This window comes from Pseudohalioglobus sediminis (genome assembly GCF_008370495.1).
Taxonomy (GTDB): domain Bacteria; phylum Pseudomonadota; class Gammaproteobacteria; order Pseudomonadales; family Halieaceae; genus Halioglobus.
The window spans coordinates 807,035-864,705 of record NZ_VTUX01000001.1 but is presented as its reverse complement, the minus strand read 5'-3'; the positions used below and the strand labels follow the sequence as shown (position 1 = coordinate 864,705).

Sequence of the window (57,671 nt, the reverse complement as noted above, 5' to 3'; positions counted from 1 at the left end):
ATGACGCCGACGTCAATCCGGTGGTCCCCATCGAGAATATGGCCTGACCCATGCTGGAGCACGGCATCCCGTTCCGCCTGAATTCGCGCGTCCGGCGCATCGTGGCACCCAACCCCGGTGTCATGACCGGCGCCGGCACCAATACCTACCTGCTCGGTGACGAGGAAATCGCCGTGCTCGACCCGGGGCCGGCGATAGACGAGCACATCGACGCCATTCTCGAGGCCGGCGCAGGCCGCATACGCTGGATCGTCTGTACGCACACCCACCCCGATCATTCACCCGCCTGGAAAGCCGTTTACGAGGCCACCGGCGCCCAGGTGCTGGGCGCCCTGCCGGCGGACGACATGTTCCAGGACGATACCTTTCGCCCTGACTGGAAACTGGCCCACGACGATGTGCTGGGCACCGGCGAGTTTACCCTGCGGGCGGTGCATACCCCCGGGCATGTCAGTAACCATTTTTGCTTCTTTCTCGAGGAAGAGCGGATGCTGTTTGCCGGTGACCACATCATGAACGGCTCTACCGTGGTGATCGTGCCCCCCAGCGGTGATATGAAGGCCTACATCGAGTCCCTGCAACTGTTGTTGCGTTACGACCTGCACCTGATTGCGCCCGGCCATGGCGAGGTCATGGAGGATTCAAAGGGTGTCGTGGAGTGGCTGGTCAACCATCGCCTGCAGCGGGAAGCGAAGGTGATCAAGGGCCTGCGCCGCACCGGGCGCGCCGATCTGGATACTCTGGTCAAGGTGGTCTACGACGATGTCGACGAGGGCCTGCACGAGATGGCCAAGTTGTCCATGAGCGCCCATCTCATCAAGTTGCACCAGGAAAACCGCGCGCTGCAGCACCCCGGGGACGAGACCTGGGAGTTGATAGAGATTTAGCCCTTATACCTACGGTTGAAAGGGTCTTATGGGGTATAGACTGCCTTTATTCGTAAAAAATTAAACCACAGACTACGAAAAGCGCTTGTCGAGAGTGTCAATCATGCCTACCATGCCTGTCTCTCACTCAGCAGGAATGTGCAGTCCCCATGGTTGCAGAAGCCCGCAAGGCGCGAACACTGCCGCAACTGGTGTCCCAGTCAGCGGCCACGTTCGCCGACAGACCCGCTATCACCGATGGTGCGGTCCACCTGAGCTACCGCGAGCTCGACCTTGCCAGAATGGCCGCGGCCCGCGCGTTCATCGCCGCCGGCCTCGAACACGGCGATCGCATCGCCATCTGGGCGCCCAATATCTACCAGTGGATCATCGCCGCTCTCGGCGCGCAGACCGTCGGTGGCGTCCTGGTGCCGCTGAACACCCGTATGAAGGGCGCAGAGGCGGCCTACATCCTGCGCGCCAGTGGTGCCCGTATCCTGTTTACCGTGGAAGAATTCCTCGGTGTGAACTACCCGCAGTTGTTGCAGGGCCAGGAGCTGCCCGACCTGCAGGACAAGGTGTTGCTGCAGGGCAGTGCTGCAGGGTGCCGGGATTGGCAGGCCTTCCTCGCTGCCGGGGACGGGGTCGATGATGCAGAGGTGTTACGCCGCGCCCAGGCGCTGACGCCGGAAGATACGCTCGACATCCTGTTTACCTCCGGGACCACCGGCAATCCCAAGGGTGTGGTCACCTGCCACGGCCAGAATATACGCACCTTCGAGAACTGGAGTGCGACGGTAGGGCTGCGCGCGGATGACAACTACCTCGTCATCAATCCTTTCTTTCACTCCTTTGGCTACAAGGCGGGCTGGCTGGCAGCGATTATCTGCGGCGCCCACATCCTGCCGGTCAAGAGTTTCGACCTGGACGCGGTGCTGGAGCAGATTGCCCGGGACCACATTTCCATGATTCCAGGCCCGCCGACGATCTACCAGTCGCTGCTGGCCCACCCGCGCCGCGGCGACTACGACCTGTCCAGCCTGCGACTGGCGGTGACCGGTGCCGCGCCGGTACCGGTGGCACTGGTTGAGCAGATGCGCGAGGAACTGGGCTTTGAAGTCGTGGTGACCGCATACGGCCTGACCGAGTCCTGCGGCGTGGTGTCCATCTGCCGGGCCGACGACAGTGCCGAGCGCATATCGCACAGCTCCGGCCGCGCCATGGACGGTGTGGAAATGAAATGTGTCGATGCCCAGGGTAACGCAGTATCTCGCGGTGAAGAGGGCGAGATCTGGTTCCGTGGTTTCAACGTGATGCGTGGTTACCTGGACGATCCCGAGGAAACCGCACGTACCATCACTGCCGATGGCTGGCTGAAAACCGGTGATGTGGGGGTGATGGACGAAGACGGCTATGTACGTATTACCGATCGACTCAAGGACATGTTCATTGTCGGCGGTTTCAACACCTATCCCGCGGAGATCGAGAATATCTTGTGCAGTATGCCCGGTGTGGCCAGGGCGGCAGTGATCGGCATCCCCGATGAGCGGCTCGGCGAGGTGGCGCAGGCGTATATCGTCAGGGCCGCCGGCGCCGCACTGGATGAGCAGGCGGTGATCGCCTGGGCACGGGAGAATATGGCCAATTACAAGGTGCCTCGCGCGGTAAGGTTTGTTGAAGAGTTGCCGATGAATGCCGGCGGCAAGGTGCTTAAAAATGTCCTGCGTGACCAGGCGCGGAAACAAGCGCCATGAACAATCTCGCCGCGGTAAATGAGCATGTGGACCTGGACGCCATCGACCAGGGCGTGATCGCCCTGCTGCGCGAAGACGGTCGCATGCCTTACCGTTCAATTGCGCGCGAACTCGGTGTTACCGAGGCCACCGTGCGCGCGCGGGTGAAGCGCCTCGAAGAATCCAACACCATGCGCGTGGTCGCGGTCACCGATACCCAGGCCGCTGGTTTTGACCTGTTGCTGGCTGTGGGTGTGCAGGTGGAGGGGCGGGCCCCCGAGGCGGTGGCCCAGGACCTGGCCCGGATCGAGGAAGTGTTCTCGGTCAACGTGGTAGTCGGTACCCATGATGTGGAAATACTGGTTATGGCGCGCGATCCGGGCAGCCTGAAGACGCTGCTGGCAGATACGCTGGGCAGTATCCCGGGGGTGCGCCGGCTGACGCCAGCGCTGGCGATTGATGTGCTGAAGAACCAGCCGGACTGGGTGCCCTTCCATGACGCGTAAACTCGATGCCGTGGACCGGGAGATCGTTGACCGCCTGGCACTGGATGCCCGCACCAGCAACAGCCAGATCGCCGAGGACCTGGGCGTGAGCGAGGGGACCGTGCGAGCGCGTATCAAGCGCATGGAGGCGGAAAAACAGATTCGCATCACCGCGGTCACCAATATAGACCGCTTTCAGAGTGCCACACTCGCCTATATCTGGATTGAGGCAGAGCGCACCGACCAGGCCCGGGGCATCGCCGAGGTGCTCTCCGGAATCCCCGAGCTGGGGTTTGTCGGCGTGATGCTGGGCCGCTCGGACATACTCGCCATCACCATGGTCAAGAACACCGAGCACCTGGCGCAGTTCGTACACAACAGGATCAGTTGCATACCCGGCGTGCGCAGCACGGAAAGTACGCTGGGTGTGAATTTTGTAAAACACGACTACCGCATGGCGCGGATAGTCAGCTAACAAGGAACGGCAGATGAACAAGCAAATGACGGCAGAGCAGGTCGTTGCCCGCCTGGAAGACGGTATGACCATCGGCATCGGCGGCTGGGGCCCCAGGCGCAAGCCCATGGCCCTGGTGCGCGCGATACTGCGCTCCGACCTCAAGGACCTCACCATCGTTGCCTACGGTGGCGCCGACGTGGGTATGCTGTGCGCGGCCGGCAAGGTAAAGAAGGTGGTGTTTGCCTTTGTTTCCCTGGATTTTATCCCGCTGGAGCCCTACTTCCGCCAGGCACGGCAGTCCGGCGCTATCGAAGTGATGGAGATAGACGAGGGCATGATGCTGCTGGGTTTGCGCGCCGCGGCCTGGGGCTTGCCCTTCATACCCACCGAGGTGGGCCTGGGTACTGACATCATCAATCAGAACCCCGATATCAAGGTTATCGACAGCCCCTACGACGACAAGGAGTGGGTGGCGATGCCGGCGCTGCAGCTCGATGCCTCGCTGATCCATGTCGACCGCGCCGATGCCCGTGGCGTGTGCCAGATTGCCGGCCCCGATCATTACATGGATGACTGGTTTGCACGCGCTGCGCGCGAAACCTACGTGTCCTGTGACGAGTTGGTGGAGACCAGCTACTTCCACGATCCGGCCGAGGCGCGCATGGTGCACTGGGAGCGCAGCCAGACCACCGGTGTGGTACCCATCCCCGGCGGCGCCCACCCCAGTTCGTGCTCGCCGCTGTACGGCTTCGATGTGCCGCATTTCAAGGCCTACGCGGCATCCGCGAAGGAAGAGAGCGGCTTCCAGGGCTACCTGGAGCAGTACCTGGGCGATTCGGAAGCCGAGTACCAGGACAGGGTCGGCGGCCTCGACGCCATCCGTGCAATTGAACTGCCCACCTATTGAGCGAGGAACAAGCAAATGACAGCAGCTACTGATTACACCCTCGCCGAACTGTGCATCGTTGCGGCGAGCAAGGCCTTTGAGAACGACGGTGAAGTGCTTGCCACAGGCATCGGCGTAATACCCCGCCTGGCGGCGAGCCTGGCCATGAAAACCACCAATCCCGACCTGATGATGACCGATTCCGAGGCCTGGATGCTCAGCGAGCCCAATCCGCTGGGCAAACGCGATGCGGGCTTCCAGCAGGCCAATGAAAGCTGGATGGGTTTTTCCCGTATCTTCGACAATGTCTGGAGCGGCCGCCGCCACGCCATGCTGGGCCCGACCCAGATCGATAAATACGGGCAGACCAATACCTCAGCGCTGGGCGGAACCTACGCGGCGCCCAAGGTGATGATGCTGGGCGCACGCGGGTTCCCCGGGAATTCCATCTCGCACCCCAACAGCTTTTTTGTGCCCTCCCACAACACCCGCGTGTTCATGGACGGAGAGTGCGATTTTGTCTCCTCTGTAGGCTACAACCCCGAACGTTTGCCGAGGGGGCACAGCCTCGATGACATCGACATCCGCCTGGTGATAACCAACCTCTGCGTGATGGATTTCGGTGGTCCCGACCACCAGATCCGCCTGCTGTCGCTGCACCCCGGGGTCAGCGCAGAGCAGGTGCAGGAAAACACTGCTTACCCGGTGTATATCGAGGGCGATGTGCCGACCACGCAGGCACCCACGCAGGCGCAACTGGACCTGATCGCGGCGCTGGACCCGCATAACCAGCGCGCCTACCAGATCAAGGACAATCCCCCCGGCAACCCCAGGTAACTAAACCATGCTAGCAACGCGACTGACAGAGCTTCTCGGCTGCCGCTACCCGATCGTGCAGACCGCCATGGGCTGGGTTGCCGACCCGAATCTGGTAGCCGGAAGCTGTAATGCCGGCGGCTTCGGTTTCCTCGCCGGCGCCACCATACCGGCGGACGAAATCGAGCGCGACATCCTGCGGGTGAAGGAACTCACCGACCGGCCGTTCGGGGTGAACTTTCACATGTACCAGCCCAACGCCGCCGATATCGTTGACCTGGTTATCCGGCACGGGGTCAGGGCGGTCAGTTATTCGCGTTCGCCGGGGCCGGAATTCATCGCCCGCCTGAAGGAAGCTGGCGTGGTCTGCATGCCCACGGTGGGCCTGCCCAAGCACGCCATCAAGGCCGTGGAACTGGGTGCGGACGTGGTTACGGTGCAGGGTGGCGAAGGTGGCGGTCATACCGGCTCAGTGCCCACCACGCTGTTGATACCCCAGGTGATTGATGCGGTTGGCGACAAGGTGCCGGTAGTAGCGGCAGGCGGTTTCAAGGATGGCCGCGGCCTGGTTGCCGCCATGGCCTGGGGTGCCGATGGCATCGCCATGGGCACGCGCTTCCTGATGACCGAGGAGAGCCCGGTGCCAAGGCAAACCCTGCAGCGTTACGTGGACTGCAAGAATCCCGGCGAGATCATCGTATCGAAGGCAATGGACGGCCTGCCCCAGCGCATGATCATGAATGAACTGCTCTCGGAACTGGAAAAAGCCGGGCCATTGAAAAAGCTGATGATCGCCATGCGCAATGGCATGGCATTTCGCAAGCACACCGGGGCGACAGTGCTCAGCCTGTTGCAGTCCGCCTGGAAGATGCACAAGGACGACGATATCTCCACAGCACAGGCGATTATGTCTGCCAACGCGCCCATGATCATCCAGAAGGCGATGGTCGAGGGGCAGCCCGCCAATGGCGTATTGCCCTCCGGGCAGGTGGCCGGCGTGATCGATGAGCTGCTGAGTTGTGAAGATCTCATAACCTCCATAGTGGCCGAGGCCGAGACGCGCCTGGCCGTGCTGGCGCAGCGCGCCGGTTAAGCTGAATAAACGGGAAAAAGTTATGTCCAAACCATTTGTAACGACCATTGCCGACGGCATCGCCGAGATGATCCTGGATCACCCGCCGGTCAATGCGTTCGACAGCGCAGGCTGGTTTGCCATCGCTGATGAAATCGATGCCCTGGGTGAAAATGACGAGGTGCGGGTGATCATCATTGGCGCTGCCGGCAAAGGGTTTTGCGCCGGCGTTGACATCAAGGAGCTGGCCGCAGACGGCAGCAAGATCGTGGACGTCAACAAGGGTAACTACGAGACCTTTCGCGCTATCCATCGCAATCCCAAACCGGTGATCGTGGCCCTGCACAGTTTTGTCCTCGGCGGCGGCATTGGCATGGCCGGCGCTGCCGACATCATTATCTGCTCTGATTGCGCGCGCTTCGGGGTGCCGGAAATCGATCGCGGCGCGATGGGTGGCGGTGCCCACCTGCAGCGGATGTTCCCGGTGCAGAAAGTGCGCTACATGTATTTCACCGGTGAATTCATCGACGCAGAGGAAGCCTATCGCCTCGGTGCGGTAGAGCGTGTGGTTCCGCGAGAGCAATTGCTGCCCGCGGCGCGGGATATCGCCGCGAGGATTGCCGAGAAGTCTCCGGCGATGGTGCGGCTGGCCAAGGAGGCACTGACCGGCATCGAGGATGGCAATCTCGAAGACAAGTACCGCTGGGAGCAGGGTTTCACCCTCGAGGCCTACACCATGGGTGATTCCCAGGAGTCGCGCGATGCTTTCGTGCAGAAGCGTGACGCCAGGTTCGATTGAGGTGCGGCTGCAGGGGCGTTAGTGCGCCAGCCAGATTACCACGCGGGTTCCCGGACCCCGCCTGCGTGGGCACGACAGCGAAAGGGCCGGCAAGCAAGGGCTGAACAAGCATGGAACTGACATACACTGACAAACAGAAAGCCTTCCGCGAAGAAGTGCGCAGTTGGCTGGCAGACAACGTGCCCGCAGAGCCACTGCAAACTTTCGATACCGAAGCGGGTTTCCAGGCGCACCGTGAATGGGAAGCGAGGCTCAACGCGGGCCGCTGGGGCATGGTGACCTGGCCGGAGGAACTCGGTGGTCGCGGTTGTGACCTGATCGAATGGCTCATATTTGAAGAGGAATACTACAAGGCAGGCGCGCCACTGCGCGTGAACCAGAACGGGATTTTCCTGCTCGGTCCGACGCTGATGGAGTACGGTACCGAAGAGCAGAAGGCGCGCATCCTGCCGAAAATGGCGACCGGCGAGGAAGTCTGGTCACAGGGCTGGTCGGAGCCGAACGCGGGCTCTGATATGGCCGCGATTCGTTCCACCGCCAGGCTCGAAGGCGACAAGTACATCATCAATGGCCAGAAAACCTGGTCCACCCGCGCGGTGTGGGCAGACTGGTGTTTCGGCATGTTCCGCACCGATCCGGAATCGGAGCGGCACCGCGGCCTCACCTTTATCCTGGTGCCGCTGGATACGCCGGGCATTACCGTGCGCCCGATTCCGCAACTGGATGGCCTGCCGGGCTTTGCCGAAATATTTTTCGATAACGTCGAGGTCGCGGTGGAAAACCGCCTCGGTGACGAGGGTGCGGGTTGGGCCGTGGCCATGGCCACCGCGGGATTCGAGCGCGGCCTGATGCTGCGCTCCCCTGCGCGTTTCCAGGAAACCGCGCGTCGCCTGGTTGAGCTGTACCGGGCGAATCAGTCCTCGGCAGACCAGGACCCAGCCGTGCGCGACGCGGTGTTGCGCGCCTACCTGGACGCGGAAAGCTATTGCCTCAGCACCTACCAGACTGCCTGTCGCCTGAACAAGGGTGGCAAGATCGGCGCCGAGTCATCCACCAACAAGATCTTCTGGTCCGAGCTGGACCAGAATATGCACGCCACGGCGATGAGTATTCTCGGCGCGCGTGCGGAATTACTGCCCCATGCGCCGGACGCGAGCGGTGTTGGCAACTGGTTGGACGGCTGGCTGTTCGCCCAGTCCGGGCCGATTTACGCCGGGACCAACGAGGTCCAGCGCAACATCATCGCCGAAAGAATGCTCGGCATGCCGCGCCGGTGATCCAGAATGCATCTTTCGGCGCAACTCATCGTCAGCTCCCTGCTCAGTCGGTCACGTATTGACCTATACGTCCCCTCCCTGCGCGGGGTGCTTCCTCAATCTGCGCCGAAAGCTTCATCCCGGCCTCACCGACTCAAGACCAAGAGGTGACTTGAAAAAAATGGACTTTACCTTTAGCGAAGACCAACTGCTGTTTCAGGATTCCGTTCGTGACTTCCTGGTAAATGAGGTTACCCCCGAGCGTATCCGTGCGAGTTGGGAAACCGCAAGCGGGCGTGACGCCGCCCTCTGGGCGCAGCTGGCCGAACTGGGCCTGACCGGCCTGACCGTGCCGGAAGAGCTGGGCGGCCTTGGTATGAGTGAACTGGACTTCATCCTGCTGGCCCAGGAATGCGGATACGTGGCCCTGGCGGAACCGTTGGTGCATACGGCACTGGTGGCCGTACCACTGCTGCGCGAACTGGGTGGTGAACTGGCTGCGCAATGGCTGCCACGCATAGCCGCCGGTGAGGCGAAAGTGATTGTCGGGCTCGAGCATAACCTGCTGGTCGAAGATGCCCACGTGGCCGATCTACTGTTGCTGCAGCGCGGCGAGCGTATCCTGGCCGCAACTCCCGATCAGGTGGCGCTGCGTCACAACGAATCGGTCGATCCATCGCGCAGGCTGTTTGCAGTCGACGTCGCCGCCGACGCTGCCGAGGTCGCCAGCGGCGAGCGCGCCGCAGAGCTGGCCACCAGAGCCCTGGATCGTGGCGCCCTGGGCTGTGCCGCGCAGGCACTGGGACTGGCGCAGCGCATGGTAGATATGTCCGTGCAGTACACCAGCGAGCGCCAGCAATTCGGCCAGGCCATCGGTGCCTTCCAGGCGGTAAAACATCACATGGCCAACATCGCCGTGCGGCTTGAGTACGCCAGGGCGCCAGTGCATCGCGCCGCCTACAGTGTGGCGTGTGCGGAGGCGGTGGCTTCACAGGCCGTGTCCCATGCCAAGCTCGTGGCCTGCGAGGCGGCCAATCTCGCCGCGAAGAATTGCATACAGGTGCACGGCGCCATGGGATACACCTGGGAAGTGGATCTACACATTTTCATGAAGAAAGCCTGGGCACTGGCCAACAGCTGGGGCGATGCCGGGTTCCACAAAACCCGGGTAGGTGAACACATTTTCGCAGAGGGCGCGGCGCTGGGCGCTGGCGCCACCTTTGCCTGAACAGGAAGGAAACAGACTATGGCAGATGCTTATATTGTCGATGCAGTGCGCTCACCCACTGGACGTCGCAAGGGAGGCCTGGCGCACGTGCACGGCGCCGATCTCGGTGCCCATGTGATCAAGACCCTGGTGGACCGCAACGGGATTCCGGATAACGAGTACGACGACGTGATTTTTGGTTGCGTGGACACCATCGGCCCGTTGGCCGGTGACATTGCCCGCACCTGCTGGCTGGTAGCGGGACTCTCCGATGAAGTGCCGGGCACCACTGTCGACCGCCAGTGCGGCTCATCGCAGCAGGCCGTGCACTTCGCTGCCCAGGCAGTGATGGCGGGCGTGAACGACGTGGTGATCGCCGGCGGTGTGCAGACCATGACCCAGATCCCGATCTCTTCCGCCATGACTGCCGCGGAACCCCTGGGCTTCAGCGACCCGTTCACCGGCTCCACCGGTTGGGTTGAGCGTTACGGCAAGACGCCTCCCACCCAGTTCCGCTCCGCGCAGATGATTGCCGACCACTGGGGCTTCAGTCGCACAGACCTCGAGGTATTCTCCCTGGAATCCCATAACCGTGCTCTGAAGGCGATCGAAGAGGGGCGTTTCAATCGTGAGATCGCGCCACTCGAAGGCGTGGCCATGGACGAAACGCCACGCCAGACCACGCTGGAGAAGATGGCTGAACTGGACGACCTGTTCGGCTGTGACAAGGTCACCGCCGCCGTATCCAGCCAGACCTGCGACGGCGCATCCGCCGTGCTCGTGGTCTCGGAAGAGGCCCTGAAACGCTACGACCTCACACCCAGGGCGCGCATCGCGCACATGAGCGTGCGCGCCGCAGACCCCATATGGATGCTGACCGCGCCGATACCGGCCACCGAGTATGCGCTGCAAAAAGCCGGCATGAAGCTGAACGATATCGACCTGGTGGAAATCAACGAAGCCTTCGCCTCCGTGCCCATGGCCTGGTTGAAGGAAACTGGCTACGACCACGCCCGTACCAATGTCAACGGCGGCGCTATTGCGCTGGGCCATCCGCTGGGGGCCACCGGCACCAAGCTGATGACCACCCTGTTGCATGAACTGGAGCGCAGCGGCGGTAAATACGGCCTGCAGACCATGTGCGAAGGCGGTGGCCAGGCCAACGTCACCATTCTGGAGCGGCTGGGATAGTAGGTTGGTGATGCGCGCGCAGCAGGTAATCTGGCTCCGGCACATTCTCCGAGTTGTCGACCCGGTGCACCCCGGAGTTGTCATCCCCGCGCACCCCGGAGTTGTCATCCCCGCGCAGGCGGGGATCCATTGAGTATCGACCTCACCTGGATCCCCGCCTGCGCGGGGATGACGAGATAAGGAGAATTCGGGGGCCGGCCTTTCGGGGGCCGGCCTTCCTGACCGGCGAAAAAATTGCAGCGAGCCGACTGTGCGGGTCGCGAGATTGGAACCAAACAACTCAGTAGAGAAGGGAAAACACAATGAGCGGAATCCTGGAAGGAAGAGTAGCCATCATCACCGGCGCCGGCGGCGGCCTGGGCGCAGCCCATGCCCGCGTGTTCGCCAGCGAAGGCTGTGCCGTGGTAGTGAACGATATCAACACCGAGGCCGCCCAGGCCGTGGTCGACGAGATCACCGCGGCCGGCGGCAAAGCCGTTGTGAACAGCTCCGACATCACCCACTACGACGACAGCCTGAACGCCGTGAAGCAGGCCATCGACATCTTCGGTGACCTGCACATCGTGCTCAACAACGCCGGTATCAATCGCGACCGCATGTTCGCCTCCATGACCGAGGCCGAGTGGGACGCCATCATGTCCGTACACCTGAAAGGACACTTCTGCATCAGCTCCCACGCGGTGCACTACTGGCGAGGGCAGTCCAAAGAAGGCAAGGCCGTGGATGCGAGAATCATCAACACCACATCCGGTGCCGGCCTCCAGGGCTCTGTCGGCCAGTCCAACTACGCCGCCGCCAAGGCCGGCATTGCCGCGCTCACCCTCAATCAGGCGGCGGAACTGGCCCGCTACGGCATCACCGCCAACGCGGTGGCGCCATCTGCACGCACCGGCATGACCACCGCCGTTCCTGAAATGGCCGAGCGCATGAAAAAACCCGAGGACGGCAGCTTCGATCGCTTTGCCCCGGAAAACGTTTCCAATTTGCTGGCCTGGCTGGCCAGCCCCGAGGCGGCGCAGGTGACGGGCCGCGTATTCGAAGCCGAAGGCGGTCGCCTCTGCATTTGTGATGGCTGGCGCACCACGGAAGGCGTGGACCGCGATGCCGAGTGGCCGCCGGCGGAGATCGGCGAGGCCATGAAAGTGCTGCTGGAAAAAGAGGTACCGGCACAGAAAGTATGGGGAACCTGACAGTGAGTCGCTGCGCACGTGAGCCCTCGTCAACTCAAGGTGCTTGCGTCATTCAAGGAGCTCTCGTACTGCAGCGAGATTCCTCATCCAGCGAGTCCCCGTTATCGAGCGAGCTCCCGTCATCCCCGCGCAGGCGGGGATCCAGCGGGCTTTAAAGGATTTCTGGGTCCCCGCCTGCGCGGGGACGACGGGGCAGGCAGGAAAGACGACGGGTCGAACAGTGTAAACGGCTCGTAAGAGCGATGGAGTAACCATGGATTTTGCATTTACTGAAGAGCAGGAGATGATCCGCGATACCGCGGCAGCTTTCCTGGCGGAAGTGTCCACCAGCGAGGCGGTGCGCCGCGCCATGGCAACAGAGCAGGGCTACGACCCCGAGCTGTGGCAGCGTATCTGCGGGGAAATGTACTGGCAGGCGATTCATGTACCCGAAGCCCACGGCGGCATGGGCCTGGGCTATATAGAAGTGGTGGCGATGATGGAGCAGATGGGTCGCTACCTGTTGTGTTCGCCATTCTTTGCCACCGTCTGCATGGCAGGCAATGCCCTGCTGCTGGCGGGCAGTGAAGAGCAGAAGTCGCACTGGCTCGGCCAGCTCTGTGAGCGCGGCCTGACTGCCACCCTGGCCTTCAACGGCGGCAGTCGCATCTGGGACGCGAGCAGCATTACCGCCACCTACCGCCGCACGGGCGACGCGTTTCTGCTCAACGGAGACTACCGCTACGTGATCGATGGCCACAGCGCAGAGCTGCTGGTGGTGGCGGCGAGGGAAGAGGGTAGTGAGGCAGAGGAGGGCATCAGCCTGTTCCTGCTGCCCGCCGACAGCGCCGGTGTCGGCAGGACCTGGCTGCCGACCATGGATCAGGCGCGCAAGCAGGCCGCCATCCAACTCAGCGATGTCTCTCTCGCTGCCGATGCCCTGCTTGGCGAGGCCGGCAAGGGTTGGCATGCGCTGGCGCAGGTGATCGACCTGGCTGCCGTGGCGCTGGCCGCAGAGCAGGTGGGTGGTTGCCAGCAGCTACTGGACATGACTGTCGATTACACGTCCGAGCGGGTGCAGTTCAACCGTCCCATCGCCAGTTTCCAGGCGGTGAAACACAAGGCCGCGGATATGATGCTGCAGACAGAAGTTGCGCGTTCAGGCGTCTACTATGCCGCCTGCGTGGCCCAGGAGGCGCTTGTTGGCGGCGAACTGGCCGCCGAGTTGCCCGAGGCCGCCAGCGTCGCCAAGGCCTACAGCTCGGATGCCTATTTCGCCGTGGCGGGCGATACCCTGCAATTGTTCGGCGGCGTGGGTTTTACCTGGGAGTACGACGTGCACCTGTATTTCAAGCGCGCGAAGTCATCTGAGCACCTGCTCGGCGACGGGGCCCAACATCGCGAGCGCCTGGCCGCGCTGTTGCTGGATCAGGAGAACGTATCATGAAGTTGAGTTTCAGTGCCGAAGACGAACGCTTTCGCGAAGAAATTGCCACCTGGCTGAACCAGAATCTCACCGGCGAATTCGCCAGGCTCAAATACCGCGGTGGCCCGGGTGATGAACACACCTATCCGCAGGAACGCCAGCAGTGGGAAAAGAAACTGGCCGAGGGCGGCTGGACCTGCGTCGGCTGGCCCAGGGAGTTCGGCGGTCGCGGCTGCTCCATCGAACAGCAGGTGATTTTCTTTGAAGAGTATGCCCGTGCCGGGGCACCGGGCCGGGTCGGCCATATTGGTGAAGGGTTGACCGGTCCTACGCTAATTGCCTTCGGCACCACGGAACAACAGCAAAAATATCTTCCCGGCATTGTTGCCGGCACCGAACTCTGGTGCCAGGGCTACTCGGAACCCGGGGCGGGTTCTGACCTTGCCAACGTGAAGACCAAAGCGCGTTTCGATGAGGCCAGCAACAAGTGGATTATCGATGGCCAGAAAGTGTGGACCTCGCTGGCGCATGAATCCGATTACTGCTTTGTGATTGCCCGCACCGATCCCGACTCGGTCGCTCACAAGGGCCTGGGTTTTTTCCTGGTCAAGATGGACCAGCCCGGTATCGAAGTGCGCCCCATCGAGCAGATCACCGGGACCTCCGAGTTCAACGAAGTGTTTTTTGACGGCGCCGAGTGTGATGCCAGCGATATCGTCGGTGCGCCGGGCGACGGCTGGAAAGTGGCCATGGGGCTGCTGGGCTTCGAGCGGGGTGTGTCCACCCTGGGCCAGCAGATGCAGTTTCAGAACGAGTTCGACCAGGTGGTTGCACTGGCACGAGAGAATGGTTCCGCACGGGACCCGGTGATCCGCCAGCGTATCGCCAGGGCACACACGGAACTCAAGATCATGCGTTACAACGCCATGCGCATGCTATCGGGGCAGAGCGGTTCCGATGGTTCGCTGCAGAAAGAGGCGCTGATCTACAAGCTGTTCTGGGCCACCTGGCATCGCAGCCTGGGAGAGCTGGCCATGGACGTGATGGGCCCCGAGTGTGAAATACTGGAAGACGCGCCTTACGAGCTCAGCCGTTTGCAGTCCATGTATCTGTTCGTGCGCTCCGATACCATTTACGGCGGTACCAACCAGATCCAACGTAACATTATCGCCGAGCGCGGCCTGGGTATGCCCAAGGAACCGCGCATGCCGGCCAAGTAGAGGTCTACACGATGAATTTGAAAGCACCTGAATACGTGGCCGGTCACGGTCTGATAAAAGGCAAAACCGTATTGATCACCGCCGCCGCCGGGGCGGGAATCGGTTTTTCCGCAGCAGTGCGCGCAGCGGAAGAGGGCGCCCGGGCAATTGTGCTGAGTGATATCCATCCGGGACGACTCGACGCTGCCGTTGCCAAACTGAAAGAGGACAGTGGCCTGCAGGAAGTGTACGGCAAGGTGGGCAACGTCGCCGTCGAAGACGACGTGCAGGCGCTGGTCGATTTTGCCGAGCAGCAGGTCGATGGTGTGGATATCCTCATCAACAACGCCGGGCTGGGTACCTCCAGGGCCCTGATCGAGATGGAAGACGACGAGTGGCACAAGGTGATTGATGTCACCCTCAACGGCACCATGCGCATGACCCGTTACATGATGAAAGTCATGAAGGCGCGAGGGCAGGGCGGCGTTATTGTCAACAACGCCTCGGTGTTGGGCTGGCGCGCGCAGAAAGAGCAGGCCCATTACGCCGCTGCCAAGGCGGGTGTGATGGCCCTGACCCGCTGTGCGGCGCTGGAGGCAGCGGAGTTTGATGTGCGCATCAACGCCGTTTCGCCGTCTATTGTGCTGCACCCGATGCTGCGCAAATCCGCATCCGAGGAACTACTGCAGGAACTGGAATCGAAAGAAGCCTACGGGCGCGCGGCCGAAGCATGGGAAGTGGCCAATGTGATGATGTTCCTGGCCTCCGACTATTCAAGCTACATGACAGGCGAAATCGTATCCTGTTCCAGTCAGCGCGCCTGACCTACGCAACACAATTTACTGCTTGCGCGCCCGGCTATCCGTACGCACCAACCAAAGGAGAAAAACCATGAGAGACGCAGTGATCGTATCTACCGCCAGAACCGGCCTTGCCAAGTCATTCCGCGGCGGTTTCAACGATACGGAAGCCCCGGCTATGGGCGGTCATGTGGTGCGCGCGGCAGTCGAACGCGCGGGCATCGACCCGGCAGAAGTGGACGACTGCATTTTCGGTGCGGCGGCCCAGCAGGGCACCCAGGCCTATAATATCGGTCGCCTGAGCGCCATCGCGGGAGGTTTGCCCGAGACTGTTGCGGGTATGTCCATAGAGCGCCAGTGCTCCTCAGGGCTGATGTCGATTGCCACTGCTGCCAAGAGCATTATGTGCAATGAGTACGACATCGCGGTAGCGGGTGGCGTGGAGTCGATTTCGCTGGTGCAGACCAAGCACAAGAACAGCTATCGCAACGTCTCCAAAACGGTTACCCAGATTGATCCCACCGCCTACATGCCTATGCTGGAAACTGCGGAAGTGGTTTCCGAGCGCTACAACATCAGCCGCGAGGCACAGGATATCTACTCACTGCAGAGCCAGCAGCGCACCGCCGCGGCGCAACAGGCGGGCCTGTTCGATGACGAGATCGTGGCGATGAATGCCACCAGGTCCGTCTTCAACAGGGAAACCAAAGAAACCACCTACGAGGACGTGGTGGTGGACCGCGATGACTGCAATCGCCCCTCGACCACCCTGGAAAGCCTGGCCGCCCTGGAGCCAGTATGGAAAGACGGTCACTGGGTCAAGGAAGGCCGTTTTATTACCGCCGGAAACTCTTCCCAGCTGTCCGATGGCGCCTCCGCCTGTGTGGTGATGGATTCCAGGCTCGCCGAGCAGAAAGGCCTGGCGCCCCTGGGCCTGTATCGCGGCCTCGCCGTCGCCGGTTGCAAGTCCGACGAGATGGGTATCGGCCCCGTGTTTGCGGTGCCCAAGCTGCTGCAGCGCCACGGCCTGACTGTGGATGACATCGACCTGTGGGAGTTGAACGAGGCTTTCGCCTGCCAGGTGATCCATTGCCGCGATGAACTGGGTATCGACAACGACAAGCTCAATGTCAACGGTGGCTCCATTTCCATCGGGCATCCTTTTGGCATGAGCGGGGCCCGTATGGTTGGCCACGTCCTGCTCGAGGGCCGGCGCCGGGGGGCCAAACTGGCGGTAGTCACCATGTGCATCGGCGGCGGAATGGGCGCGGCCGGTCTCTTCGAAATCCTCTGATTTCTCCACTTCGGGGCGCTCCTGCCCCGAACTTTTACCGAACTTTGCACTCCAAGCGCTGTGCTACAATGGCGCGGTCTCGGCCACGTATGTTATTGATGCGTGGCTAATTTTTATGCAGCGGCTCGGGTGGGCGATGAAAAAAATCGGCGAATTGCTGGTAGAGCAGGGTAAGGTTTCGGAGCGGGACGTGGAGCGCACCCTGCTCGCCCAGAGTGAAATGGGCGATATGTTCGGCCAGGTGCTTATCAAGCTGGGCCTGGTGTCAGAACTGGACTTCGCCCAGGTACTCAGCCAGCAGCTCGATATTCCTCTCTACGCCGCCGGTGATTACCCCGAAGAGCCTTTGGCCCTCGACGGCCTGGCCCTGGATTTCCTGTTTTCCAACTCGGTGGTGCCGATCAAGGCAGACGCCGAGCACATTCACTTCGCCGCAGCGGTGCCGCAGGATGCTTTCCTCAGCAAGGCCCTGTCCATGGCTCTGGACAAGCCGGTGACGATTGCCCTCGGCCTGGAATCCGACATCAACCGGGCGCTGCAGCTGTATCTGCAGGCCGGTGAAGAAGGCGAAGCGGGCGATATCGATGACCAGTTCGGCGGGCAGAGCGATGACGAGTTTATCGAGCACCTGCGGGACCTGGCCAGTGAAGCGCCGGTTATTCGACTGGTGAACCAGATCATCCACCGCGCGGTGGACCTGTCGGCATCGGATATTCATATCGAGCCGTTTGAAGACGGCCTGCACCTGCGTTATCGCGTGGATGGTGTGTTGCAGGAGCACCAGGACGCGCCACCCCCCAATCTCAGTGCGGCGATTGCATCGCGGATCAAGTTGTTATCGCATATGAACATCGCCGAGCAGCGCCTGCCGCAGGATGGACGCATCATGACCCGTGTCAAAGGCCATGAACTCGATTTGCGTGTCTCCACCATTCCCACTGTGCATGGCGAAAGCATCGTCATGCGTGTGCTCGATCGCGAGAGTATTCGCTTGAGCCTTGCCGATATGGGCTTCAGTGAAGATACCCTGGGGCGCTATCGTGAACTGCTGGCGCGACCGCACGGTGTGTTGCTGGTGACCGGGCCGACCGGTTCCGGTAAGACCACCACGCTGTATGCGTCCCTGGCCTCGCTGGATTCCAGCCACCTGAAGATCATTACCGTTGAGGACCCGGTGGAATACCAGCTGCAGGGCGTCAACCAGATACAGGTGCAATCCCAGATCGAGCTGACATTCGCGCGGGCGCTGCGCTCAATCCTGCGCCAGGACCCCGACATCATCATGATTGGTGAGATGCGCGACACCGAGACCGCACAGATCGGCGTGCAGTCGGCGCTAACCGGTCACCTGGTGTTGTCGACTCTGCACACCAATACCGCGGCCGGAGCGATTACCCGGCTCGAGGACATGGGGGTAGAACGCTACCTGATCACCTCCTCCGTCAACGGCGTGCTGGCACAGCGGCTGGTGCGCACCCTGTGCTCCCAGTGCAAGCAGCGCGTGACCCTGTCTCCGGAGGCGATCAAGAGCTCCGGCATCGCGCCATTCCTCGCCGCGGGCCAGAACGAGGTTTACCAGGCGGCGGGATGCGCGCACTGTATGGAAACGGGCTACAGCGGGCGAACGTCGATACACGAATTGTTCCAGCTGGATGAAGACATTCACCGGGTCATCATGAGCGGCGCCGACGCAACGCTGCTGCATGCGGCGGCGCGCCGCCAGGGCATGATCACTCTTTACGAAGACGGCCTGCGCAAAGTGGCTGCCGGCCTGACTTCAATGGAAGAAGTCCTGCGCGTCACCCAGGACCAGAGCGACGACCTGCGCAAAGAGGATGCCGCGGCAGTAGAACTGGCCACCGACCAGGCGCTGACCGTATAAGCCATGGCTTCCTTTTCCTACAAGGCGGTCAGCCGCGACGGCAAGCAGCGACAGGGTGTTATAGAGGCCGATGGCCTGGAGCTGGCGTCACGCCAGTTACGTTCACAGGGTCTTACGCTGCTCAAGCTGGAGGCAGGCGGTGAGTTGGGGCAGACCGAAAAGGCGGCCGGCAAGCAGCCCACGCGCCAGGATGTGTTGTCGATGACCTCGGAGCTGGCCGTGTTATTGCGCGCCGGGCTGCCGCTGGACCGGGCGCTGAAGGTATTGATCGATATGGCCGCGCAGCCGGCCATGCACCTGCTGCTCAACGACTTGCTCAAAGCGGTCAAGGGAGGCAAGCCCCTGTCCTCTGCGCTGCAGCAGCATGAGGAACTGTTCGGGACTTTCTACATCAGCATGGTGCGATCGGGCGAGGCCAGCGGCCATCTTTCTGCCGTGCTCGATCGCCTGGTGGAGTATCTGGAAAACGCCAAGGCCAATCGCGATACCGTGGTATCGGCGTTGATCTACCCGGCGATCCTGTTGGTTGTGGCGGTGCTCTCGGTGGTGGTCATGCTCGGTTTTGTGGTGCCGCAATTTGAAAGCCTGTTCGAGGATATGGGCGATGCCCTGCCGGTGCTGACGCAGGGGGTGCTGGCCGGTGCTGACTTCCTCAAGTCCTGGTGGTGGCTCCTGTTGCTGCTGGTGGGCGGCGCGGTAGTGATGTTTCGCAACTGGAGCGCGACCGAGCAGGGGCGTGCAGCGATGGACAGGCGCATGCTGGCGTTGCCCCTTGCTGGCAATATCATCTTTGAGTTCGAAGTTTCCAAATTTGCCAGAACGGTGGGAACCTTATTGGGCAACGGGGTGTCTCTGTTGAAAGCGATCTCCATTGCCATCGATACCGTTGATAACCGGGTCATACGCGAGTCCCTGCAGGTGCTGCCCCCGGCGGTCAAGGCGGGCAAGCGTATGTCGCTGGCGCTGCAGGAGACCGGGATGTTTACCCCGATGGTCATTCAGATGATTCGGGTGGGCGAGGAATCCGGCAGCCTGGACCAGATGATGCTGGAGCTGGCCAAGGTATTTGATGATCACGTGCAGTCAGGCGTGAAGCGCGGTTTGGCTTTGCTGGAACCGGTGTTGATCCTGACCATGGGCTTTATCATCGCCGTTATAATTATTGCCATACTGTCGGGAATACTGTCAGTGAATAACCTGGCGGTATAGGCACAGTGCGTGCCGCAGAATTTTGAGGACGTGAATATGATGCGTAGAACGAGACAACATACAGCCGGTTTTACCCTGATGGAATTACTGGTGGTGCTGGCCATTCTGGGCTTGCTGATGAGCCTGGTGGGCCCCCAGGTCCTGAATCAACTGGGCGGCGCCAAGACCAAGACTGCCGGTATCCAGATAAAGGACCTGGAACAGGCGCTGGAAATGTACAAGCTCGATGTCGGGCGTTTCCCCTCGACCTCGGAGGGGCTTGAAGCCCTGGTGAAAAAGCCGGCCAATGCGACCGGGTGGAACGGGCCGTATCTGAAGTCCGATGTGCCGATGGATCCCTGGAACAACGAGTACCAGTATAAGTATCCGGGTGAGCACGCCGAGGTCGATATCTTTACCTACGGCGCCAACGCGGCTCCCGGTGGTGACGGCGAAGATGCCGACGTGGGCAACTGGAAGTAGCCCGGGACGCCTGCGGCTACCGCCGCCGTTGCAACCTGCAGTGACTGGCTACATTCACAGACCCCGTGCCCTGGCAGCGGGCACGAAGCCGGGTCCTTTTGCAGGAGCCAGGCAGCGAGCGTTCACACTGGTGGAACTGATGGTGGCTATCGCCATCGTCGGCCTGGTCATTGCGGTCACGGTGCCAGGTTCCATGCGCTTTTACGAATCCATCCAGTATCGCCAGTCGGTACGTGATGTCCTCAGCGCTCTCGGCGGTGCGCGCCAGCAGGCCATGGATACCGGCAGGGCACAGGACGTCCTGTTTCGACCGCGCGAGGGCAGCGTCGAATACGCCGGCGAGACCCTGCTTCTCCCCGATGACTTTACGCTGGCTGTCACCACTGCCAGCGAGGTCAACCAGGGCGCCGCCGGCGTGATTCGTTTTTATCCCGAGGGCGGCTCCACTGGCGGTGATATCGACATCACCGCGCCTGGCGGTCGCGGTGTGCGTATCGCCGTGGACTGGTTGATGGGCGGCGTGACCCAGGTCAGGCATGAGCAGCCGTAACGATTCTGCCGCCAGTGGCCAGCGGGGTTTTTCCCTGCTGGAAATGATGGTGGCGATATCCATTCTCGCACTCGCGCTGGGTGCGTTGTACCAGGCCGCGAGCGGTGCCACGCGCAATGTCCGCACAGGGGAGCGCTACGCTTATGGCGTAGAAATGGCGCGCTCGCTGCTGGCCGACCACGGGGTGGTGCCCGCCGAGGGCGTCAATGCCGAGGGCGAGACAGCAAGCGGCTATATGTGGCGCGTGCAGACCAGTCCGATCGAGCTCGAGCGCACGGGACTCGGCCAGGCCCGCATGCATGCGCTGGAAGTTGTGGTGGCCTGGTTTGATGGCAGCAAACGCCGGGAAATCGTGCTGCATTCTGTGGTAGAGGGGGGCGACAGTGGATCGCGGTAAACAGGCACCCGGTTTTACCCTCGTTGAAGTGTTGGTCGCCCTGACTATCCTCAGCCTGGTGTTGATGGGCACCGTGACCGCCATGCGCACCCTGGGCAACACCCAGAGTGCACTGGAGAAAGTCAGTGCGCGCGTGGATGAGGTGCGCACGGTTAGCGAATTCCTGCGCGACCTGATGGAGTCAGCCGTAGTGGGCGCCAGTGGCGGCGGCGGACTGTCCCTGGGCGGCGGCGGGCGCGAGGCGACTTATTTCCGTATCGGCGAGGGGTACCTGGAATGGAAAACCAACCTGCTCTTCGGTGAGGCCTATGGCGGCACCCACGTGGTACGTGTCGCTGCTGACGGTGAGCGACTGGTGTTGCGTTGGCTCGAGCCCACTGCGACCGGCCTTGAGGACGAGGCATGGCAGGAAGCGCCTTCGCGGACACTGGTGGACAACCTCGAGGAGTTTGCCGTAAGCCTGCGTGCCGAATATGGCGGCGAGTGGGTTGATAGCTGGGAAGAAAACGCGGTCGCGCCGGCGCTGGCCAGGTTGCAAGTGAAGTCATCGGGCCGGTTCTGGCCGGAGCTTATCATGCGGGTGCAGCGATGAACCGGCAGGGTGGCGTCGCGCTGGCGATCGTGGTCTGGTTTATCGCCGGCATGTCGCTGCTGGTCGCCGGTATTGTGGCCTCGGCCCGGGTCGACACCAAGACCACCCAGATTCACCTGGCCAGGGCCAAGGCAGTGGCCGCTGGCGATGGCGCGATACAGTTAGCTATGTTGGAACGCAGGAGCGGATTCGATGTCTCAGCGCAGGGACCATTGATTTCAGAGTCCCGTCATCGATTGGGTGACGTCGATGTACTGGTGCGCATTATCCCGGCTTCGGGCTTCGTGGATATCAATAGTGCCCCCGCCGAAGTGTTACAGGCCTTGTTTCAGTTTGCCGGCAGGCTGGAACCCGGCGAGGCGCAAAACGTGGCTGCCAGTGTGTTAAAGTGGCGCAGTGGCGCGGCCGATACCAATCAGGCCAGCCAGCGACGCTCGCGGGTGAAAATGCGGCGCTTCTATTCGCTGGAAGATATGCTGCGGGTAGACGGTGTGAACCGCACTTTACTGGATGGTATTCGCGACTACGCCGTCGCCGGCAGTTGGGCCAGCGGCTCGGTCGACTGGAGCGCCGCGCCGGAGCAGATGCTGGACATACTGATCGCGCTCAATCCGGGGCAGGCAGGCGCGGTCGCGAAACGACGTGAATCGATGTCGGCGAACAGCTCCAGCGCCCGCCTGCGCAGTGGCGTATACCGGGCCGACGCGCTGGTCAGTTACGGCGGGCGCACCTGGCTGCGACGCCGCTGGTTGAAGACCGAGGCCGCAAGAGGGTCCTCGCTACCGTGGAGAGGTGTGCGCACCGAGGCTCCCAGGGTAGTGGGAAGACAACAATGATAACGGGGATCGTGCATGTTTGATTCGGGTCAGAACTGGGAACTGTTCGGCTACGACATGCGTCAACTGGGTCGGCATTTTGTCGCCGCATGGCGCGATCTGCTGTGGGCCTATGATTCTCCCGTGCGCACCCACCTCGATGAACCGGTCAGGCTGCAAACCGAGCGCGGCGCGCGGGTCTATCACGCCGGTCGCGAGACAGATGCGGTAAAGGCTGACTGCAACGCCGTGCTGCTGCCCGAAGAGGAAGTCTTGGTACGGCGCCTGCGACTGCCGCTGGCGGTAGAAGCGGATCTGGAATCTGCCATTGCCCTGGAAGTGGCTGCAAACAGCCCGTTCGCCACCGCAGACACGGGGCATGGCTGGTATATCTCCGGGCGCACAGATGACACGCTGCAACTCGACCTGGTTATCGTCTCACTGAGCGCGGCGATGGCGTTTATAGGCCAGCATTACGACAGCCACGACGCCCATGCCCAGGAAGCCTGGGTCGAAGTAGACGGCAACATGGTTGTCATTCGTGGTTTTGGTGAGGGTGCCCGCGAGCGCTGTTATCGTCGGCGCCTGATTCGGGTGGGCGCGATGGTAGCCGTGGCCGCCTTGCTGTTACTGACCCTCGCCGGTGTCGGCGCCGGCTTCAAGAAACTGGAACTGGGTCGAGTAGAAGGCCTCGCCAATGTGGTACAGCGTGAAGCAGCAGATGCGTCACGCATGCGCGCCATGCTGGGTAGCGCCAACGAAACGGTCGGCGCGGTCAATGACATTGTGGCGCGCTATCCCAACGCACATCATGAACTGGCGCGGTTGACTGAAATCCTGGGTGATTCGGCTTACGTAGAGCGCCTGTCCGTCGGAGCCCAGGAGATCGACCTGCGTGGGCGGGCAAGCGATGCGGCGGCGGTAATGGAAATGCTGACAGAACAGGCGGATTACAGCGGGGTTATCGCCGCCAGCCCGATCCGCAAGATACCCGGCACCAGTGTCGAGCAGTTCCACCTCAAGATTCAGTTGCGGGGTCAGGCATCGTGATCGACTGGATCAAGTCACATCGTCGCAGCGCCATCATCTGTGGTCTTACCCTGCTGGTTCCGTTACTGGTATACCTGAACCTGTTATTCAATGTCTGGGGCTTGCGCGCCGGCTATGCCGGTGACATAGAGCGCCTGGCGCCGCGTATTGCGCGCTTGCAGGGCTTGCAGCAGGTGCAGGAGCAACTCAATGACTCGGCGGTTATGGCCCAGCAGCAGATCGCGCGCCTGGTGTATCCGGCCAGTGAGGAGCGCGCATCTGTTGCCGCCTCGATGCAGACCGATGTGAGGCAATTGATGTCCGATGCGGGCCTGAATGTCAGTAACAGCCAGGTGTTGCCGGTGCGTGAGGAAGAAAAGTTTGATTATATCGGCGTCAAACTCACGGTGGCAGGTGACATGGACAGCCTCGATCGCGCGCTGGCGGAAATCGCCGAGTTCACGCCGCTGATTATTGTTGAGGGGCTGGATGTCTGGCCCACGCGAACGCGCCGTGGCAAAGACCAGCCGGAAGTGCAGGAGGCTACTGTCTCCATCCGCCTGTTGTCGCTGAGGTCGGTGATATGAACCTGGCCAGCCGCTACCGCAACCTCACCGAACCCTTGCAGACTGAACGGCGCGTGGAACTTGTGCTGCTGGTGCTGGTGCTGCTGCTGGTGTTGCAGGTGCTCTGGGGGCTGTACCGGGCGATTGTGCCGTCGGTGCCCGATCCGGTTCGCCCTACCTCTGAAGCGCTGGCGACCCGGGACCTGGTGGCGATGCAGGCGGTGCCCGCAGATGCGCGCGCGGGTATACGCCAGCGCCCGCTGTTCTGGGTAACACGCAGGCCTGTGAATGCAGTTGAGCAGCCAGCCGCCGAAACCACGGCAAGTGCAAGCAAAGATGCCAAGCCGCAAAAAATTGAAGGCCTGAAGCTGGCCGGCGTGTTCGGGGCAGGCGACTCCGCCGGCATTATCGTGCTGGCAAAAGACAAGAAACACCGCGTGACCGTGGGCCAGGAAATCAAGGGCTGGACGCTGCAGTCCGTGGGATCGACAGAAGCCCTTTTCAGCAGCAATGGGCGCGAGGCAAAACTGGCACTGAAACGGGGCAAGATCGAGTTTGCCGAAGTGCCGCCGGAGGAATTGCCAGCGGCCGAGGGCAGTAAGGCAGAGGCCAGTGATGCGCCCCCTGCTGCCCAGGCCGAGGCTACGCCCCGCAAACAGGCGCCTCCCGGTAACAAGCGTAAGCCCGCACCCGCGGCCGGCGGCGACAGCCTCAGTCTGGGTGGCGGCGACAGGGGCGCAAGGTGATATTAAAAGACCAAATGAACAGGCCAACAGGAATGAAAACGAATCGGATCACGGCAGCAGCATTGATGCTCGCCTTGCTAAGCAGCTGCGCCACCACGGGGAGTGACTCAACGGCGGTCGATACGACAGCACCGGGCGAGGCCGCGGCGCAGGAAAAGCCGCTGGCCACTTCGGCAGCCGATCTCGCCAGGGATAACGAGGACAAGCCGGAGCAACAGGCCGTCGTCTACAAGGGCACCGACCGCCATATCAACATGCCACAGAAGCAGGAGCCGGTGAGGTTTGTGGGTGATGACGTCAGCCTTAATTTCGAGCAGGCGCCGCTCAGTGAGGTCACCCACGCCATCATGGGCGACATTCTCAATCTCGATTACATCGTCGATCATCCCATACAGGGGCAGGTCACCTTGCGTACGCGAACTCCTATTCCGCGTGCACAGTTGCTGGGGGTGCTGGAGTCATTGCTCAAGGCGAATAACACCATCATGGTGCGTGGCAGTGACGGCCGCTACCTGGTGACCGGTTCCAACCGCGGCAGCAAGCTGACGCCGCAGGTGACCAATCCGCGCGACGATATCGCCGGTTACTCCACCGTTATCGTGCCCCTGCAATTTATCAGCGCCAAAAACATGGCGGAGATCCTCAAACCGGTGGCCGAGGAGTCCGCGTTTGTGCGCGTGGACAGCACCCGCAACCTGCTGATGCTTGCCGGCACGCGAGCGCAGCTGGACGGCTGGCTGGATATTGTCTCCACCTTCGATGTTGACCAGCTCAAGGGTATGTCGGTTGGCTTGTTCCCGCTGGAGAACAGCAGTGTCGAGGAAGTGTCGCTGGCACTGGATGCCATGATGGGCAGCGAGGAGGGGGGCAGTAACCTCAAGGATATGGTGCGGGTGGTGCCGGTTGAGCGCCTCAACAGCATCCTTATTGTGACGCCGCGTGCGCATTACCTGGACAGCGTACAGAAATGGATTGAACGCCTGGATGCGGCGCACTATTCGCAGTTCGACCAGCGCCTCTATGTCTATCCCGTACAGAACACCACGGCAGAGCGTTTGGCCAAGCTGATCAACAGCATCTACTCCGGTTCAGGCGGCACTGACAACAGTTACGGCGACAGTGTGGGCGACGCCGGTGGTGTTGCTCCGGGCATGTCGCCTGAATCCGTGGGCTCGACATTCGGCAGCGGTCGCAAGTCCAGCAACAACGTTAAAGCGGGTAGTTCGGTAGCCAACCTGAATATGCAGGCGATGATGGGCGGACGCGAGGGCGGGCCGGATGTGCGTGTGGTGGCGGATGACGAAAACAACGCCCTGATGATCTACGCCAGTGCCATGCAGTACCGCATTATCGAGTCGGCGCTGGAGCAGCTGGACGTGGTGGCCACGCAGGTCATCATCGAGGCGAGCATCCTGGAAGTCAGCCTGACGGACGAACTGCGCTACGGTCTGGAGTGGACTTTTTCCAACCGTATTGGCAGTGACTACAATGGCGAGGGCATTCTCTCCAGTATTGCCGATGCAACGGGGCCGGCGTCCATATTGCCCGGCTTTTCCTATACCGTAACGAACGCCATGGGCGATGTCAGCGCGGTACTGAATGCGCTGGCCAAAGAGAGCCTGCTGAACATTATCTCCACACCCTCGGTGATGGTGCTGGACAATCATTCAGCCTACATCCACGTTGGCCAGCAGGTACCGATCATTGATTCCCAGACCGAGTCACTGGCCAGCGATAGCGATCGCGTTACCCAGTCTATTTCCTATCGGGATACCGGCGTGAAGCTGGAGGTGAAACCCTCGGTGAATGCGGGCGGCCTGGTGACCATGGATGTGAAGCAGTCGGTGACCGATGTCGGTGAAATCGACGCTGCCACCGGCCAGCGTGCCTTTCTTGAGCGCAATATCGAAAGCCGCGTTGCCGTGCGCACCAACGAGTCAGTGGTGCTGGGCGGGCTGATCCGTGAGAATGCCAGCACCGCGTCACAGGGGCTACCCTGGTTGCACTCGATTCCGTTTGTCGGTTCGGTGTTCGGCACGGATTCGGACACCAGCAACCGCACCGAACTGCTGGTCATCATTACTCCGCGGGCCCTGTACAATGAATCCGAGCTCAGGGAAGTCAGCCGTGAGATGCGCGCGCGCGTGCGCAATCTCGAGCTGATCGACGAAGATGACATCTAGACCGCCCCCGTTTGGTACTTTTCACGAAAATTAGTATCCGTTACCGCATTGGTTGGTATCGCGCCTCTGGGGACGACCTTACGGGTCCTGGCCGGCGTGTTTCGGGCCCGCTTGCAGGCGCCCCGAAGCAGCATATGCCTCTGTCATCGGGCACTGTAGCTGGTGGGCTTTTCGCGGGTTCATATCAATTCAATGTCGATTCGAGTATAATCGCGCCCCTCTGAAACAAATGGTCAAGAAAATCAATATGTTACAGCGATTTTTATTGCCGCTCACTGCGGTCCTAGTGGTCTTTCTCGCAGGCTGTCAACAGGCTGCCGAACCCTCCCGGGAACTCACCGAGGAGCAGCGCCAGGTGCTACGTGACAGGGTGGAGCAGCGCTGGCAGGCGCGCATCGCCCACGACTGGGGCAAGGCCTGGGAGTACAGTTCGCCTGCTTATAGAGAAGTTTTCCCTAAGCATCTGTATGTAAAAAAGTTTTCATATACCGCTGACTGGGAGTTGACAGGGATCGAGGTAACTCACTATGATCCGTCTGCAGCTGTAGCAAGTGTGGTGGTCCGGGTCATGTCCAGGCCAACCAAACAAACCTCAGCTGCGGCTAAAGCGTTGGGTGCTATGCCACGCGAACTGCACGAGAGGTGGATCCTTGTCGACGGTGAGTGGTGGTTTAGTGCCAACTATTAGCTGTAGTTGTCGGTTGACAGCTGGCTGCAGCTAGCAATAATAGCGCTAGCAACGTAAGTACATTAGGTTGTAAACAAGACTAAACATTAGGAGTCTCCTATGAACACAAACTTCAAGCCTCTTGGCATTGTTGCTGCGGTTGCAGCTGCTTCTGCCGGCTATGTAGGCACTGTAAACGCGCAAACTGGTGACCTGGCTGCTGAAACTGACCTCGGCGACCTGGCGATCGTTCCGTACTACACAGTACAGGAAGGTTACGCTACCGGCGTAAACGTTATTAACACTTCTGCTCGCACACAGGCGCTGAAAATCCGCTTCCGTCGCGCGCGTGATTCCATGGACGCTTTGGACTTTAACGTTGTACTGTCCCCGAACGACATGTACACCGGCTTCGTCCAGGCGTCTGGCGAAGACATCAAGTTCATCTCCAACGACAACAGCTGTACTGCCCCGGCTTACCCCGCTGGCGGTTTCGTAATGCCTGACATCTACCGTGAAGGCGCAGAGACTGGTTACATCGAGATCCTGAGCATGGGTTCTCCGGCTTCTGAAACTTCTGCTGTCGCTCTGGCTGCCAAGCACGACGCCACTGGCGTACCTGCTGACTGTGCCGGCGTACGTGATAACTTCTTCCGTAACCGTGATGCGGCTGGCAACGCTAACCTGGCCACTCGTGGTGTGATCTCTTCAGGTGTAACGCACCAGTTCGTCCGCGCAGTAAGCGCAACGACTCCGGTTCCCAACGTTTGGGAAGAAGCGCCTAACTCTCTGAAAGTGTCCTACTTCATCAAGTCTGATGAAACCGGTGTGGAATTCGGCGACAACGCTGTACACGTTGAAAACTACCTCGACGGCCCGGCCATGACCAACCAGCAGCTGGGTACATTCGACGGTGATCTGTGTGGTTTCGACCATCCTGACCTGCTCGGTGGTGCGCCTGAACCCGCTTGTGCTGCAGACGGTGCCACTTCTGGCGTTGCCGTGTATGACAGCTTGCGCGTAACCCTGGGTGCACAGACGCTGATCAACGACTGGTCTGCCAACTCTGCTGGTGACTTCTCTGTTGACACCGACTGGGTTGTAACCATCCCTGGTCAGTACCTGATGTTCGACCAGCCCTTCTACCAGTTTGGTCTGGATACCGGCCTCGAGGTATGTACTCGCGGCGGCACCACCATCACTGGTACCGGCACAGGCCTTGACGGACAAGTCATTCCTCCTTGTGACTTCCGCGACATCCCGATGACTGCACAGTTCACTGTGTACGATCGTGAAGAGCAAGGCATCGTAGTTGAAGAAGGCGACCTGGTAGTATCTCCGCAGCCGCCGACCGATATTCCTACCGATGTTCTGGACAAGGAAGTGAACGTGATCCAGTGGGGTTCCGCACCTGTGCTGAACGCTCCTGAGTTCATCGAAGTACCCAAGCCTGACGGCGCCCGCTTCGGTTGGACCAGCCTGGCTGCAACTTCTGCTCCGAATACTCAGGTTTGTGAGTACAACACAGCAGGGATTGTAAACCCGCTGGCAGCACTTCTTGGCTACGATATTCCGGCCATGGCGTGTACTTCTGTGACTTCACCTGCACCGATGATTGGCTTCGTAGCATGGCAGCGTAACTTCGCCGCTCTGCCCGCCGCCAACTACGGCCGCATCGTGGCTCACAGCCGCACTCAGTCTTCCTAATTCCCTTAGGAAGCTGTTCGAGAGCCGACACCTGCGGGTGTCGGCTTTTTTGTTCCTGTAACACACGTATAGAGAGTGACTCCGGTTATGCGTTTTCTCCAAGCAATTGTTTCCTGTGTCGTATTCATGACAGCGACTGTGTCCGTTAATGCAAATGAGCAGGTCGTGGTGAAGGACGGCAATACGACCCTTACCTTTGAAGAGTTCGCGGATACAGTTACCCGCTGGACGCCACAGATGCGTGAGGCGGCCATCGCGGATGAGGGTGATCGCCTTGAATTGATCAACCTCGCTCTGGCTAACAAAAAATTGGCCGAAGAGGCCGATGACTACATTGCCGAAAATCCACAATTCAAGATGGAATACCTCAATGGTTTGCGGGCTTACCAGCGTGACTTCATGTTGCGAAAAGTATCCGCCAGCATCGAGATGCCCGATTTCGCGGAGCTTGCCGAGGAGCAGTACACGGTCAAGAAAGACAAGTACGCCCTGATTCCGGAACGTCGTATCTCGTCGCATATCCTGTTTTCATCACCGCCTGGAGTACCCAGGGACAACCTGATGGTAGAAGCACAGGAAGTCCTCGATCAACTGCGCGCTGGTGCGAATTTCCGCGAAATGGTGAATCTGCATTCAGACGAGCCCGGGGCTGCCCAGAAAGGTGGCAAGTTCAACCGCTGGATCCGCTTTGGTGAGCAGGGTGTTTCGCCCCGCTACAGCGAGGGCTTGTTCAGCATTGAAAACGTGGGCGAGTACTCCGAGCTGGTGAATTCCGAGTTCGGTATCCATATCATTCGCCTGGACGGTATCCAGGAGAAGTCCTATAAGTCTTTCGAGGAAGTGAAGGGCAATATGATCAAGGAGCTGGAAGACGAGTACCGTCGCCTGGCGATGAAAGATTTTGTCGCTCAGTTCCAGATGAGTGAAGGCACCGTGATCGACAATGAAGCGATCCAGGCTATCCTCGAGCCTTACACAGCTCAGGAGTAACGTGCACCGGTGAGACTGGCGGTACTGTTATGCACCTATAACGGGGAGCGTTACCTCCGCCAGCAACTGGATTCCATTGTTATTCCAGATGGGTGCGAAGGCCAGATCGTTGCCTCGGACGACGGCTCCACTGACGGTACGCTGTCGATCCTGCACTCATACGCCAATGGGCAGGGCGGCACACAGCTGTCCCTGCGCAAAGGCCCTGGCCGCGGGCACCGGGCCAATTTTCTCTCCCTGCTCTGTTCGCCCGAGATCGAGGCGGACGTGTTTGCCTTTTGTGACCAGGACGACGTCTGGCACACTGACAAGCTGACGCGCGCGATGACCGCCCTGCAGGGTGTAGCGCATGACACGCCCGCCCTCTACTGCGCTCGAACGCGCTCCCTGTCTGAGAGTGGAGATATCGCCGGTTATTCGCCCCTGTTTCGCCGTCCGCCTGCCTTCGCCAATGCCCTGGTGCAGAATATCGCCGGCGGCAACACCATGGTGATGAACGCTGCCGCTCGCAGGCTGTTGCTCGCGGCGGGCAATGTGGATGTGGTGATGCATGACTGGTGGGCATACCTGCTGGTGAGCGGTGCCGGGGGTGTAGTGATCTACGACCCGGAACCCTCACTGGATTATCGACAACATGCTGGCAACGTGGTCGGTGCGAACCTTGGCTGGTCTTCGCGCGCCGCACGCTACCTGAAATTTCTCGGCGGTGATAACCGCGCGTGGAATGACCGTAACGTGCGCGCACTGAGGAACTGCGAGCATTTGCTTACAGAGAGTAATCGCGCGTTGCTGGCCGTGTTTGAGCAAATGCGGCACGGGTCTTTTTGGCAGCGATTATGTGCCTGGCAGCGCGGTGGTATCTATGCCCAGACCCGCAGTGGCAGCTGCGGGCTTCTGGCGGCGACGATTCTTAAGAAAATCTAGCGCGTTTGCGTATAATGCAGCCCCATCTCCCCGTTCATTGAGTATCTGGTCCGGTGAATTCCGGTGCGTATGTCTGAAACCAAGAAGTTGATCATCGTTCTCGGGGCGCATCGCTCCGGCACCTCCCTCTGCGCCGCGGCGATAACCTGCCTGGGAGCAGATGCCTGCCTCGGTGAGTACTACGCCAATGAAGAAAACCAGAAGGGCTTTTACGAACACCCTGACATCGTCGAATTTAACGACAGGCTGCTCGCTCATTTAGGCGGCAGCTGGGACAATCCGCTGTTTCAACTGGGCGACTGGGGGCATGCCGACGACATAGCCTCCTGGCTCGAGGACGCTGCTGACCTTTTGACCAATCTTTATGGCGGCGTGCCAGTAGCGGTGATGAAGGACCCGCGCCTGTGCCAATTGCTGGAATTCTGGGAAGTTGCGATCGAGCATGCGGGCTATGCTGCTGAAGACGTTTACTACGTACATACCCTGCGACCGGCCGTGGAAGTCGCGCTGTCCCAGCGCAGTCGCGCCCGGGCCAATGAGGCCTTCTATGAATACGGCAAAGACCTGCTTGAGGGCGCGGCGCTGTGGCTGTCGTTAACCGCACAGGCATTGCAACAGGCGCCCGCCGCGCGAACCTGGTTCGTTGCCTACAGCGACTTGTTGCAACAGCCCGAGGCAACAGTGCGGGCGCTGGCAGCGTTTCTCGATCTGCCGGTGGACAACGCCAGCATCGAACGTTTCAGTAGCGGCTTTGTGGATCGCGCGCTGTATCGCTCTGCCAGCAATGACGACGCCGTGGCGGAACTTCAGTCCGGGTTTCCCCAGGTGTTGGAGTTTGAGAACGCCATACAGTCGGTGGTGCAGGAGGGGCTTTCTGCAGCTGACCTCGCGTCTGCGCAGGCTATTTATGAAAGGGCGGATACCCGCGAACGGTTGTCAGAAGTCGCCGCCCCTGCCTTGTCCCGCCTGAGCATCGCCTGCCGCCGTGATCGGCTGGCGCTGGCGCAAAGCGAGGATGTGGTCGTCAACCTGGAGCGGCAGCTCACGGAAGCAGCAGATAACGCAGGCAGGATGCGCTCGGAGCACGAGGACGTGTTAAGACCGTTGCGGGATGAAGTGGTCAACTTGCAGTCGGGTATCCGGGAGTTGCAGTCGCAACTGCAGGCGCAGTCTGCGGAGACCGAGCGTTTTACGGAGGAAATGCAGGGCATTGTTGCAGAGTTGCAGCAGCGAGCCGGCGAACTGGAAGGCCAGAACCTGCAGTTGCAGGATGAGAAGGACTACCTGCATGAGCAACTTGAACAGCGTGTACAACAGGTGCAGGAGATGGAGCAATCCACTTCCTGGCGCCTGACACGTCCACTGCGCAGCGTCGGCTTTCGCCTGCAGCGACTCAGGTCCTGGTCAGCCGGGCGTTGGGTGCAGTTTCGCCTGCGCGCGATCCTGATCTACCACCGTATGAGCATCAAGCAGCCCGCTGTCGCGTGGGGCCTGCGCCGCGTGGTGCGGCCAGCCTTTCGCGGTATGAACAGGGTGTTTGGTACCACGCCAAAGGACATGCACACGCCCGCCAGTGCGGGATTGCTCACCCCGATGCGCTACCAGCAACAGGAAGCGAGCGACGGGTTTGCCCCGCTGGTCAGTGTGATCGTGCCCAATTACAACCACGAGCGTTACCTGCCACTGCGCCTGGAGTCGATTTTTTCCCAGACCTACCCTAATTACGAGGTAATCCTGCTGGATGACGCCTCGACAGACGGGAGCGCCGCCGTGCTGCGCGAGTTCCACGAGCGCTTCCCGGAACGCTCCACGCTGGTGATCAACGATGACAACTCCGGCGGGGTGTTTCACCAATGGGAAAAAGGTCTCAACCTCGCGCAGGGTGAAATCGTCTGGATTGCGGAGAGCGACGACTGGTGCACCGAAAACTTCCTCGAGACGCTGGTGCCTTACTTCGAGAATGAAGCGATCATGCTGGCCTACGCGCGGACAGTGTTCATGGACGGCGCTGGCGAGCAGCAGATCTGGTCGATCAACGAGTATCTGCACGATATCGATCCGCAGCGCTGGAATCATGCGATTGTCGAGACCGGCGCTGCCATCGTTCGCGATGCCTTTGCGGTGAAAAATATCGTGCCCAACGTGAGTTCCGCGCTGTTTCGTACGCCGCGGCAGTTGGAAATACTGCAGGATCCCGAGTGGCGCAAAATGCGCACCTGCGGCGACTGGGTGTTATATCTTCACCTGTTGCGCGGCGGCATGCTCGCCTATTCGCCTGAGGCATGCAACTACTACCGGATACACGGAGCAAACACCTCGGTGAGTTCTTACTCCCAGGATGAGTTCTATCGCGAACACGAAGTGGTGGCGCGTACGGTGCGGCAGTACTACGAGGTGCCTCCCTCGGTTTTCGAAAGGCTGCGGGAAAACCTGGCAATTCACTGGCGTGAAACCAGGGGCAACTATTCCGATGCGGCCCTGGCGGGGTGTTACAGCATCGAGCGTATCGAGGAAGCGGGCACCCGGAAAGCGCCCAATTTGTTGATGGCGTCCTACGCGTTTTGTGCCGGGGGTGGCGAAACCTTCCCCGTGAGCCTGGCAAATATAATGAAGGCTCATGGCTACAATGTGACCTACCTCGACTGTGCTCGCGAGCCGAGACAGGAGGGGGTGCGTAACAGGCTGCGGCGCGACATTCCCGTAGTGTCTGACTTCAGCCAGCTCGAACGTATCGTCAGTGATTTTGAAATTGATGTCATACACTCCCACCATGCATGGATGGACAGCACGATTCTGGATATCCTGCCCGAGGATCTCGATGTCAGGACAGTCGTCACCCTGCATGGTATGTACGAGACTATCAATGACTACGATCTGCGACCCATCCTGCCCCGTCTGGTGCAGCGCAGTGCGCAGTTGATCTACGTCGCTGAGAAAAATCTTGAAGCCATACGCCGGCACGGTTTACTGGAGCACGCCAGGCTTCAATGTATCGACAATGCGCTCGAGGAAGAGGTTTTTGAGCCGGTGTCGCGTGCATCCCTCGGTATAGCCGAAGAGGCGTTCGTGCTCTGCCTGGTCAGCAGGGCGATGGAGGAGAAGGGCTGGACCGAGGCAATCGAGTCCGTCGGCAAGGCGCGCAGTCTCGACGGGGCGGATATTCACCTGGTGCTGGTTGGCGACGGGCCAGAATACGACCGCCTGCAGGCACAGCCGCTGCCGGGATACGTGCACCTGCAGGGGTTCCAGCGCAACGTACGCGGCTACTTCGCCGCCGCTGACCTCGGTTTCCTGCCTTCCAAGTTTCGTGGTGAAAGTTTCCCGTTAGTCATCATCGAATGCCTGCAGACGGGAGTGCCTTTCCTCGCTACCGATCTGGGCGAGATCGCCCGGATGCTGCAGGGCCGTGAGGGCATGGCGGGGGCTGTGCTGCCTCTGGATGGTGATAGTATCGACGTTTCCGCCCTGGCCGAGTTGATTGCCAGGTGTGCAGGTGACGCCGCGTTTTATGCGGGCATGCGCGATGCGGTGGCTTCTGCGAAAGACAAATTCAATCCTGACGTGTTAGCCAGCAAACATGATGCTGCCTACCGGCAGGCGATGGGCACAGTGGTGTGAGACCGGCGTGACCATGAAGGCAGGAAGAAGCGAACAATGAAGAAAAAGCTTTATCTACACATCGGTATGGGTAAGACCGGTACCACGGCCTTGCAGGATTTTTTCGCTCACAACCGTGATGCGCTGGCGCAGGTAGGGATCAGTTATCCCGAGCGTGGCATCATGTCCAATGCCCATCACCTGCTTTCCCCGCATATACCCAGGTTCCTGGAGGGGCAATGGCAATTTGAGCAAGTGGACCAGTGGGCGCCTGCTGTGGCGGAGGAAGAGCCCGGGGCGATTTTGCTTTCTTCGGAACTCATGGCCTGGGCGGATGAGGCCAAGGCGAGGAAGTTCTGTGCCCAGGTGTCAGCCTGGTTTGATGTGCACGTGGTGGTGTACCTGCGCAGGCAGGACAACATCATCATGGCCAGCTACAACCAGCAGATCAAGGCGGGCCCCCAGCGCCGGCGCATCGACCTGATCTATCACAAGCAGATGGAGCGCTTCGACTACCCACGCATTCTGGCGCCCTGGGCGGATTCACTGGAGCCCGGGAAGGTCATCGTACGACCATACGAAAAGCAGCAGTTCCATGACGGTGACATACGCAGGGACTTCATGCGCCACGTGTTTGGCGTGGAACTGGATGAGCGCTTTGACCTGCAGTTGGGGAATTCCAACCCGCGGCTTTCCCTGGTTGCCGGCGAATACAAACGCATGGTGAATTGCCTGGTCGAGGATGCGGAAAAAAATGCCCGTTTCAATGAACTGCTGATGCAGTACTCCGCCGAAATGGATGTGTCTTCTACCAGCGTATTCTCCAGCCAGGCAGTGCTGTCACCCGCGCAGCGCCTGGAAGTTATTGAGCACAGCCGCGCTGGCAATGAGCAGGTCGCCAGGCAGTTCCTGGGGCGTGACGATGGCCAGCTCTTCCTGGACCCGGAACCGGCAGCCAATGACGAGTGGGAGGGGATAGACCTCTCGGTCGGGACGGCGGCCATCATCACCGACTACCTGAAACAGTATGACCCGGGCCTGGTTCGCTATCTCGGTCACCAGATCAAGGCTTACAAGGATGCCATGGCATTCCAGCGCAGGCGTGCCGCTCGCTTCCTCGCCCAGAGTGTGCTCGGCAGCCTGCTGGTTTCCCCGCGCTATGAAATTTCGCCAAGCGATACTGCGCCGATTGTCATCGGTGGACTCGGGGGGAGCGGTACGCGGCTGGTGGTGAGTTTGCTGCAGAATATGGGGGTCGCCTTTAACGGTGAATTGAACGAATCACTGGACAACCTCTGGTTCAGCTTGCTGTATGTGCGGCGATCAGTGCTGCTGCGTTCTGACGAGGAGCTGGACAGGCTGGCCTGGCTATTCACCAATGCCATGCGCCACGGTAAAGAGGTTCCCGCAGAGCTCAAGACCACCCTGGATGAGGCCTGCAGTCACGACCGCAGCCCGGTGCTACCCCCCGATCTCCTGCGCACCGCGCACCAGTCGATCCTGTCTGTCCCCGCTGCTGACGATTTGCCGGAGCACTGGGGTTGGAAGCAACCCAACACACATATTCTGCTGCCCATGCTGGATCGCTCTTTCCCGGAAATGAAGTACGTGTATGTCGTCCGCAACGGTCTCGATATGGCCTTCAGCGAAAACCAGAACCAGCTCAAGTACTTCTGGGGTGACCTGTTGCTGGAGGGGGATATCACAGCGACACCGGTGAATGCCCTGCGCTACTGGGTTGCAGCACACAAGCGCATGCAGGGCTTCCGCCAGCGTATGGGCCACCGACTGCATTTCCTGAGTTTCGATCGGCTCTGTACCGACCCGGACAGCGAACTGGAGGCCCTGCGCGAGTTTGTCGGCATACCGGTCAGCAAGCATAAGATCGCGGAGCTGGCTGCCGACATCGCGCCCCCAGCGACCACGGGCAGGTTCCGGCAGCAGGACCTGTCACAGTTCGCCGCCGAGGACGTCAACTTCGTGAAAAACCTGGGTTTCGAGGTAGCCTGATGGCGCCTTCTCACCAGGCCGCAGGTACCGGGTTTGTCTGAATCCGCAGGCTCATGGCAGCAGTCCGTGTTCAACCGGCGCATGCTCATCTGCGTGTTCACGGGTTTGGCATCAGGCATGCCGCTGTATGTATTGTTCCAACTGGTGCCAGCCTGGCTGCATGAAGGCGGCGTGTCGCTGGCGGAGATCGGCCTGTTTGCGCTGGTCGGTATTCCCTACACCTGGAAGTTTGTCTGGGCCCCGTTCATGGACCGCTGGATTCCCCCTTTCCTGGGGCGGCGCAGGGGCTGGATGTTTGTCTTTCAGGTGGCCTTGTTGTTGTCTATCGGCGGGCTCGGCATGTTGCAGCCGGAGCAGGATGTCGCCACCATTGCCTGGCTGGCCTTTGCCGTCGCCTTTTTCAGCGCCAGCCAGGATGTCGCCCTCGATGCCTACCGTCGCGAGTTGCTACCGGATGCGGAGCTGGGGCTTGGCAACGCCATCCACATCCAGGCCTACAGGATATCGTCGCTGGTGCCTGGCTCCCTGTCCCTGATTCTTGCAGACATTCTGCCCTGGAGCAGCGTGTTCTGGATAACCGGCGCCTTTATGCTGGTGGGTATAGCAATGAGCCTGGCGGTGGCCGAGCCGGAGTCGGAGCTGCCGGAAAACAAGGGGCTGCGGGATGCGGTAGTTGCCCCTTTTCGCGAGTACCTGGCGCGCAGGGGGTGGCAGGGGCTGCTGCTGGTGCTCAGCTTCATGTTCCTCTACAAGATTGGCGACAACATGGCCACGGCGCTGGCCACCCCGTTCTACCTCGACCTGGGCTTTACCAAGACACAGATAGGGCTGGTGGCAAAGCACGCCGCGTTATGGCCTGCCATCATCGGCGGCTTGTTGGGAGGCGGCCTGATGGTCAAGCTGGGGATCAACCGTTCCCTTTGGTTGTTCGGCGTCGTGCAGGTGGTGAGCATTCTCGGATTTGCGGTGCTGGCGTCCGTGGGGGCCTCGCTCTGGCTGCTGGCCGCAGTCATTTCGTTTGAATACCTCGGCGTGGGTATGGGCACCGCGGCATTTACTGCATTCATAGCCAGAGAGACCAGCAAGACATACGCTGCCACGCAATTCGCACTGTTCACGGCGCTGGCAGCACTACCGCGGACTTTTGCCAACGCCAGCACCGGTATCATCGTGGAGCACGTCGGCTGGGTGGATTTCTTTCTGCTGTGCGCTGTGCTGGCAATTCCCGGCATGTTATTGCTGCTCTGGGTGGCACCATGGCGTACACCACAATCCACGCGCTAAGAGTCCAGGCTAAGGGAGTTACTGCATGAAAACGCTGGTCCTGCATATCGGTATGGCCAAGACGGGAAGTACCACTATCCAGAACAGCCTGGGTAGCGCCAGTGCAGCGCTGGCGCAAGAGGGTATCGTCTGTGCGCCATGGCAGCCCTACAACCATTCCTTCGATTTTACCGTGCTGTTCATGCAGAACCCGAAAAAAAGCTTCCTGTACAAGCAGCTGTCGCCCATAGACGACGAGGCCTGGGAATCGGAGCTGCAATGTCTGCGGCAACAATGGACGGGCCTGTTTTCGGGAATTACCGAGGGCACCTGCATCGTATCTGCGGAGAACCTGACGCGCCTGTCCCGGGATGAAATTGAGCAGTTGCGCCTGTTCGTGGATCCGTATTTTGATTGTGTGCGTGCCATCGCCTACGTGCGCGACCCACTGAAATCGCTCAAGAGCCAGTGGGAGCAGGATGTGAAGGAAATGCAGCAGCCGGTAGACGCCGAGACGTTGCTGCAGGGCACCAAGCAGCGTATGGGTTACCGCTTCCTGGAACGCTGGATGGAGAGCGTCGGTGAGGAAAACCTGGTGCTGAGGCGGTTTGATCCTGCAGCATTTCACAACGGCAGCCTGCTGGACGACTTTTTCCACGCCCTTGATTTGCCGAGTCCGGCCGATATTGCCCTCGAGGAAGTGTCGAGCAACCAGTCGCTGGGCGCGGACGGGGTGGCCTTCCTGCTCGAACTCAACAGTCGCTATCCGCAGTACAAGGATGGGGCCTACAACCCGGATAGAGGGCTGGCGCGCCGGCTGCACCTGTTTTACCAGGCGCTGCGCAAGGCGTCCCGTCAGCCACTGTCGATGGTGTTGCAGTTTGATGAGGAAGAGGCCGCCCGGTTTAATCGCAAGGTGGGTATTCTCAACCGCTTTCTCTCTGCAGAGGACGCCTTCAGTGAAGTGCAGGCCAGCGCAGAGAAGACACAGTTACCCTCGGCGGACGCTATCCCTCCCGAGTACTATGTCGAACTGGTGAACGAAATGGCTCAACTGATCGACACCTTTGCCGATCGCAACGACGCACTGGTGGCGGAGAATAAAAGGCTCAGCGAAATGCTGGCGGCTGCGCAGGCGAGCGCGGGGGAGGGCGACGCCCAGGGTGAGTGATTGCTGCTCGCTCCGGCGTGGAAGCCCCTTGCCTACCTGGTGAACGCGCGAAACCGTCCCAGGTCGATCTTGCCATTGGCCTTGAACGACACACCCTCTGCCTCCAGCCTTTCCCTTTGGGTATACTTGCCCGCAGAGCCATCAGCCAGTGAAATGCCACCCTGGGCGTTGACGACACGGTGCCAGGGTATGCGCGTTCCCGGCGGCAGGTATTTGAGCGCCCGACCCACGCGACGCGCGGCACCGGGCAGACCTGCCTGCGCGGCGACGTCGCCGTAGGTGGCGACCTTGCCACGCGGAATCATGGTCACTACCTGCCAGATTCTCTGGTTAATGTCGGGTTCGATCTCAGCCATTGCAGACAAGTTTACAGGACTTTCAAATTGATACTGACCAATCGTTCCTTTTGCGCAGCGCGGTGGAACCTCGCATTGCTTTACCTGGTGTTGTTCCTGCCAGCGACTGTATTGGCTGACAGGCTACATTTTACTGACGGTGAATCCATCACCGGTGCCATGATTGGCATAGCGGATGGCCAGGTGCAGTGGCAATCGGCAATTCTTGGCGACCTGTATATCGACTTGCATCATGTGCAGTTTATCCAGAGCGGCGATCACTTTGACATTGAAACCACCGGTGAGGAGATGAGCAATTGCTGGATGTTTCTCCAACAGGGCAAGCAGCACCTGCACTGCGACGAGGGCATCAAACGGCTTTCCGACTGGAAACTGGTAGTGGCCGCAGGGGAAACCATCACCGAGCCACAGCCCTGGTTGAAGAAGAAAGGCAGTGTCATCCTGGCGTTGGAGGATGCCGCCGGAAATACCGATATCACCAGGTACGATCTCGATGCCAGAACCGAACTGCGTTACCTTGAGTCACGCCATACTATCGGGCTGCGTTACCAGGACGAGAGTTCCAATGGCGACAAGACCCGGGAGTCCTGGTTGGGCTCCTACCAGTATGACCAGTTTCTCACCGAGCAATGGTTCGCGACCGGTAATGCGTTTTACGAGGAGGACAAATTCCGGGAACTGGACAAGCGTGCATCGGCCGGTGCGGGTATGGGTTACCAGTTCCTGGAGACGGCGTATTTCGACTTGCTGGGCAAGGGGACCCTCAACTACGTGGATGAGCGTTTCACCACCGGGGTTCGGCGTGCGCGACCAGCGTTCCTGTGGAACCTCGACTTCGCCTGGCGCGTCAACAGCGAGGGCCTCGAGGTGTTCCACCGACACGCACTGATGCAGTCTTTCAAGCAGGGGGATGATTTCGAAATCAATACCATCTCGGGAGTCAAATATCCGATAAACGGATCATTCAGTTCAGTCATCCAGCTGGAATATAACTACGATAACCTGCCAGCGGAGACGGCGATCGATAAAGTGGACCGGAAGTGGTCTGTCGGGGTCAACTACGACTGGTAGCGGTTGGTTTTTGCAGTCTGTGTCCCCATATCGGCTGTAACGGAGAAACACTATGCGATTGTTGATTATGCTCCTGCCTTGGCTGGAGCTGTTTACGCTGGTACAACTGGGTATCGAAACCAGCGCCCTGACCGTGCTGCTCTATGTGCTGGCGACCCTGGTGCTGGGCGGCCTGATCCTGCGTCGCCAGGGTATGCAGATGTTTGAGCGCATGCGCGCTCTGCAGCAGGGTGGTGTGCTCGGGCCGCAACTGCTGGTGGATGATATGGCCATGGGACTGGCCGCCGTATTGTTGATGTTCCCGGGGATGCTGACTGATGTCGCCGCGGTGGTGGTCATGATAGGGCCACTCCGACGGCGCCTTGCCGGTGCACTGGGTGGTCCTGCAGTGGAGCCGTACGCGCCCGCTAGGGATGTGGAAAGCGAGACCATCATCGAAGGGCAATATACCCGTCTGGATGAGCGAGATATAAATTAACTCATTGAATTTAAATAGATAAATTCCCTTCCCCCTGCCGCGGTAAACAGCGCCCGGCAGGCTTGACGAAAGCAAATCCTTCCCTAGAATTAGCACTCTCTTGAAAAGAGTGCTAATTAAGCCTTGAAAAGCTATCCTGCGCCCCCATAGACCAAGGCAACCCCTGGTTCGGGGCTTCTCATAACACAGTACTAGGAGATTTACAGAAATGAGTATCCGTCCGCTGTACGACCGTGTGGTCGTTCGTCGCAATGCAGAGGAAGAAACCACCGCAGGCGGCATCGTCCTGCCCGGCTCCGCCAAGGAAAAGCCCAACCAGGGTGAAATCGTCGCCGTCGGTGAAGGCAAGGTCCTGGACAATGGCGACGTTCGCCCCCTCGCCGTGAAAGTTGGCGATACCGTTGTCTTCGGCCAGTACGCCGGCAGCAACACCATCGAGATCGATGGTGAAGAACTGATCATCATGGGTGAGAGCGAGATCTTTGCCGTCGTTGAGTAATGGCAAACGCACTCCCAGCGATACATAGACCCACAGTTACAACTAAGGATTTAGAAAATGGCAGCTAAAGACGTATATTTCGGCGACGACGCTCGCTCTCGTATGCTCAACGGCGTGAATGTTCTCGCCAATGCAGTAAAAGCAACTCTCGGCCCCAAAGGCCGCAACGTAATTCTGGACAAGTCTTTCGGTGCGCCCACCGTGACCAAGGACGGTGTCTCCGTAGCCAAGGAAATCGAGCTGGAAGACAAGTTCGAAAACATGGGTGCGCAAATGGTGAAGGAGGTGGCTTCGCAGGCATCCGACGCCGCCGGTGACGGCACCACCACCGCCACTGTGCTGGCCCAGTCCATCCTCAACGAAGGGCTCAAGTCCGTCGCTGCAGGCATGAACCCCATGGACCTGAAGCGCGGTATCGACAAGGCCGTTGCCGCTGCCGTGGCCCAGGTGCAGGCAGCCTCCATTCCCTGTGAAGACTCCAAGGCCATCGCCCAGGTGGGCACCATTTCCGCGAATGCCGACGCCCAGGTAGGTGACATCATCGCCGAAGCCATGGACAAGGTAGGCAAGGAAGGCGTGATCACAGTTGAAGAGGGCTCCGGTCTGGAAAATGAGCTGGACGTGGTAGAAGGCATGCAGTTCGATCGCGGCTACCTGTCACCCTATTTCATCAGCAACCAGGACAGCATGAGCGTTGAATCCGAATCGCCCTATATCCTCCTGGTCGACAAGAAGATCTCCAACATCCGCGAATTGCTGCCCTTGCTGGAGCAGGTTGCCAAGGCTTCCAAGCCGCTGGTAATTATCGCCGAGGACGTGGAAGGCGAAGCCCTGGCGACCCTGGTGGTGAACAACATGCGCGGTATTGTGAAAGTGGCAGCCTGTAAGGCGCCCGGCTTTGGCGACCGTCGCAAGGCCATGCTGCAGGACATCGCTATCCTGACCGGCGGCACTGTGATTTCCGAAGAAGTGGGCCTGGACCTGGAGTCTGCGACTCTTGAGCACCTGGGCAGCGCCAAGCGCGTGACCATGGACAAGGACAACAGCACCATCATTGATGGCGCTGGCGATCATGACGCCATCACTGCACGTGTCGGTGAGATCCGCACACAGATCGAGAACACCTCTTCTGATTACGACCGTGAGAAGTTGCAGGAACGCGTGGCCAAGCTGGCCGGCGGTGTTGCCGTGATCAAGGTTGGCGCGGCCACCGAGATCGAAATGAAGGAAAAGAAAGCCCGTGTAGAAGACGCCCTGCATGCAACCCGCGCCGCGGTTGAAGAGGGTGTGGTTGCCGGCGGTGGTGTGGCACTGGTGCGCGCTATCGCAGCGATCAGCGACCTCAAGGGCGACAACGAAGACCAGAACCACGGTATCGCAGCAGCGCTGCGTGCCATGGAAGGTCCGCTGCGCCAGATCGTGGGTAACGCAGGCGACGAAGCCTCCGTGGTGCTCGACAAGGTGCGCCAGGGCGAGGGCAACTACGGCTACAACGCCGCGACCTCAGAGTACGGTGACATGATCGAGATGGGTATCCTGGATCCCGCCAAGGTTACTCGCACCGCACTGCAGGCTGCCGGCTCCGTGGCTGGCCTGATGATCACCACCGAGGTGATGGTTGCCGATGCGCCGCAAGACGCTGCTGCCGCGCCGGCCATGCCGGACATGGGTGGCATGGGTGGCATGGGCGGCATGATGTAAGCTGTTCGAGCCACTACTGAACAAGCCCGGCCATCGTGCCGGGCTTTTCTTTGGGCCAAAGTTAGACTAATTTTGTCGCCTGTCCCCAGTATGACCGCGGAGGTTATTGTGTCCCAGATCGCCACGTTTAGTGAGCACGACAAATACAGCATGATCCAGCTGGATGACGGCAAGGCCAACGCTCTTGGCTTTGACATGCTGGAGCAAATCAATACCGCACTCGACCAGGCCGAGGCCGTTGGCAAAGTACTGCTGATAGCCGGTCGCCCGGGCAAGTTCTCGGCCGGTTTCGACCTGAATGTCATGGGCCAGGGGGGGGATGGTCTGTTGCGCATCCTCCGCTCAGGCGCCGAACTGGCGCAACGTCTGTTGCAGTTCCCGACGCCGGTGGTGCTGGCGGTTTCCGGGCATGCCCTTGCCATGGGCGGGCTACTTCTGCTGACGGCCGACTATCGGATCGGTACTGCCGGGCAGTTCAAGATCGGGCTCAACGAGGTTGCCATTGGCATGACCATGCCTTATTTCGGTGTGGAGCTGGCGCGAGCCCGGCTGGATCCGGCGCATTTCGAACTGGCGGTGAGCTGTGCGTACCTGTATGACGCTGACGGTGCAGTGGAGGCCGGTTTCCTGGATGAGGCCGTAGAAGTGGATCAGCTGATGTCGCGGGCCCAGGCGATTGCCGAGCAATTGTCGACCATCGATATGCCTTCGCACCTGGCTACCAAGGAACGCGTCAGGGCACCATTGAACGCCGCATTGGTGGAGGCCATCAACAAGGAACTGGCGGCATGATGCTGGTTCAGCCGTATCGACTGAGCGGCTGATGGCAATAAAAAAACCCGGCTAATGCCGGGTTTTTTTTGCTATGCGGGACGATCAGGCAAAGTTCTCGTTCACGAACTCCCAGTTGACCAGCGACCAGAATGCTTCCATGTACTTGGGGCGTGCATTGCGGTAGTCAATGTAATAAGCGTGCTCCCACAGATCGACGGTAAGCAACGGGGTCACACTGTCATCAGTCAGCGGAGTCGCGGCGTTTGACGTGTTGACGATGTCGACAGAGCCGTCGGCTTTCTTCACCAGCCAGGTCCATGATGAACCAAAGTTGTTCACCGCGCTGTTGGTGAAGGCTTCCTTGAAGGCGTCAAATGAACCAAACGCTGCATCGATTGCTTCTGCAATCGCACCGGTGGCAGCGCCGCCGCCGTTGGGGCTCAGGCAGTGCCAGTAAAATGTGTGGTTCCAGATCTGTGCCGCATTGTTGAAAACGCCGCCTTCGGAGGTTCTTACAATGTCTTCCAGGCTCTTGTTTTCCAGGTCGGTGCCTTCGGCCAGCCCGTTGAGCTTGTCGACATAGGTCTGGTGATGCTTGCCGTAGTGGTATTCGAGGGTTTCGGCAGAGATGTGGGGCTCCAGGGCGTCCTGGGCGTAGGGCAATGCGGGCAATTCAAAAGCCATGAGCAGGTTCCTCACTATGGAATGGGTTGACAAAAACGCAACGTGGCAGAATAGCCTCGTTGTGCGTCGGCGACATATCGAGCCGTGGACGAAAGTGTATAATAAGCGCGGTCCGACAACAAAAAATAAAGAGGTGAGGTTTCATGAGCGGTTTAATTCTCGAGTTTGTGTTTCGCTGGTTCCATGTCCTGTTCGGCGTCGTCTGGATTGGCATGCTGTATTACTTCAACTTCGTGCAGACGGAGTATTTCAAGGAAGCGGAGGCTGACGCCAAAGCTGATGCCTTGAAAAAACTGGCGCCACGGGCGCTGTGGTGGTTCCGCTGGGGCGCCATGTTGACCTTCCTTACCGGTCTCAGCCTGCTGCACCAGGTCGGTGCGGGTAGTAGTTTTCTCGGCATGCCGGCACTGTGGGTTGGCGCTCTCGCGGGTACCCTGATGTTCCTCAATGTCTGGCTGGTGATCTGGCCCAACCAGAAGGTGGTGATCGGGCTCAAGGAAGGCGACGGTCCTGCGGCGGCAGCCAAGGCTGGCCTGGCATCGCGCACCAATACCTTGCTCTCAGGTCCCATGCTGTTCGGTATGCTGGCCTCGAAGCACCTGCCGATAGAAGCCAGCGCGGTGGGCTTTGGTGCCAGTGTTGTGGTGATCCTGGCGCTTGAGGCCAACGCGTTGTTCGGCAAAACCGGCCCGATGACCAGTGTGGTGGGGGTGGTTCACTGCAGCCTGGCCTTGACCGGCGTGATCTGGGCCCTTTTGGCCCTGCTGTAAGCCGTTAACCGGTTACGGGTCCGGGCGCGCATGCACAGGCGCGCGGGCCCGCTTTGACCGTCTTTTCCCCCAAATTCCCACTGGGGTGCCGGCCCGTTGTCCTGTAAGATACGGGCGCAGTTCAGATGAGGTTTGACATGCCACAGGCAACAGGTGACAAGAAGTACAAGCGCATCCTGCTGAAACTCAGCGGTGAAGCGCTAACGGGCAATGAAAGCTTCGGTATCGACCCGCGGGTACTGGACCGGATGGCCCTGGAAATCGGCCAGCTGGTAGGTATCGGTGTGCAGGTCGGACTGGTGGTCGGCGGTGGCAATCTCTTTCGTGGCGCCGCGCTGCAGACTGCCGGCCTGGACCGCGTGACCGGCGATCATATGGGTATGCTGGCCACGGTCATGAATGCGCTGGCGCTGCGCGACGCGCTTGAGCGCTCCAATATTGCCACGCGCGTCATGTCTTCCATTCCCATGAGTGGCGTGGTGGATCACTATGATCGTCGCAAGGCGATCAGGTACCTGAACAATGGCGATGTGGTGATATTCGCGGCTGGTACCGGTAATCCCTTCTTCACCACGGATTCTTCTGCCTGCCTGCGGGGGATTGAAGTGCAGGCGGAACTGGTCCTCAAGGCGACCAAGGTCGACGGGGTATATTCGGCTGACCCAATGAAGGTGACGGATGCGGTGAAATACGACCGGCTCACCTACGATGAGGTCCTGGACAAGAAGCTGGAAGTGATGGACCTGACCGCGATATGCCTGTGTCGGGACCACAACATGCCGGTGCGGGTATTTGAAATGGAAAAGCAGGGTGCGCTGCTGAATATTGTGCGTGGCGGCGATGACGGCACGCTGATCCAGTGACGTTGTTGCCCGTGGAGGAAATTAGCAAGTGATCAACGATATAAAGAACGAAGCCAGTGAACGCATGGAAAAGGGCCTCGAAGCCCTGAGCCATAACTTCAATAAGATTCGCACTGGTCGCGCTCACCCCAGCCTGCTCGATGGATTGCGGGTTGACTACTACGGCGCAGATACACCGATTAACCAGGTGGCGAACGTCAACGTGGAAGATGCACGCACGCTCAGCCTCACAGCCTGGGACAAGAGCATGATTCCGGCGATCGAGAAGGCCATCATGAAGTCAGATCTGGGCCTCAATCCGGCGACTGCCGGCGAGGTCATTCGCATACCCATGCCAATGCTGACCGAAGAGACGCGCAAGGGCTATATACGCCAGGCCAGGGCGGAAGCGGAATCGGCCCGTGTGTCCATACGTAACGCGCGGCGTGATGCCAACGCGATGCTGAAGGAGCTGGAGAAGGACAAGGAAATCAGTGAAGACGATGAGCGTCGTGGGCAGGAAGAAATACAGAAACTGACCGACAGCTATGTCGCCAAAATCGAAGTAATGTTGGCTGAGAAAGAAGCTGACCTCATGGAGATCTAGGGCCCGGGCCCTGGAACTGACGAGCTCCTATGTCGGGTAGAAGCGCCTCCGGCGGCGATTCAGATCAACTGATTGTGCCGCGCCATGTCGCCATCATCATGGACGGCAACAATCGCTGGGCCAAACGCCAGAATCTTCCAGGTCCTGCAGGTCACCGCGCTGGCGTGGAGGCAGTGCGCAGTGTGTTGCGGGCCTGCCGTAACCACGGCGTGGAGGTGCTCACGGTATTTGCCTTCAGCAGCGAGAACTGGGGGCGACCCCTGCCCGAGGTGAGGGCGCTGCTGGCACTGTTGTCGCGCTACCTGCGCAGTGAAGTACGCGCGCTGCACGAAGACGGCGTCCGCTTGCGCTTCATCGGAGAACGCAGCCGATTCAGTCCGCGATTACAGCGCTTGATGCAGCAATCTGAACACCTGACCGCAGGCAACAGCGCGGCGACCCTGGTGATTGCGGTGGATTACGGCGGCCAGTGGGATATCGCCCAGGCGGCAAAACAGCTGGCCCGGCAGGTGCAAGCGGGGCAACTGGACGTAGACGACATCGATGCCCGCCTGCTGGACCAGCATATTTCCATAAGCGACCTGCCGCGTCCGGATCTGTGCATACGCACGGGGGGTGATGCGCGCGTTTCCAACTTCATGCTGTGGCACTTCGCCTACAGTGAACTCTATTTTACCAACACCCTGTGGCCCGACTTCGGGGAGCTGGAATTCGCGCGTGCCCTGGCCGATTACAGCCGCAGGGAGCGCCGTTTCGGCCTGCGCGACCCGGATACACTCGCCGCAGGGGGTGACCTCGATGCTTAAGCAGCGCGTTGTCACCGCCCTGGTCATGGCCGGGCTGTTCCTGGCCGGCATCCTGTTCCTGCCCCTGCTGGCATTGGCGGTGCTTTTTGCTGTGCTGGTGCTGGCGGGCGGCTGGGAATGGTCGCGCCTGGCCGGGTGGGAGGCGAAGCCCGCGCGGGCGCTGTACGTGCTGGTGCTGGCCGCCGCGATGGTTGGCTTGTATTTTCACTGCCAACTGGACGCGGAGCCGACCCGTGAGCGGGTGCAGCCCGTTCTGGGTCTGGCCTGCCTGTGGTGGTCGTTTGCCCTGCTTTGGGTGCGAAGCTACCCGGCCAGTGCCGTGATCTGGAGTCATCCGATGATGCGCAGCCTGATGGGCTTGCTGGTACTGGCTCCCGCGTGGATGGCCGCCGTGTACCTGCTGAGCTACCCGCGGGGCGGGGCACTGATGGTCACACTGGTGCTGTTGGTCGCCGCTGCCGACATCGGCGCGTATTTTGCCGGCAAGTCACTCGGTAAGCACAAAATGGCGCCAGCCGTGAGCCCGGCCAAGACCTGGGAAGGCTTCTGGGGCGGAGCCCTGGCTGTTGCCGCCGTCGGCTTGCTGCTGTGGTACACCCTGCCCGCGCGCGGAGCGCACATATCGCTGCTGGCAGTGCTGGCGGTGGCGCTGACGACCAGCATGGCATCTGTGGTGGGGGATCTTACCGTCAGCATGGTCAAGCGCGAGAGCGGCGCCAAGGACAGCGGCAGCCTGCTGCCAGGCCACGGCGGCATTCTGGATCGCCTGGACAGTCTCAGTGGGGCGGCACCGGTATTTGCGCTCGGTCTGCTGCTGGCGGGTTGGTAATGGCATTGGCGCCACGACAGGTCAGCGTGCTCGGTTCAACCGGATCTATTGGTGCCAGCACCCTCGATGTGATTGCCCGTCACCCCTCTGACTTCAGCGTTTACGCCCTGGCGGCTAATCGCTCTGTGGCAGCCATGCTGGAGCAGTGCCTGGCGTTTCACCCCCGTTACGCGGTGATGATGGACGAACGCAGCGCAATGCAGCTGCGCGACCAACTCCCCGCTGGCAGTGCTACCGAGGTCTTGCACGGCGCGGATGCCCTGTGTCGGGTTGCCAGTGCTGCAGAGGTCGACAGTGTCATGGCTGCGATTGTCGGAGCGGCGGGGCTGCCCTCGACTCTGGCCGCAGCACGTGCTGGCAAGACCTTGCTGCTGGCCAACAAGGAGTCCCTGGTGATGGGCGGTCACCTGCTGATGCAGGCCGTCAGGGAATCCGGGGCCCGACTGCTGCCCATAGACAGTGAACACAACGCGATTTTCCAGTGCATGCCCGTGGATGAACACGCGCGGCCGGGTCTGGCAGGCGTCAGCAAGGTGCTGCTCACTGCCTCGGGCGGACCATTTCGCACCTGGAGCTGGGAGCAGATGCGGGAGGCCACACCGGACCAGGCCTGTGCGCACCCCAACTGGTCCATGGGTCGCAAGATATCCGTCGATTCCGCCAGCCTGATGAACAAGGGCCTCGAATTCATCGAAGCCTGTTGGATATTCAACCTGCCCGCTGAGCAGGTGGATGTGATTGTGCATCCGCAGAGCATCATTCACTCCATGGTGCAGTACCTCGATGGCTCGGTGCTGGCACAGATGGGAAACCCGGACATGCGCACACCCATCGCCTACGGGCTGGGTTGGCCTGGCCGGGTGGATTCCGGGGTCGCGCCGCTCGACCTGGTGACCACAGCCCGCCTGGATTTCACAGCGCCGGACGAAGCCCGCTTCCCCTGCCTCAGGCTGGCGCGGGAGTCCGTCAGCACTGGCGGGACAGCCATGGCCGTGTGTAACGCGGCGAACGAAGTGGCGGTGGATGCGTTTCTCAACGGACGTATCCGCTTTACCGACATCCCCGCGCTGATCGAGACGGTGCTGGAGCGCGTCACCATAGTTGAACCGACCACCCTGGATGTGGTCGAAAACGCAGATACCGAGGCGCGCGCGGCAGCCGCTGCGCACCTCGTGGACATGACTGGAAGACCCACAGAAGCAACACTCGCCTGATGGACATGCTGTACACGATCCTGATCACCCTCGGCACACTGGCAATCCTGGTGGCCATACATGAATTCGGCCACTTCTGGGTGGCCCGCAAGTGCGGCGTGAAAGTGCTGCGCTTCTCCATCGGTTTCGGCAAGCCGCTCACCAGCTGGACCGACAAGCTTGGCACCGAGTATGTGGTTGCTGCGATTCCGCTGGGCGGGTACGTGAAAATGCTCGATGAGCGCGAAGGAGACGTGCCTGAGGAGCAATTGCACCAATCCTTCAATCGCAAGCCTGTGCTGCAACGTATCGCGGTGGTGGCAGCGGGCCCACTGGCGAACCTCCTGCTCGCGGTGGTGGCTTACTGGTTCCTGTTTATGGCCGGCGAACGCGGTTATGCGCCGGTAATCGGCCAGGTGGAGCAGAGTTCCCTCGCGGATGTGGCCGGGCTGGAACCCGGCCAGGAAATCATCGCCGTGGACGGGAAGGAAACCCCCACCTGGCAAGCGCTGAATTTCGCTTTGCTCGACCGCATAGGCGATACCGGGACTATCCACTTCTCGGTGAAATACCCGGAATCCGACATGGTGTACGAGTCGGAAGCGGCCATACACCGCTGGTTGTCGACGCAGGAGGAGCCGGACCTGCTCGGTGGTCTGGGGCTGTCCATGTATACACCGGAGGTGCCGCCGGTTGTGGATCAGGTAGTGGAGGGTGGTCCCGCTGCCGCGGCCGGCCTGCTCACCGGGGACCGCATCCTGCGAGCCGGTGGCGAACCCATGGAAAAGTGGATGGACTGGGTAGAGCACGTGCGCGCCCGGCCCGGTGAGCCAATCACCCTGGATATCGAGCGAGAGGGACGCCAGCAGCAGGCTGTTGTGGTGCCTGAGCCGGTGGAAGATGCCGACGGCACGGTGTTTGGTCGCGTGGGCGTCAGTGTCGCGCTGCCGGAAATGCCTGCGGAGATGGTGCGTACCTTCACCCGCGGGCCGCTCGAATCGGCAGGTGCTGCGGTTGTGCGGACCTGGGAACTGATGGAGTTCACGGTGAGCTCCATAAAGAAGATGGTTATGGGGCTCATATCACCAAAAAACTTGAGCGGTCCCATCACCATTGCTAAAGTGGCGTCCGCCTCGGCCAAGTCCGGCCTGGAATCATATATCGGCTTCCTGGCCTTGCTCAGTGTCAGCCTTGGCGTGCTAAACCTGTTGCCCATCCCGGTACTGGATGGTGGGCACCTGTTGTTTTACACGATAGAGCTATTGGCTGGCCGGCCGGTACCTGAGAAAATACAGGCCCTGGGATACCAGATTGGCCTGTTCATGGTGCTGGGATTAATGATGCTGGCCCTTTATAACGATTTTACCCGTCTGTAAATACGTGCAGTGTGGCGACAATGTTAATCGCAGACGGCTCCGTTGGTTGATGGAATTTTGATTAGACGACTATCCAAATATCTGGTGCTGGCCCTTGTCCTGTGGGCGCCGCTAGCCTCCGCGGAGACGTTCATTATTTCCGATATTCGTGTGGAGGGCCTGCAGCGCATCTCCGCAGGCAGCGTGTTTGCCTCCCTGCCCGTCGGGGTGGGAGACCTGGTGGACGAATACGCCGTTCGCGCCTCTGCGCGCAGCCTGTTCGCGACCGGTAACTTCGACGATATTCGCATCGGCCGTGACGGTAACGTACTGGTAGTCGTGGTCGCCGAGCGGCCCAGTATCACCGAGATCAACATCGAAGGTAACAAGGCGATTGAGACAGAAGCCCTGCTAGACGGCCTCAAGGGCGCGGGATTGGCGGTCGGGCAGGTATTCCAGCGCTCCACACTGGAAGGCATGCAGATGGAACTGCAGCGCCAGTATGTACAGCAGGGGCGCTATGACGCCAATATCGAAACCGAGGTCCTGCCAGAGCCCCGCAACCGGGTAACCATCAATATCGACGTGGACGAGGGCACGGTTGCCTCCATCAAGCATATCAACGTGGTCGGTAACGAAGTCTTTGACGACGAGGAACTCGGCGAGATTTTCGAACTGCGCACCACCGGGCTATTGTCCTTCTTTACCAATGACGACAAGTATTCCCGGGAAAAGCTGACCGGTGACCTGGAGGCCTTGACTTCCTACTATATGGATCGCGGTTATCTGCAGTTTCGTATTGATTCGACGCAGGTTTCGGTGTCGCCGAACAAGGAAGAGGTCTATATCACCGCAAACGTTACCGAGGGCGAGAAATTTACCCTGGGTGAGGTCGACCTGTCCGGTGACCTGGTGCTGCCGGAAGAGGACCTGCGCCGATTCCTGCTGGTTGCCGAAGGCCAGACTTTCTCCCAGCAACTGGTGACCTCCACGGAAGAGTACCTGACTCGCCGGCTGGGTAATGAGGGCTACAACTTTGCCAAGGTGACGGGTATTCCCGAAATTGAGGAAGGCAGCAACGTGGTTGCCCTCAAGTTCTTCGTCGACCCCGGCAAGCGCACGTACGTGCGTCGCATCAGCTTCAAGGGCAACCAGAAGACGGCGGACGACGTACTGCGTCGCGAAATGCGCCAGATGGAGAGTGCGCCGGCCTCGTCGGCGAAGATCGAGCAATCACGAATCCGGCTTGAGCGGCTCGGCTACTTCAGCAGGGCGAGCGTGGAAACCCCACAGGTGCCCGGCCACGATGACCTGATCGATGTGGAATTCGAGGTGGAAGAGCAATCCTCCGGCAGCATCGGTGCGAGCTTCGGTTACGCCCAGGATGCGGGCCTCATCCTCGGCCTGAACCTGCAGCAGGACAACTTCCTGGGCACGGGGAAGCGAGTGGGTATCAGCTTGAACTCGTCGCGTTACCAGGACCTGTATAACTTCAGTTATACCAACCCGTATTTCACTGAGGACGGCGTTAGCCGCGGCTTCAATGTCTACTACCGTTCCACCGACCTCTCGGAAGTGAACGTGGCCAGCTACACCACGGATACGCTCGGTGGCGCCCTGAACTTTGGCTACCCGATCAAGGAAACCCAGCGTCTGGGGTTCAGTTTCGGGGTCTCCGATACCGAGATTACGGCGGGCCGGTTCGCCGTGCAGGAAATCAAGGCCAGTCCGCGCCTGGACAGGTCTGTGGATTACTGGTTTGAAAGCACCGAGATCTACGACGAGAACGGCTTCCCGACCGGCCTGTTCGCCGGTCCGGAAACCGTGCAGCCGATTGACACCATACCGCCGAGTTTCCTGACTCCCCCGTCCGAACCGGGTTTCCTGGATGAAAATGGCGACGAGTTCCTGAACTGGACGATAACCGCAAGCTGGAGCCAATCCACGCTGAATCGCGGCCGTATGGCAACCCGTGGCACCGCCAATTCCGTGGCTCTGGAAGTGGCCATCCCGGGCTCGGACCTGGAGTTTTACAAGCTCAGTTATCGCGGCGAGATATACTTCCCGGTGACGCGCACCTGGACGCTGCGCCTGCGCGGTGAACTGGGCTACGGAGACGGTTACGGCGACACCACGGAGTTGCCGTTCTATGAGCACTTTTATGCCGGCGGCTTCGGCTCTGTGCGCGGTTTCGAGAGCAACACGCTGGGTCCGCGATCAACCCCGGCCGAGCTGTACGACGCTCGCCAGTCGGTGGCTGCGGTCAATGAGGACGGCAATGCGACGGAACTGGGCGAGTTCGGCTATGTCGGGCGCGACGGCAAGCTTGGTGTGGAGACACTTCGCGACGATCCCGACCCCTTCGGGGGCAATGTGCTGATTGAGGGCAGTGCCGAGCTGCTGTTCCCGCTGCCTTTCATCAAGGACCAGAGCAAGCTGCGCTCTGCTTTCTTCATCGATGCGGGTAACGTATTCAACACGCAGTGTTCGGCGCAACAGATCAACTGCTTTGACGTGGACGCCGATGAACTGCGTTACTCGGTGGGAGTTGGTGTGACCTGGATAACCGGCTTCGGGCCGATGACTTTCAGCCTCGCCAAGCCGCTTAATGCGGGTGATGACGACGAGGAAGAGGCCTTCCAGTTCACACTGGGCCGCGGATTCTGATTTTTTATTGCTACAACTGGAGAGAAACGTGTCTAGATTTTTGAAAATTGCACTGGCCACCGTGGCCCTGACCCTGCCATCGCTGGCGCTTGCCCAGGGCAAGATCGCGGTGGTAAACCTGCAGGAGGCTATCCTGCAGACCGACGTGGCGCAGAAGCGACTCACGGAAGTTCGCAATGGCGACGACTACAAGGCCGATAAAGCCGAGTTCGATAAACTGAAGAAGGAATTTGACGAACTGGTGAAAAAGTTCCAGAAAGACGCTGCGGTGATGAGCCAGGAGCAGCAGGTGTCTGCGCGCCAGAAGCTGGCAAGCAAGCAATCTGACCTGGAGCATGTGACCGGCAAGCTGCAACAGGCCGAGCAGGCAGCCGGCCAGGCGCTGTTGCAGGAGATGTCGCCGAAGGTGCAGGAAGTCCTGCGCGAGCTGATTACCACTGAAGGTATTGGCCTGCTGCTGCAGCGCGCATCCGTGATCCACGCGGATGCCGGTTACAGCATCACTGCCAAGGTGACTGACAAGCTGAATCAGGTCGCAGCGGAGTAAGCATCGGGTGATTACCCTGGGGGAGCTGGCGCAGCGATTTGACCTGCAGCTGGACGGCGACGCCCAGCGCACCGTGTCCGGACTGGCCACACTGGCCAGTGCGGGGCCGGATGACATCAGCTTCCTCTCCAACAAGAAGTATGCAAGCCAGTTGCTGGATACGCGCGCCGCGGCAGTGATATTGCATCCTGACCTGGCGTCGCAGTGTCCCGTCGCGACGCTGGCCACGGCGGATCCCTACCTCGCCTTTGCCCGATCCACGGCCCTGTTTGATCGGTCGCCTGCACAACCGGAAGGCATACACCCCGCGGCCACCGTGTCTCCAGGGGCTGTTATAGCGAACGATGCCAGTATTGGGCCCAATGCAGTGGTCGAGGCGGGGGCCAGGGTGGGCAGCGGCGCGTCGATTGGCGCTAACGCCTATATCGGCCACAACACCGAGATCGGAGCCGGTACGCGCATCCAGCCGGGCGTCGTGATCTACCACAACGTCAAACTCGGTGCCCGTTGTCGTGTACACAGCCAGGCCGTGCTTGGCGCCGACGGGTTCGGCTTTGCGCCGGGCCCGGGGGGATGGGAAAAAATCCATCAGCTGGGCGGGGTCAGCATTGGCGATGATGTCGAGATTGGCGCCTGCACCACCATCGACAGGGGTGCGCTGGATGACACCGTGATCGAGGATGGCGCGATTATCGACAACCTGGTGCAGATAGCGCACAACTGCCGCATCGGAAAAAATACCGCGATCGCCGGTTGCACCGGTCTGGCCGGAAGCACGATTATAGGCGCTAATTGTACGTTGGCTGGAGGTGTTGGCGTCGTTGGCCATGTGGAGATTTGTGATGGCGTGCATGTGACCGGCATGACCATGGTCACAAGGTCGATCACCGAACCCGGATCGTACTCTTCGGGTACTCCAATGGCGACTACCCGTGAATGGCGCAAGAGCGCCGTTCGTTTCTCACAGCTTGAACGCATTCAGCAACGCCTGGCCGCCCTGGAAAAGAAACAGTGATAGCGGGTCCGGCGCAACCCTGACGCGGTTGGCGAAGCAAAAGGATCCACGCACTATGCAAATCGATGAAATCCGCACGTACCTGCCTCACCGGTACCCCTTCCTGCTGGTGGACAGGGTGGTGGAAATAGAACTCGGTGAATCCATCGTCGCCTACAAGAACCTGAGCATCAACGAGCCCTTTTTCGACGGGCACTTCCCGGACGAGCCGGTGTTTCCGGGTGTGCTGCTGGTTGAGGCGATGGCCCAGGCAGCGGGCATACTCGGCTTCAAGAGCATGAACAAGACCCCGGCGGACGGTTCCATCTACTATTTCGTCGGTGCCGACAACCTGCGTTTCAAGCGCCCCTGTGTGCCCGGAGACCGGGTGATGCTGCGCGCTGCGATCGTTTCCAGCCGCCGTGGGATCTGGAAGTTCAACGTCAGCTCCGATGTGGATGGCGAACTCGCCGCCTCGGCCACGATTCTATGCGCGGATCGATGATCCACGAGAGCGCTATCGTAGATCCGTCGGCGCGCCTGGCCGATGATGTCACCGTGGGACCCTGGTCCCTGGTGGGGCCGGACGTCGAGATCGGCCCCGGCACCATCATTGAGCCGCACGTGGTGATTCGTGGCCCGACCCGTATCGGGGCCCGGAATCATATTTACCAGTTTTCCAGCATTGGTGAGGCCACACCGGACCTCAAGTATCGCAACGAACCTACCCGTTTGGTGATCGGTGACGACAACGTCATTCGAGAGAATGTAACGATTCACCGGGGTACGGTGCAGGATCGTTCCGAAACCACTATCGGCGATCACAACCTGATCATGGCCTATGCCCACATTGGCCACGATTCGGTGCTGGGTAATCACACCATACTGGTCAACAATACGGCGCTTGCCGGTCATGTGCACATAGGCGACTGGGCTATTCTCAGTGGCTATACCCTGGTGCACCAGTTCTGCAAGATCGGTGCGCACAGCTTCAGCGGCATGGGCACCGCGATAGGTAAGGATGTGCCCGCTTACATTACGGTTAGTGGTTCTCCGGCCGAGGCCAAGACCATCAATACAGAGGGTCTGCGGCGCCGTGGTTTCTCGTCGGAGGCGATCAGCCAGTTGCGCCGCGCATTCAAGATTCTCTATCGACAGGGGCTGACTCTCGATATCGCCCTGCAGCGCCTGGAGACCATGCTCAGCGAAACCCCTGAGGTGCAGGTGCTGATCGATTCCATTCGTGCCTCAGAGCGAGGCATCGTGCGCTAGTGCAGCGTAATCGGCAGGGCACGCTGAGGGTCGGCGTACTCGCCGGTGAAGCCTCTGGTGACATCCTGGGCTCCCGCGTCCTTGCAGCGCTTGCCGCGCACTGTGACAAGCTCGTTGTAGAAGGCATTGGCGGTCCGCTGATGGAAGCGCAGGGCCTGAGCAGCATGTTTCCCATGGAGCGACTGTCGGTGATGGGGTTTGTCGAGCCCCTCAAGCGGCTGCCGGAACTGCTGCGCATTCGGCGCCAGGTGTTCGAGCATTTTCGTGACAACCCGCCGGACATTTTCCTTGGCATCGATTCCCCCGATTTCAACCTGCGCCTGGAGCGGAAGCTGCGCCACTGTGGCATTCCCACCGCGCACCTGGTGAGCCCCTCGGTCTGGGCCTGGCGCCGGGGAAGGATTGAGAAAATACGCCAGTCCGTCGATTTGATGCTGTGCCTCTTCCCCTTTGAAACCGCGATTTACCGGGAAAACCATATCCCCGTGCGTTTTGTTGGCCATCCCCTGGCGGATGAGCTGCCCCGCGCTGTTGACCGACTGGAAGCGAGACGGGCGCTGGGCCTGAGCGAAGCTGGCGAGGTGTTGGCACTGCTGCCGGGTAGTCGCTCGGGGGAGGTGCGTATGCTGGCGCCGTTGTTCTTGCAGGCAGCCCGGCGTTTGCGGAGCGCTCAACCTGAACTCAGCCTGGTGATGCCGGCCGCGAATGCGGCGCGGGAGACGGAACTGCGCCAGCTGCTTGAAGAGTACCCTGACCTGCCGGTAAATCTGGTGTCGGGGCGTTCACGAGAAGTCATGGCAGCGGCGACAG

The 57,671-nt window shown here is 60.3% G+C and carries 56 protein-coding genes (2 of these 56 running past the window's edge); 54 read left to right on the top strand and 2 right to left on the bottom strand.

Going from position 1 to position 57,671, the window contains the following annotated elements:
- The 36 genes from fabV to F0M18_RS03600 all read left to right on the top strand — a co-directional run.
- Positions 1 to 47 carry the end of an enoyl-ACP reductase FabV gene (fabV, locus tag F0M18_RS03775; RefSeq protein ID WP_149610024.1) on the top strand. 1,144 nt of this gene lie to the left of the window's left edge, so only the last 47 of its 1,191 coding nucleotides appear in the window; the start codon falls outside the window, past its left edge; the stop codon is at positions 45 to 47.
- Positions 48 to 50: 3 nt separating this feature from the next.
- Positions 51 to 887: an MBL fold metallo-hydrolase gene (locus F0M18_RS03770; RefSeq protein ID WP_223177893.1), complete on the top strand. Its 837-nt coding sequence runs from the start codon at positions 51 to 53 to the stop codon at positions 885 to 887.
- A gap of 149 nt (positions 888 to 1,036) precedes the next feature.
- A complete protein-coding gene (locus F0M18_RS03765; protein WP_149610023.1) occupies positions 1,037 to 2,620 on the top strand; it encodes a FadD3 family acyl-CoA ligase in 1,584 nt (527 codons plus the stop codon).
- Positions 2,617 to 3,105 carry an Lrp/AsnC family transcriptional regulator gene (locus F0M18_RS03760; RefSeq protein ID WP_149610022.1) on the top strand — a complete coding sequence of 163 codons (489 nt, stop codon included), beginning with the start codon at positions 2,617 to 2,619 and terminating at the stop codon, positions 3,103 to 3,105. Before F0M18_RS03765 ends, F0M18_RS03760 begins: the two co-directional genes overlap by 4 nt.
- A complete protein-coding gene (locus F0M18_RS03755) occupies positions 3,095 to 3,559 on the top strand; it encodes an Lrp/AsnC family transcriptional regulator (RefSeq protein WP_149610021.1) in 465 nt (154 codons plus the stop codon). Before F0M18_RS03760 ends, F0M18_RS03755 begins: the two co-directional genes overlap by 11 nt.
- A 13-nt stretch (positions 3,560 to 3,572) precedes the next feature.
- A complete protein-coding gene (locus F0M18_RS03750; RefSeq protein ID WP_149610020.1) occupies positions 3,573 to 4,448 on the top strand; it encodes a CoA transferase subunit A in 876 nt (291 codons plus the stop codon).
- Between the two features lie 15 nt (positions 4,449 to 4,463).
- Positions 4,464 to 5,264, top strand: a complete 801-nt coding sequence (locus F0M18_RS03745) for a CoA-transferase subunit beta (protein ID WP_149610019.1) — start codon at positions 4,464 to 4,466, stop codon at positions 5,262 to 5,264.
- Between the two features lie 7 nt (positions 5,265 to 5,271).
- Positions 5,272 to 6,336 carry an NAD(P)H-dependent flavin oxidoreductase gene (locus tag F0M18_RS03740; protein WP_149610018.1) on the top strand — a complete coding sequence of 355 codons (1,065 nt, stop codon included), beginning with the start codon at positions 5,272 to 5,274 and terminating at the stop codon, positions 6,334 to 6,336.
- A gap of 22 nt (positions 6,337 to 6,358) precedes the next feature.
- Positions 6,359 to 7,114: an enoyl-CoA hydratase family protein gene (locus F0M18_RS03735; protein WP_149610017.1), complete on the top strand. Its 756-nt coding sequence runs from the start codon at positions 6,359 to 6,361 to the stop codon at positions 7,112 to 7,114.
- Positions 7,115 to 7,224: 110 nt separating this feature from the next.
- Entirely contained in the window at positions 7,225 to 8,391 is a 1,167-nt protein-coding gene (locus F0M18_RS03730; RefSeq protein ID WP_149610016.1) for an acyl-CoA dehydrogenase family protein, read from the top strand.
- 160 nt (positions 8,392 to 8,551) lie between these two features.
- Positions 8,552 to 9,598, top strand: a complete 1,047-nt coding sequence (locus F0M18_RS03725) for an acyl-CoA dehydrogenase family protein (protein ID WP_149610125.1) — start codon at positions 8,552 to 8,554, stop codon at positions 9,596 to 9,598.
- Positions 9,599 to 9,616: 18 nt separating this feature from the next.
- On the top strand, positions 9,617 to 10,768 hold the full coding sequence (locus F0M18_RS03720) for an acetyl-CoA C-acetyltransferase (RefSeq protein WP_149610015.1): 1,152 nt from the start codon (positions 9,617 to 9,619) through the stop codon (positions 10,766 to 10,768).
- Between the two features lie 302 nt (positions 10,769 to 11,070).
- Positions 11,071 to 11,958 carry an SDR family oxidoreductase gene (locus F0M18_RS03715; protein ID WP_149610014.1) on the top strand — a complete coding sequence of 296 codons (888 nt, stop codon included), beginning with the start codon at positions 11,071 to 11,073 and terminating at the stop codon, positions 11,956 to 11,958.
- Between the two features lie 253 nt (positions 11,959 to 12,211).
- Positions 12,212 to 13,384 (top strand): acyl-CoA dehydrogenase family protein, encoded by a 1,173-nt coding sequence (locus F0M18_RS03710; protein ID WP_149610013.1) that lies wholly within the window; start codon positions 12,212 to 12,214, stop codon positions 13,382 to 13,384.
- On the top strand, positions 13,381 to 14,583 hold the full coding sequence (locus F0M18_RS03705; RefSeq protein ID WP_149610012.1) for an acyl-CoA dehydrogenase family protein: 1,203 nt from the start codon (positions 13,381 to 13,383) through the stop codon (positions 14,581 to 14,583). Before F0M18_RS03710 ends, F0M18_RS03705 begins: the two co-directional genes overlap by 4 nt.
- Before the next feature lie 11 nt (positions 14,584 to 14,594).
- Positions 14,595 to 15,386 carry an SDR family oxidoreductase gene (locus tag F0M18_RS03700; protein ID WP_149610011.1) on the top strand — a complete coding sequence of 264 codons (792 nt, stop codon included), beginning with the start codon at positions 14,595 to 14,597 and terminating at the stop codon, positions 15,384 to 15,386.
- A gap of 67 nt (positions 15,387 to 15,453) precedes the next feature.
- Positions 15,454 to 16,656, top strand: coding sequence for an acetyl-CoA C-acyltransferase (locus tag F0M18_RS03695; RefSeq protein WP_149610010.1), 1,203 nt, complete (start codon positions 15,454 to 15,456; stop codon positions 16,654 to 16,656).
- Positions 16,657 to 16,792: 136 nt separating this feature from the next.
- Positions 16,793 to 18,538, top strand: coding sequence for a GspE/PulE family protein (locus F0M18_RS03690; protein WP_149610009.1), 1,746 nt, complete (start codon positions 16,793 to 16,795; stop codon positions 18,536 to 18,538).
- Between the two features lie 3 nt (positions 18,539 to 18,541).
- Positions 18,542 to 19,747 (top strand): type II secretion system F family protein, encoded by a 1,206-nt coding sequence (locus F0M18_RS03685; RefSeq protein ID WP_149610008.1) that lies wholly within the window; start codon positions 18,542 to 18,544, stop codon positions 19,745 to 19,747.
- Between the two features lie 36 nt (positions 19,748 to 19,783).
- On the top strand, positions 19,784 to 20,209 hold the full coding sequence (gspG, locus tag F0M18_RS03680; protein ID WP_149610007.1) for a type II secretion system major pseudopilin GspG: 426 nt from the start codon (positions 19,784 to 19,786) through the stop codon (positions 20,207 to 20,209).
- Entirely contained in the window at positions 20,184 to 20,759 is a 576-nt protein-coding gene (locus F0M18_RS03675; protein ID WP_149610006.1) for a pilus assembly FimT family protein, read from the top strand. Before gspG ends, F0M18_RS03675 begins: the two co-directional genes overlap by 26 nt.
- Positions 20,746 to 21,156 carry a type II secretion system protein gene (locus F0M18_RS03670; protein ID WP_149610005.1) on the top strand — a complete coding sequence of 137 codons (411 nt, stop codon included), beginning with the start codon at positions 20,746 to 20,748 and terminating at the stop codon, positions 21,154 to 21,156. The genes F0M18_RS03675 and F0M18_RS03670 overlap by 14 nt, the downstream gene beginning before the upstream one ends.
- Entirely contained in the window at positions 21,143 to 21,748 is a 606-nt protein-coding gene (locus tag F0M18_RS03665) for a prepilin-type N-terminal cleavage/methylation domain-containing protein (protein WP_149610004.1), read from the top strand. Before F0M18_RS03670 ends, F0M18_RS03665 begins: the two co-directional genes overlap by 14 nt.
- On the top strand, positions 21,745 to 22,584 hold the full coding sequence (locus F0M18_RS03660) for a type II secretion system protein GspK (protein ID WP_149610003.1): 840 nt from the start codon (positions 21,745 to 21,747) through the stop codon (positions 22,582 to 22,584). Before F0M18_RS03665 ends, F0M18_RS03660 begins: the two co-directional genes overlap by 4 nt.
- A gap of 15 nt (positions 22,585 to 22,599) precedes the next feature.
- Complete coding sequence (locus F0M18_RS03655) at positions 22,600 to 23,613, top strand: PilN domain-containing protein (protein ID WP_149610002.1); 1,014 nt, start codon at positions 22,600 to 22,602, stop codon at positions 23,611 to 23,613.
- Positions 23,610 to 24,179, top strand: coding sequence for a type II secretion system protein GspM (gene gspM, locus F0M18_RS03650; RefSeq protein ID WP_149610001.1), 570 nt, complete (start codon positions 23,610 to 23,612; stop codon positions 24,177 to 24,179). Before F0M18_RS03655 ends, gspM begins: the two co-directional genes overlap by 4 nt.
- Positions 24,176 to 24,904, top strand: coding sequence for a hypothetical protein (locus F0M18_RS03645; protein WP_149610000.1), 729 nt, complete (start codon positions 24,176 to 24,178; stop codon positions 24,902 to 24,904). The genes gspM and F0M18_RS03645 overlap by 4 nt, the downstream gene beginning before the upstream one ends.
- 32 nt (positions 24,905 to 24,936) lie before the next feature.
- Positions 24,937 to 27,087, top strand: a complete 2,151-nt coding sequence (gene gspD, locus F0M18_RS03640) for a type II secretion system secretin GspD (RefSeq protein WP_149609999.1) — start codon at positions 24,937 to 24,939, stop codon at positions 27,085 to 27,087.
- A 247-nt stretch (positions 27,088 to 27,334) separates the two neighbouring features.
- Positions 27,335 to 27,775 carry a hypothetical protein gene (locus tag F0M18_RS03635; protein WP_149609998.1) on the top strand — a complete coding sequence of 147 codons (441 nt, stop codon included), beginning with the start codon at positions 27,335 to 27,337 and terminating at the stop codon, positions 27,773 to 27,775.
- A 99-nt stretch (positions 27,776 to 27,874) separates the two neighbouring features.
- The gene (locus F0M18_RS03630) at positions 27,875 to 29,461 is read left to right on the top strand and encodes a hypothetical protein (RefSeq protein ID WP_149609997.1); all 1,587 of its coding nucleotides are present in this window, start codon (positions 27,875 to 27,877) and stop codon (positions 29,459 to 29,461) included.
- A 138-nt stretch (positions 29,462 to 29,599) separates the two neighbouring features.
- A complete protein-coding gene (locus tag F0M18_RS03625; RefSeq protein ID WP_188109572.1) occupies positions 29,600 to 30,451 on the top strand; it encodes a peptidylprolyl isomerase in 852 nt (283 codons plus the stop codon).
- 9 nt (positions 30,452 to 30,460) lie between these two features.
- Complete coding sequence (locus F0M18_RS03620; RefSeq protein WP_149609995.1) at positions 30,461 to 31,375, top strand: glycosyltransferase family 2 protein; 915 nt, start codon at positions 30,461 to 30,463, stop codon at positions 31,373 to 31,375.
- A 69-nt stretch (positions 31,376 to 31,444) separates the two neighbouring features.
- Positions 31,445 to 34,993, top strand: coding sequence for a glycosyltransferase (locus F0M18_RS03615; protein WP_149609994.1), 3,549 nt, complete (start codon positions 31,445 to 31,447; stop codon positions 34,991 to 34,993).
- Positions 34,994 to 35,029: 36 nt separating this feature from the next.
- Complete coding sequence (locus tag F0M18_RS03610) at positions 35,030 to 36,982, top strand: sulfotransferase (protein WP_149609993.1); 1,953 nt, start codon at positions 35,030 to 35,032, stop codon at positions 36,980 to 36,982.
- An 81-nt stretch (positions 36,983 to 37,063) separates the two neighbouring features.
- On the top strand, positions 37,064 to 38,266 hold the full coding sequence (locus F0M18_RS03605) for an AmpG family muropeptide MFS transporter (RefSeq protein ID WP_188109586.1): 1,203 nt from the start codon (positions 37,064 to 37,066) through the stop codon (positions 38,264 to 38,266).
- 25 nt (positions 38,267 to 38,291) lie between these two features.
- Positions 38,292 to 39,416 carry a hypothetical protein gene (locus F0M18_RS03600; RefSeq protein WP_149609991.1) on the top strand — a complete coding sequence of 375 codons (1,125 nt, stop codon included), beginning with the start codon at positions 38,292 to 38,294 and terminating at the stop codon, positions 39,414 to 39,416.
- A 32-nt stretch (positions 39,417 to 39,448) separates the two neighbouring features.
- Here F0M18_RS03600 and F0M18_RS03595 read toward each other — a convergent pair whose 3' ends face one another.
- Positions 39,449 to 39,772, bottom strand: a complete 324-nt coding sequence (locus tag F0M18_RS03595; RefSeq protein WP_149609990.1) for an MGMT family protein — start codon at positions 39,770 to 39,772, stop codon at positions 39,449 to 39,451.
- A 27-nt stretch (positions 39,773 to 39,799) separates the two neighbouring features.
- Here F0M18_RS03595 and F0M18_RS03590 point away from each other — a divergent pair, with 27 nt between their 5' ends.
- From F0M18_RS03590 to F0M18_RS03570, 5 genes are all read left to right on the top strand, one after another.
- The gene (locus F0M18_RS03590) at positions 39,800 to 40,843 is read left to right on the top strand and encodes a DUF481 domain-containing protein (RefSeq protein WP_149609989.1); all 1,044 of its coding nucleotides are present in this window, start codon (positions 39,800 to 39,802) and stop codon (positions 40,841 to 40,843) included.
- A 52-nt stretch (positions 40,844 to 40,895) separates the two neighbouring features.
- Positions 40,896 to 41,321 carry an FxsA family protein gene (locus tag F0M18_RS03585; protein WP_149609988.1) on the top strand — a complete coding sequence of 142 codons (426 nt, stop codon included), beginning with the start codon at positions 40,896 to 40,898 and terminating at the stop codon, positions 41,319 to 41,321.
- Between the two features lie 208 nt (positions 41,322 to 41,529).
- The gene (locus F0M18_RS03580) at positions 41,530 to 41,820 is read left to right on the top strand and encodes a co-chaperone GroES (protein WP_149609987.1); all 291 of its coding nucleotides are present in this window, start codon (positions 41,530 to 41,532) and stop codon (positions 41,818 to 41,820) included.
- A gap of 57 nt (positions 41,821 to 41,877) precedes the next feature.
- Positions 41,878 to 43,521, top strand: coding sequence for a chaperonin GroEL (groL, locus tag F0M18_RS03575; RefSeq protein ID WP_149609986.1), 1,644 nt, complete (start codon positions 41,878 to 41,880; stop codon positions 43,519 to 43,521).
- Positions 43,522 to 43,629: 108 nt separating this feature from the next.
- Positions 43,630 to 44,313 (top strand): crotonase/enoyl-CoA hydratase family protein, encoded by a 684-nt coding sequence (locus tag F0M18_RS03570; protein ID WP_149609985.1) that lies wholly within the window; start codon positions 43,630 to 43,632, stop codon positions 44,311 to 44,313.
- 84 nt (positions 44,314 to 44,397) lie between these two features.
- On the opposite strand, the gene sodB is transcribed toward F0M18_RS03570, so the two are convergent.
- Complete coding sequence (gene sodB, locus F0M18_RS03565) at positions 44,398 to 44,979, bottom strand: superoxide dismutase [Fe] (RefSeq protein WP_149609984.1); 582 nt, start codon at positions 44,977 to 44,979, stop codon at positions 44,398 to 44,400.
- A gap of 143 nt (positions 44,980 to 45,122) precedes the next feature.
- Here sodB and F0M18_RS03560 point away from each other — a divergent pair, with 143 nt between their 5' ends.
- The 13 genes from F0M18_RS03560 to lpxB form a co-directional block, all read left to right on the top strand.
- Entirely contained in the window at positions 45,123 to 45,749 is a 627-nt protein-coding gene (locus F0M18_RS03560; RefSeq protein WP_149609983.1) for a urate hydroxylase PuuD, read from the top strand.
- Positions 45,750 to 45,886: 137 nt separating this feature from the next.
- Positions 45,887 to 46,612, top strand: coding sequence for a UMP kinase (pyrH, locus tag F0M18_RS03555; RefSeq protein WP_149609982.1), 726 nt, complete (start codon positions 45,887 to 45,889; stop codon positions 46,610 to 46,612).
- A gap of 28 nt (positions 46,613 to 46,640) precedes the next feature.
- On the top strand, positions 46,641 to 47,198 hold the full coding sequence (frr, locus tag F0M18_RS03550) for a ribosome recycling factor (RefSeq protein ID WP_149609981.1): 558 nt from the start codon (positions 46,641 to 46,643) through the stop codon (positions 47,196 to 47,198).
- Positions 47,199 to 47,227: 29 nt separating this feature from the next.
- Positions 47,228 to 48,004 (top strand): polyprenyl diphosphate synthase, encoded by a 777-nt coding sequence (uppS, locus tag F0M18_RS03545; RefSeq protein ID WP_149609980.1) that lies wholly within the window; start codon positions 47,228 to 47,230, stop codon positions 48,002 to 48,004.
- Complete coding sequence (locus F0M18_RS03540; protein WP_149609979.1) at positions 47,997 to 48,833, top strand: phosphatidate cytidylyltransferase; 837 nt, start codon at positions 47,997 to 47,999, stop codon at positions 48,831 to 48,833. Before uppS ends, F0M18_RS03540 begins: the two co-directional genes overlap by 8 nt.
- Complete coding sequence (gene ispC / locus F0M18_RS03535) at positions 48,833 to 50,047, top strand: 1-deoxy-D-xylulose-5-phosphate reductoisomerase (protein ID WP_149609978.1); 1,215 nt, start codon at positions 48,833 to 48,835, stop codon at positions 50,045 to 50,047. Before F0M18_RS03540 ends, ispC begins: the two co-directional genes overlap by 1 nt.
- Positions 50,047 to 51,402, top strand: coding sequence for an RIP metalloprotease RseP (gene rseP / locus F0M18_RS03530; protein ID WP_149609977.1), 1,356 nt, complete (start codon positions 50,047 to 50,049; stop codon positions 51,400 to 51,402). Before ispC ends, rseP begins: the two co-directional genes overlap by 1 nt.
- A gap of 57 nt (positions 51,403 to 51,459) precedes the next feature.
- Positions 51,460 to 54,048, top strand: a complete 2,589-nt coding sequence (bamA, locus tag F0M18_RS03525) for an outer membrane protein assembly factor BamA (RefSeq protein WP_149609976.1) — start codon at positions 51,460 to 51,462, stop codon at positions 54,046 to 54,048.
- Positions 54,049 to 54,076: 28 nt separating this feature from the next.
- On the top strand, positions 54,077 to 54,595 hold the full coding sequence (locus F0M18_RS03520; protein ID WP_262500807.1) for an OmpH family outer membrane protein: 519 nt from the start codon (positions 54,077 to 54,079) through the stop codon (positions 54,593 to 54,595).
- A gap of 7 nt (positions 54,596 to 54,602) precedes the next feature.
- A complete protein-coding gene (gene lpxD, locus F0M18_RS03515; RefSeq protein WP_316838323.1) occupies positions 54,603 to 55,610 on the top strand; it encodes a UDP-3-O-(3-hydroxymyristoyl)glucosamine N-acyltransferase in 1,008 nt (335 codons plus the stop codon).
- 55 nt (positions 55,611 to 55,665) lie between these two features.
- The gene (fabZ, locus tag F0M18_RS03510; RefSeq protein WP_149609974.1) at positions 55,666 to 56,094 is read left to right on the top strand and encodes a 3-hydroxyacyl-ACP dehydratase FabZ; all 429 of its coding nucleotides are present in this window, start codon (positions 55,666 to 55,668) and stop codon (positions 56,092 to 56,094) included.
- Complete coding sequence (gene lpxA / locus F0M18_RS03505; RefSeq protein ID WP_149610123.1) at positions 56,091 to 56,861, top strand: acyl-ACP--UDP-N-acetylglucosamine O-acyltransferase; 771 nt, start codon at positions 56,091 to 56,093, stop codon at positions 56,859 to 56,861. The genes fabZ and lpxA overlap by 4 nt, the downstream gene beginning before the upstream one ends.
- Positions 56,861 to 57,671, top strand: the 5' portion of a protein-coding gene (gene lpxB, locus F0M18_RS03500; RefSeq protein WP_262500806.1) for a lipid-A-disaccharide synthase. Its footprint extends 359 nt past the window's final position; 811 of the gene's 1,170 nt are visible here — the first part of the coding sequence; its start codon is at positions 56,861 to 56,863; its stop codon lies beyond the right edge, outside the window. Before lpxA ends, lpxB begins: the two co-directional genes overlap by 1 nt.

Coding starts and splice junctions, on each gene's coding strand:
- F0M18_RS03585 (WP_149609988.1), top strand. CDS start 40,896: ATGCGATTGTTGATTATGCTCCTGCCTTGGCTGGAGCTGTTTACGCTG.
- F0M18_RS03660 (WP_149610003.1), top strand. CDS start 21,745: ATGAACCGGCAGGGTGGCGTCGCGCTGGCGATCGTGGTCTGGTTTATC.
- gspD (WP_149609999.1), top strand. CDS start 24,937: ATGAAAACGAATCGGATCACGGCAGCAGCATTGATGCTCGCCTTGCTA.
- sodB (WP_149609984.1), bottom strand. CDS start 44,979: ATGGCTTTTGAATTGCCCGCATTGCCCTACGCCCAGGACGCCCTGGAG.
- F0M18_RS03725 (WP_149610125.1), top strand. CDS start 8,552: ATGGACTTTACCTTTAGCGAAGACCAACTGCTGTTTCAGGATTCCGTT.
- F0M18_RS03605 (WP_188109586.1), top strand. CDS start 37,064: ATGCTCATCTGCGTGTTCACGGGTTTGGCATCAGGCATGCCGCTGTAT.
- F0M18_RS03750 (WP_149610020.1), top strand. CDS start 3,573: ATGAACAAGCAAATGACGGCAGAGCAGGTCGTTGCCCGCCTGGAAGAC.
- pyrH (WP_149609982.1), top strand. CDS start 45,887: ATGCCACAGGCAACAGGTGACAAGAAGTACAAGCGCATCCTGCTGAAA.
- F0M18_RS03770 (WP_223177893.1), top strand. CDS start 51: ATGCTGGAGCACGGCATCCCGTTCCGCCTGAATTCGCGCGTCCGGCGC.
- lpxA (WP_149610123.1), top strand. CDS start 56,091: ATGATCCACGAGAGCGCTATCGTAGATCCGTCGGCGCGCCTGGCCGAT.
- F0M18_RS03715 (WP_149610014.1), top strand. CDS start 11,071: ATGAGCGGAATCCTGGAAGGAAGAGTAGCCATCATCACCGGCGCCGGC.
- F0M18_RS03730 (WP_149610016.1), top strand. CDS start 7,225: ATGGAACTGACATACACTGACAAACAGAAAGCCTTCCGCGAAGAAGTG.
- gspG (WP_149610007.1), top strand. CDS start 19,784: ATGATGCGTAGAACGAGACAACATACAGCCGGTTTTACCCTGATGGAA.
- F0M18_RS03540 (WP_149609979.1), top strand. CDS start 47,997: ATGCTTAAGCAGCGCGTTGTCACCGCCCTGGTCATGGCCGGGCTGTTC.
- F0M18_RS03735 (WP_149610017.1), top strand. CDS start 6,359: ATGTCCAAACCATTTGTAACGACCATTGCCGACGGCATCGCCGAGATG.
- F0M18_RS03670 (WP_149610005.1), top strand. CDS start 20,746: ATGAGCAGCCGTAACGATTCTGCCGCCAGTGGCCAGCGGGGTTTTTCC.
- uppS (WP_149609980.1), top strand. CDS start 47,228: ATGTCGGGTAGAAGCGCCTCCGGCGGCGATTCAGATCAACTGATTGTG.
- F0M18_RS03630 (WP_149609997.1), top strand. CDS start 27,875: ATGAACACAAACTTCAAGCCTCTTGGCATTGTTGCTGCGGTTGCAGCT.
- F0M18_RS03745 (WP_149610019.1), top strand. CDS start 4,464: ATGACAGCAGCTACTGATTACACCCTCGCCGAACTGTGCATCGTTGCG.
- F0M18_RS03700 (WP_149610011.1), top strand. CDS start 14,595: ATGAATTTGAAAGCACCTGAATACGTGGCCGGTCACGGTCTGATAAAA.
- F0M18_RS03655 (WP_149610002.1), top strand. CDS start 22,600: ATGTTTGATTCGGGTCAGAACTGGGAACTGTTCGGCTACGACATGCGT.
- F0M18_RS03675 (WP_149610006.1), top strand. CDS start 20,184: ATGCCGACGTGGGCAACTGGAAGTAGCCCGGGACGCCTGCGGCTACCG.
- F0M18_RS03595 (WP_149609990.1), bottom strand. CDS start 39,772: ATGGCTGAGATCGAACCCGACATTAACCAGAGAATCTGGCAGGTAGTG.
- groL (WP_149609986.1), top strand. CDS start 41,878: ATGGCAGCTAAAGACGTATATTTCGGCGACGACGCTCGCTCTCGTATG.
- F0M18_RS03635 (WP_149609998.1), top strand. CDS start 27,335: ATGTTACAGCGATTTTTATTGCCGCTCACTGCGGTCCTAGTGGTCTTT.
- F0M18_RS03685 (WP_149610008.1), top strand. CDS start 18,542: ATGGCTTCCTTTTCCTACAAGGCGGTCAGCCGCGACGGCAAGCAGCGA.
- F0M18_RS03705 (WP_149610012.1), top strand. CDS start 13,381: ATGAAGTTGAGTTTCAGTGCCGAAGACGAACGCTTTCGCGAAGAAATT.
- F0M18_RS03645 (WP_149610000.1), top strand. CDS start 24,176: ATGAACCTGGCCAGCCGCTACCGCAACCTCACCGAACCCTTGCAGACT.
- ispC (WP_149609978.1), top strand. CDS start 48,833: ATGGCATTGGCGCCACGACAGGTCAGCGTGCTCGGTTCAACCGGATCT.
- F0M18_RS03600 (WP_149609991.1), top strand. CDS start 38,292: ATGAAAACGCTGGTCCTGCATATCGGTATGGCCAAGACGGGAAGTACC.
- F0M18_RS03580 (WP_149609987.1), top strand. CDS start 41,530: ATGAGTATCCGTCCGCTGTACGACCGTGTGGTCGTTCGTCGCAATGCA.
- fabZ (WP_149609974.1), top strand. CDS start 55,666: ATGCAAATCGATGAAATCCGCACGTACCTGCCTCACCGGTACCCCTTC.
- F0M18_RS03760 (WP_149610022.1), top strand. CDS start 2,617: ATGAACAATCTCGCCGCGGTAAATGAGCATGTGGACCTGGACGCCATC.
- F0M18_RS03720 (WP_149610015.1), top strand. CDS start 9,617: ATGGCAGATGCTTATATTGTCGATGCAGTGCGCTCACCCACTGGACGT.
- F0M18_RS03695 (WP_149610010.1), top strand. CDS start 15,454: ATGAGAGACGCAGTGATCGTATCTACCGCCAGAACCGGCCTTGCCAAG.
- F0M18_RS03615 (WP_149609994.1), top strand. CDS start 31,445: ATGTCTGAAACCAAGAAGTTGATCATCGTTCTCGGGGCGCATCGCTCC.
- F0M18_RS03610 (WP_149609993.1), top strand. CDS start 35,030: ATGAAGAAAAAGCTTTATCTACACATCGGTATGGGTAAGACCGGTACC.
- rseP (WP_149609977.1), top strand. CDS start 50,047: ATGGACATGCTGTACACGATCCTGATCACCCTCGGCACACTGGCAATC.
- F0M18_RS03765 (WP_149610023.1), top strand. CDS start 1,037: ATGGTTGCAGAAGCCCGCAAGGCGCGAACACTGCCGCAACTGGTGTCC.
- F0M18_RS03560 (WP_149609983.1), top strand. CDS start 45,123: ATGAGCGGTTTAATTCTCGAGTTTGTGTTTCGCTGGTTCCATGTCCTG.
- F0M18_RS03690 (WP_149610009.1), top strand. CDS start 16,793: ATGAAAAAAATCGGCGAATTGCTGGTAGAGCAGGGTAAGGTTTCGGAG.
- F0M18_RS03710 (WP_149610013.1), top strand. CDS start 12,212: ATGGATTTTGCATTTACTGAAGAGCAGGAGATGATCCGCGATACCGCG.
- F0M18_RS03740 (WP_149610018.1), top strand. CDS start 5,272: ATGCTAGCAACGCGACTGACAGAGCTTCTCGGCTGCCGCTACCCGATC.
- F0M18_RS03755 (WP_149610021.1), top strand. CDS start 3,095: ATGACGCGTAAACTCGATGCCGTGGACCGGGAGATCGTTGACCGCCTG.